The sequence below is a fragment of the Pseudomonas simiae genome (assembly GCF_000934565.1).
GTDB classification, from domain to species: domain Bacteria; phylum Pseudomonadota; class Gammaproteobacteria; order Pseudomonadales; family Pseudomonadaceae; genus Aquipseudomonas; species Aquipseudomonas simiae.
This window is the reverse complement of sequence record NZ_CP010896.1, coordinates 4115569-4170305: the sequence shown is the minus strand read 5'-3', so window position 1 is coordinate 4170305 and position 54737 is coordinate 4115569. Positions and strand designations below refer to the sequence as shown.

General features: G+C 60.1%; 55 protein-coding genes, 4 tRNA genes, 2 pseudogenes and 1 riboswitch (1 of these 62 running past the window's edge). Of the genes and pseudogenes, 36 read left to right on the top strand and 25 right to left on the bottom strand.

What is annotated here, in order from left to right:
- Nucleotides 1-222: 222 nt before the first annotated feature.
- From PF1751_RS18925 to PF1751_RS29930, 3 genes and pseudogenes are all read left to right on the top strand, one after another.
- On the top strand, nt 223-1146 hold the full coding sequence (locus tag PF1751_RS18925; protein WP_044287569.1) for an ABC transporter substrate-binding protein: 924 nt from the start codon (nt 223-225) through the stop codon (nt 1144-1146).
- 41 nt (nt 1147-1187) lie between these two features.
- A pseudogene (locus PF1751_RS29935) lies at nt 1188-1280 on the top strand (type II toxin-antitoxin system RelE/ParE family toxin); the annotation flags it as partial.
- Nucleotides 1281-1391 (top strand): annotated as a pseudogene (locus PF1751_RS29930) (addiction module antidote protein); the annotation flags it as partial. It abuts the pseudogene before it with no gap.
- A 1-nt stretch (nt 1392) separates the two neighbouring features.
- Here the strand turns inward: PF1751_RS29930 and gudD are convergent.
- Together gudD and PF1751_RS18915 are read right to left on the bottom strand one after the other, a co-directional pair.
- A complete protein-coding gene (gene gudD / locus PF1751_RS18920; protein WP_010208977.1) occupies nt 1393-2718 on the bottom strand; it encodes a glucarate dehydratase in 1326 nt (441 codons plus the stop codon).
- A 19-nt stretch (nt 2719-2737) separates the two neighbouring features.
- Nucleotides 2738-4099: an MFS transporter gene (locus PF1751_RS18915; protein WP_010208979.1), complete on the bottom strand. Its 1362-nt coding sequence runs from the start codon at nt 4097-4099 to the stop codon at nt 2738-2740.
- 339 nt (nt 4100-4438) lie between these two features.
- On the opposite strand from PF1751_RS18915, the gene PF1751_RS18910 reads away from it, so the two are divergent.
- Genes PF1751_RS18910 through PF1751_RS18900 form a run of 3 tightly spaced genes read left to right on the top strand, consistent with a single transcriptional unit; the run spans nt 4439 to nt 6180 of the window.
- Nucleotides 4439-5158, top strand: a complete 720-nt coding sequence (locus PF1751_RS18910) for a FadR/GntR family transcriptional regulator (RefSeq protein ID WP_010208984.1) — start codon at nt 4439-4441, stop codon at nt 5156-5158.
- On the top strand, nt 5155-5850 hold the full coding sequence (locus PF1751_RS18905; RefSeq protein ID WP_044287568.1) for a tRNA (adenine(22)-N(1))-methyltransferase: 696 nt from the start codon (nt 5155-5157) through the stop codon (nt 5848-5850). The genes PF1751_RS18910 and PF1751_RS18905 overlap by 4 nt, the downstream gene beginning before the upstream one ends.
- Before the next feature lie 39 nt (nt 5851-5889).
- Nucleotides 5890-6180 carry a DUF3144 domain-containing protein gene (locus PF1751_RS18900; protein ID WP_010208986.1) on the top strand — a complete coding sequence of 97 codons (291 nt, stop codon included), beginning with the start codon at nt 5890-5892 and terminating at the stop codon, nt 6178-6180.
- Nucleotides 6181-6196: 16 nt separating this feature from the next.
- On the opposite strand, the gene PF1751_RS18895 is transcribed toward PF1751_RS18900, so the two are convergent.
- The 3 genes from PF1751_RS18895 to PF1751_RS18885 all read right to left on the bottom strand — a co-directional run bounded on the left by PF1751_RS18895 (nt 6197) and on the right by PF1751_RS18885 (nt 7948).
- On the bottom strand, nt 6197-6772 hold the full coding sequence (locus PF1751_RS18895) for a DUF2589 domain-containing protein (RefSeq protein ID WP_010208987.1): 576 nt from the start codon (nt 6770-6772) through the stop codon (nt 6197-6199).
- 59 nt (nt 6773-6831) lie between these two features.
- Nucleotides 6832-7482 (bottom strand): DUF2589 domain-containing protein, encoded by a 651-nt coding sequence (locus PF1751_RS18890; RefSeq protein WP_044287567.1) that lies wholly within the window; start codon nt 7480-7482, stop codon nt 6832-6834.
- Between the two features lie 82 nt (nt 7483-7564).
- A complete protein-coding gene (locus PF1751_RS18885; RefSeq protein ID WP_010208990.1) occupies nt 7565-7948 on the bottom strand; it encodes a Mor transcription activator family protein in 384 nt (127 codons plus the stop codon).
- A gap of 164 nt (nt 7949-8112) precedes the next feature.
- On the opposite strand from PF1751_RS18885, the gene PF1751_RS18880 reads away from it, so the two are divergent.
- Nucleotides 8113-8652, top strand: a complete 540-nt coding sequence (locus PF1751_RS18880) for a pesticin C-terminus-like muramidase (RefSeq protein ID WP_044287566.1) — start codon at nt 8113-8115, stop codon at nt 8650-8652.
- Between the two features lie 46 nt (nt 8653-8698).
- Here PF1751_RS18880 and PF1751_RS18875 read toward each other — a convergent pair whose 3' ends face one another.
- Together PF1751_RS18875 and PF1751_RS18870 are read right to left on the bottom strand one after the other, a co-directional pair.
- Nucleotides 8699-9163, bottom strand: coding sequence for a hypothetical protein (locus PF1751_RS18875; protein WP_044287565.1), 465 nt, complete (start codon nt 9161-9163; stop codon nt 8699-8701).
- A gap of 73 nt (nt 9164-9236) precedes the next feature.
- Nucleotides 9237-9764, bottom strand: coding sequence for a M35 family metallo-endopeptidase (locus PF1751_RS18870; protein WP_010208994.1), 528 nt, complete (start codon nt 9762-9764; stop codon nt 9237-9239).
- Nucleotides 9765-10080: 316 nt separating this feature from the next.
- Between PF1751_RS18870 and PF1751_RS18865 the strand changes: the two genes are divergently transcribed.
- On the top strand, nt 10081-12138 hold the full coding sequence (locus tag PF1751_RS18865; RefSeq protein WP_010208996.1) for a methyl-accepting chemotaxis protein: 2058 nt from the start codon (nt 10081-10083) through the stop codon (nt 12136-12138).
- Nucleotides 12139-12282: 144 nt separating this feature from the next.
- Nucleotides 12283-14019 carry an OPT family oligopeptide transporter gene (locus PF1751_RS18860; RefSeq protein WP_044287564.1) on the top strand — a complete coding sequence of 579 codons (1737 nt, stop codon included), beginning with the start codon at nt 12283-12285 and terminating at the stop codon, nt 14017-14019.
- 38 nt (nt 14020-14057) lie between these two features.
- Here PF1751_RS18860 and PF1751_RS18855 read toward each other — a convergent pair whose 3' ends face one another.
- Nucleotides 14058-14498 carry a hotdog fold domain-containing protein gene (locus PF1751_RS18855; protein WP_010208999.1) on the bottom strand — a complete coding sequence of 147 codons (441 nt, stop codon included), beginning with the start codon at nt 14496-14498 and terminating at the stop codon, nt 14058-14060.
- 135 nt (nt 14499-14633) lie between these two features.
- Here PF1751_RS18855 and PF1751_RS18850 point away from each other — a divergent pair, with 135 nt between their 5' ends.
- Nucleotides 14634-15260, top strand: a complete 627-nt coding sequence (locus PF1751_RS18850) for a TetR/AcrR family transcriptional regulator (RefSeq protein WP_010209000.1) — start codon at nt 14634-14636, stop codon at nt 15258-15260.
- On the opposite strand, the gene PF1751_RS18845 is transcribed toward PF1751_RS18850, so the two are convergent.
- On the bottom strand, nt 15238-15693 hold the full coding sequence (locus PF1751_RS18845) for a VOC family protein (RefSeq protein WP_021490752.1): 456 nt from the start codon (nt 15691-15693) through the stop codon (nt 15238-15240). The genes PF1751_RS18850 and PF1751_RS18845 overlap by 23 nt on opposite strands.
- Before the next feature lie 130 nt (nt 15694-15823).
- Between PF1751_RS18845 and PF1751_RS18840 the strand changes: the two genes are divergently transcribed.
- Together PF1751_RS18840 and PF1751_RS18835 are read left to right on the top strand one after the other, a co-directional pair.
- Nucleotides 15824-16450 (top strand): glutathione S-transferase family protein, encoded by a 627-nt coding sequence (locus PF1751_RS18840; protein ID WP_010209008.1) that lies wholly within the window; start codon nt 15824-15826, stop codon nt 16448-16450.
- A gap of 131 nt (nt 16451-16581) precedes the next feature.
- Entirely contained in the window at nt 16582-17304 is a 723-nt protein-coding gene (locus tag PF1751_RS18835; protein ID WP_010209009.1) for a BPL-N domain-containing protein, read from the top strand.
- 39 nt (nt 17305-17343) lie between these two features.
- On the opposite strand, the gene PF1751_RS18830 is transcribed toward PF1751_RS18835, so the two are convergent.
- From PF1751_RS18830 to PF1751_RS18820, 3 genes are all read right to left on the bottom strand, one after another.
- A complete protein-coding gene (locus PF1751_RS18830) occupies nt 17344-18591 on the bottom strand; it encodes a hypothetical protein (RefSeq protein ID WP_044287563.1) in 1248 nt (415 codons plus the stop codon).
- Between the two features lie 69 nt (nt 18592-18660).
- Nucleotides 18661-19023: a hypothetical protein gene (locus PF1751_RS18825; RefSeq protein ID WP_021490749.1), complete on the bottom strand. Its 363-nt coding sequence runs from the start codon at nt 19021-19023 to the stop codon at nt 18661-18663.
- A 53-nt stretch (nt 19024-19076) separates the two neighbouring features.
- The gene (locus PF1751_RS18820; RefSeq protein ID WP_010209013.1) at nt 19077-19940 is read right to left on the bottom strand and encodes a LysR family transcriptional regulator; all 864 of its coding nucleotides are present in this window, start codon (nt 19938-19940) and stop codon (nt 19077-19079) included.
- A gap of 112 nt (nt 19941-20052) precedes the next feature.
- Between PF1751_RS18820 and PF1751_RS18815 the strand changes: the two genes are divergently transcribed.
- On the top strand, nt 20053-20661 hold the full coding sequence (locus PF1751_RS18815) for a LysE family translocator (protein WP_029529083.1): 609 nt from the start codon (nt 20053-20055) through the stop codon (nt 20659-20661).
- A gap of 58 nt (nt 20662-20719) precedes the next feature.
- On the opposite strand, the gene PF1751_RS29670 is transcribed toward PF1751_RS18815, so the two are convergent.
- Genes PF1751_RS29670 through PF1751_RS18800 form a run of 4 tightly spaced genes read right to left on the bottom strand, consistent with a single transcriptional unit; the run spans nt 20720 to nt 23399 of the window.
- Complete coding sequence (locus PF1751_RS29670) at nt 20720-20845, bottom strand: hypothetical protein (protein ID WP_010209019.1); 126 nt, start codon at nt 20843-20845, stop codon at nt 20720-20722.
- A complete protein-coding gene (locus tag PF1751_RS18810) occupies nt 20842-21360 on the bottom strand; it encodes a flavin reductase family protein (RefSeq protein WP_010209020.1) in 519 nt (172 codons plus the stop codon). The genes PF1751_RS29670 and PF1751_RS18810 overlap by 4 nt, the downstream gene beginning before the upstream one ends.
- Complete coding sequence (locus PF1751_RS18805) at nt 21360-22388, bottom strand: methionine synthase (RefSeq protein WP_021490748.1); 1029 nt, start codon at nt 22386-22388, stop codon at nt 21360-21362. Before PF1751_RS18805 ends, PF1751_RS18810 begins: the two co-directional genes overlap by 1 nt.
- Before the next feature lie 27 nt (nt 22389-22415).
- Entirely contained in the window at nt 22416-23399 is a 984-nt protein-coding gene (locus PF1751_RS18800; protein ID WP_021490747.1) for a DUF1852 domain-containing protein, read from the bottom strand.
- 298 nt (nt 23400-23697) lie between these two features.
- Here PF1751_RS18800 and PF1751_RS18795 point away from each other — a divergent pair, with 298 nt between their 5' ends.
- The 6 genes from PF1751_RS18795 (at nt 23698) to PF1751_RS18770 (ending at nt 26835) form a co-directional block, all read left to right on the top strand.
- Nucleotides 23698-23931, top strand: coding sequence for a hypothetical protein (locus tag PF1751_RS18795; protein WP_010209023.1), 234 nt, complete (start codon nt 23698-23700; stop codon nt 23929-23931).
- Between the two features lie 68 nt (nt 23932-23999).
- Complete coding sequence (locus PF1751_RS18790) at nt 24000-24569, top strand: nucleotidyltransferase family protein (RefSeq protein WP_010209024.1); 570 nt, start codon at nt 24000-24002, stop codon at nt 24567-24569.
- A 130-nt stretch (nt 24570-24699) separates the two neighbouring features.
- Nucleotides 24700-25140: a tryptophan-rich sensory protein TspO gene (gene tspO / locus PF1751_RS18785; protein ID WP_021490746.1), complete on the top strand. Its 441-nt coding sequence runs from the start codon at nt 24700-24702 to the stop codon at nt 25138-25140.
- Nucleotides 25140-26066: an alpha/beta hydrolase gene (locus PF1751_RS18780; protein ID WP_010209030.1), complete on the top strand. Its 927-nt coding sequence runs from the start codon at nt 25140-25142 to the stop codon at nt 26064-26066. The genes tspO and PF1751_RS18780 overlap by 1 nt, the downstream gene beginning before the upstream one ends.
- A gap of 50 nt (nt 26067-26116) precedes the next feature.
- A complete protein-coding gene (locus PF1751_RS18775; protein WP_010209031.1) occupies nt 26117-26341 on the top strand; it encodes a hypothetical protein in 225 nt (74 codons plus the stop codon).
- The gene (locus PF1751_RS18770) at nt 26338-26835 is read left to right on the top strand and encodes a GNAT family N-acetyltransferase (protein WP_044287562.1); all 498 of its coding nucleotides are present in this window, start codon (nt 26338-26340) and stop codon (nt 26833-26835) included. Before PF1751_RS18775 ends, PF1751_RS18770 begins: the two co-directional genes overlap by 4 nt.
- Before the next feature lie 21 nt (nt 26836-26856).
- Here the strand turns inward: PF1751_RS18770 and PF1751_RS18765 are convergent, their stop codons facing one another.
- The 4 genes from PF1751_RS18765 to PF1751_RS18750 all read right to left on the bottom strand — a co-directional run bounded on the left by PF1751_RS18765 (nt 26857) and on the right by PF1751_RS18750 (nt 30891).
- Complete coding sequence (locus tag PF1751_RS18765; RefSeq protein ID WP_021490742.1) at nt 26857-27621, bottom strand: ABC transporter ATP-binding protein; 765 nt, start codon at nt 27619-27621, stop codon at nt 26857-26859.
- The gene (locus PF1751_RS18760) at nt 27618-28622 is read right to left on the bottom strand and encodes a FecCD family ABC transporter permease (RefSeq protein ID WP_010209036.1); all 1005 of its coding nucleotides are present in this window, start codon (nt 28620-28622) and stop codon (nt 27618-27620) included. Before PF1751_RS18760 ends, PF1751_RS18765 begins: the two co-directional genes overlap by 4 nt.
- Nucleotides 28619-29629 carry an ABC transporter substrate-binding protein gene (locus tag PF1751_RS18755; protein WP_042571804.1) on the bottom strand — a complete coding sequence of 337 codons (1011 nt, stop codon included), beginning with the start codon at nt 29627-29629 and terminating at the stop codon, nt 28619-28621. The genes PF1751_RS18760 and PF1751_RS18755 overlap by 4 nt, the downstream gene beginning before the upstream one ends.
- Nucleotides 29630-29733: 104 nt before the next feature.
- Nucleotides 29734-29928: riboswitch (cobalamin riboswitch) on the bottom strand.
- A gap of 36 nt (nt 29929-29964) precedes the next feature.
- A complete protein-coding gene (locus tag PF1751_RS18750; RefSeq protein ID WP_021490740.1) occupies nt 29965-30891 on the bottom strand; it encodes a DNA/RNA non-specific endonuclease in 927 nt (308 codons plus the stop codon).
- Nucleotides 30892-31019: 128 nt separating this feature from the next.
- Here PF1751_RS18750 and PF1751_RS18745 point away from each other — a divergent pair, with 128 nt between their 5' ends.
- Nucleotides 31020-32084, top strand: a complete 1065-nt coding sequence (locus tag PF1751_RS18745) for a M4 family metallopeptidase (protein WP_010209041.1) — start codon at nt 31020-31022, stop codon at nt 32082-32084.
- A gap of 14 nt (nt 32085-32098) precedes the next feature.
- Nucleotides 32099-32404, top strand: a complete 306-nt coding sequence (locus tag PF1751_RS18740) for a protealysin inhibitor emfourin (protein ID WP_010209043.1) — start codon at nt 32099-32101, stop codon at nt 32402-32404.
- Between the two features lie 60 nt (nt 32405-32464).
- On the opposite strand, the gene PF1751_RS18735 is transcribed toward PF1751_RS18740, so the two are convergent.
- On the bottom strand, nt 32465-33847 hold the full coding sequence (locus PF1751_RS18735) for an aldehyde dehydrogenase family protein (RefSeq protein ID WP_010209044.1): 1383 nt from the start codon (nt 33845-33847) through the stop codon (nt 32465-32467).
- A 104-nt stretch (nt 33848-33951) separates the two neighbouring features.
- Here PF1751_RS18735 and ptrR point away from each other — a divergent pair, with 104 nt between their 5' ends.
- Nucleotides 33952-34827: a putrescine utilization regulator PtrR gene (gene ptrR / locus PF1751_RS18730; RefSeq protein ID WP_044287561.1), complete on the top strand. Its 876-nt coding sequence runs from the start codon at nt 33952-33954 to the stop codon at nt 34825-34827.
- On the opposite strand, the gene PF1751_RS18725 is transcribed toward ptrR, so the two are convergent.
- On the bottom strand, nt 34824-35033 hold the full coding sequence (locus PF1751_RS18725; RefSeq protein WP_010209046.1) for a hypothetical protein: 210 nt from the start codon (nt 35031-35033) through the stop codon (nt 34824-34826). The genes ptrR and PF1751_RS18725 overlap by 4 nt on opposite strands.
- A 100-nt stretch (nt 35034-35133) precedes the next feature.
- Nucleotides 35134-36330 carry an amino acid aminotransferase gene (locus PF1751_RS18720; RefSeq protein WP_010209047.1) on the bottom strand — a complete coding sequence of 399 codons (1197 nt, stop codon included), beginning with the start codon at nt 36328-36330 and terminating at the stop codon, nt 35134-35136.
- Nucleotides 36331-36674: 344 nt separating this feature from the next.
- On the opposite strand from PF1751_RS18720, the gene uvrB reads away from it, so the two are divergent.
- The 13 genes from uvrB (at nt 36675) to PF1751_RS18655 (ending at nt 49019) form a co-directional block, all read left to right on the top strand.
- A complete protein-coding gene (uvrB, locus tag PF1751_RS18715) occupies nt 36675-38690 on the top strand; it encodes an excinuclease ABC subunit UvrB (protein ID WP_010209048.1) in 2016 nt (671 codons plus the stop codon).
- A gap of 206 nt (nt 38691-38896) precedes the next feature.
- Nucleotides 38897-40378 carry a glutamate--tRNA ligase gene (gltX, locus tag PF1751_RS18710; protein ID WP_010209049.1) on the top strand — a complete coding sequence of 494 codons (1482 nt, stop codon included), beginning with the start codon at nt 38897-38899 and terminating at the stop codon, nt 40376-40378.
- 147 nt (nt 40379-40525) lie between these two features.
- A tRNA-Ala gene (locus PF1751_RS18705) sits at nt 40526-40601 on the top strand.
- Nucleotides 40602-40679: 78 nt separating this feature from the next.
- Nucleotides 40680-40755 (top strand) — tRNA-Glu (locus PF1751_RS18700).
- Between the two features lie 50 nt (nt 40756-40805).
- Nucleotides 40806-40881 (top strand) — tRNA-Ala (locus tag PF1751_RS18695).
- A 78-nt stretch (nt 40882-40959) separates the two neighbouring features.
- Nucleotides 40960-41035 (top strand) — tRNA-Glu (locus PF1751_RS18690).
- A gap of 182 nt (nt 41036-41217) precedes the next feature.
- Nucleotides 41218-41757, top strand: coding sequence for a TetR/AcrR family transcriptional regulator (locus tag PF1751_RS18685; protein WP_010209050.1), 540 nt, complete (start codon nt 41218-41220; stop codon nt 41755-41757).
- 15 nt (nt 41758-41772) lie between these two features.
- Complete coding sequence (locus PF1751_RS18680; protein ID WP_044288148.1) at nt 41773-42609, top strand: alpha/beta hydrolase; 837 nt, start codon at nt 41773-41775, stop codon at nt 42607-42609.
- Between the two features lie 39 nt (nt 42610-42648).
- Nucleotides 42649-43083, top strand: a complete 435-nt coding sequence (locus PF1751_RS18675; protein ID WP_042571801.1) for an acyl-CoA thioesterase — start codon at nt 42649-42651, stop codon at nt 43081-43083.
- Nucleotides 43084-43138: 55 nt separating this feature from the next.
- Nucleotides 43139-44116 carry a tRNA dihydrouridine synthase gene (locus PF1751_RS18670; RefSeq protein ID WP_044287559.1) on the top strand — a complete coding sequence of 326 codons (978 nt, stop codon included), beginning with the start codon at nt 43139-43141 and terminating at the stop codon, nt 44114-44116.
- 564 nt (nt 44117-44680) lie between these two features.
- Entirely contained in the window at nt 44681-45997 is a 1317-nt protein-coding gene (locus PF1751_RS18665; RefSeq protein ID WP_044287558.1) for a hypothetical protein, read from the top strand.
- A 268-nt stretch (nt 45998-46265) separates the two neighbouring features.
- Complete coding sequence (locus PF1751_RS18660; protein ID WP_069672438.1) at nt 46266-47027, top strand: hypothetical protein; 762 nt, start codon at nt 46266-46268, stop codon at nt 47025-47027.
- A gap of 66 nt (nt 47028-47093) precedes the next feature.
- Complete coding sequence (locus PF1751_RS18655) at nt 47094-49019, top strand: hypothetical protein (protein ID WP_052806516.1); 1926 nt, start codon at nt 47094-47096, stop codon at nt 49017-49019.
- On the opposite strand, the gene PF1751_RS18650 is transcribed toward PF1751_RS18655, so the two are convergent.
- Both PF1751_RS18650 and PF1751_RS18645 read right to left on the bottom strand, forming a co-directional pair.
- Nucleotides 49016-52312, bottom strand: a complete 3297-nt coding sequence (locus PF1751_RS18650) for an EAL domain-containing protein (RefSeq protein WP_010209058.1) — start codon at nt 52310-52312, stop codon at nt 49016-49018. The genes PF1751_RS18655 and PF1751_RS18650 overlap by 4 nt on opposite strands.
- A 66-nt stretch (nt 52313-52378) precedes the next feature.
- Complete coding sequence (locus PF1751_RS18645; RefSeq protein WP_021491201.1) at nt 52379-53269, bottom strand: LysR family transcriptional regulator; 891 nt, start codon at nt 53267-53269, stop codon at nt 52379-52381.
- A 139-nt stretch (nt 53270-53408) separates the two neighbouring features.
- On the opposite strand from PF1751_RS18645, the gene leuC reads away from it, so the two are divergent.
- Nucleotides 53409-54737 carry the 5' portion of a 3-isopropylmalate dehydratase large subunit gene (leuC, locus tag PF1751_RS18640; RefSeq protein ID WP_010209060.1) on the top strand. The gene runs 90 nt beyond the window's last position, so only the first 1329 of its 1419 coding nucleotides appear in the window; it begins with the start codon at nt 53409-53411; its stop codon lies off the right edge, out of view.

The following is a 54737-nucleotide window of genomic DNA, read 5'->3' as shown; positions in this document are numbered from 1 at the left end:
ATGGTTCAGGTGCTGGGGTCCAGTGGTCTGGTACGGCCACCCTAACTCAGGTGCGGCAAAGTTTTTAATACGAAAAGCAGCTAGCGAGCTGTACGACGGTTCTATCGATAGTGCCCAACAGTATTAAACCCTGCGCTTTTATTGCGTTAGCTTCTACGTCAAACGGCCAGACTGCATACCCACAGATGGTTGAACCAACCCTCCAACCCTGTGGGATTTTCCATGATCAACCGTCGAACACTGCTGTCCTTGCTGGGCCTGGCCTCTCTTGCACTGTCTGGAACGTCGGCCGGAGCCGCCGAGCCGCTGACCCTCACCGTGGGTGATCAGTTTTTCTCCAACCGTATCGTGCTGGAGCTGTCGGGTGAGCTTAAAGACCTGCCGTACAAAATCGATTTCAAACGGTTCAACACCGGCTCGCCGGTGGCCTCGGCCGTGGCCAGCGGCGCGCTGGATGTGGGCATCGTCGGCGACACCCCGGTGATCAGCCTGGCCGCCAATGGTGCGCCGGTCAAAGTGGTCGCCAGCACCCAGACCAGCCTCGACGGTGTGGGTATCGTAGCGCGCAAGGGCATTCACTCGGTGGCTGACCTCAAAGGCAAGACCGTCGCCATCTGGAACGGCTCGTGGAGCCAGCAACTGGCGTACAGGGCGCTGGATGAAGCCGGTGTGCCGCGCAGCAGCGTCAACTTCAAATACCTGCTGCCGGCAGAGGCCAGCCTGGCGCTGACCCAGGGCGACATCGACGCCTTCGGCACCTGGGAACCCTACGTGTCGCTGCAGGAAAAAGAAGGCAGCACCCTGATCCGCAACGCCAAGGGCCTAATGAGCGCACCGACCTACATCGTCGCCTACGAGCCGGCCCTGGCGCAGAAAAGCGCGATCATCAAGGACTTCATCGCCCGCCTGACCCGCGCCCGTCAGTGGAGCAACACCCACGTCGATGAGTACGCCGAAGCCTGGTCCAAGGCCAACCAGTCGGCGCCGGAAATCGCCAAGGTGTGGTTCAAGCGCGACGCGATCAAGGTGCTGCCGATCTCGCCGACGATTATCAGCGAGGCCCAGGCCACGGCGGATTTTTTGGTGGATGCGCAGATGTTGAAGCGGCGGTATGACGTGGCGCCTTTGTTTGATCGGGTGCTTTAAACGCGGGGGAAACAAGCCCTCATAGTATCCACCCAATGGTTGTCGGGCCCGGCTACCGGATGTATTTCGTGCGTACGGGTATCACGGCTTACCTGAGTCTGTGGGGGCGCGATAAAACCGACCAGAAAGGGTAGGGGGCAAAGACGCGCTATGAAATGATCCAGAAGCTGATGCTGGCGCCAGGGATTGAGCTGACTGTGCGGCCGATTGCAGGAGCGAGCAAGCCCGCCCCTACAAACCTCTGAATCAGCGCACCAGGCACGGCTGCTTGTTGTTGAAGCGCCACCCCGGAATCAGAAACTGCATCGCCACGCTGTCATCCCGCGCGCCGAGGCCCATGCCTTTGTACACCTCATGGGCCTTGGCGACCGCGTCCATGTCGATCTCCACCCCCAGGCCTGGCTTGTTTGGCACTTTCACGTAGCCGCCTTCGATTTTCAGTGGCGCCTTGGTCAGGTGTTGACCGTCCTGCCAGATCCAGTGGGTGTCGATGGCGGTGATGTCGCCAGGGGCCGCGGCGGCTACCTGGGTGAACATCGCCAGGGAAATATCGAAGTGGTTGTTGGAGTGCGAGCCCCAGGTCAGGCCCCATTCATGGCACATCTGCGCCACGCGTACCGAGCCTTGCAGGGTCCAGAAATGCGGATCGGCGAGGGGGATGTCGACGGATTGCAGTTGGATCGCATGGCCCATTTCACGCCAGTCGGTGGCGATCATGTTGGTGGCGGTCTTGAGGCCCGTGGCGCGGCGGAATTCGGCCATGACTTCGCGGCCCGAGTAGCCGTTCTCGGCGCCGCAAGGGTCTTCTGCGTAGGCGAGTACGTGGTGCTGGTCGCGGCACAGCCGGATGGCTTCTTTCAATGACCAGGCGCCATTCGGGTCGAGCGTGATGCGGGCATCCGGAAAGCGTTCGGCCAGGGCGGTGACGGCTTGGATTTCTTCGTCGCCGCTCAGCACGCCGCCTTTGAGCTTGAAGTCGTTGAAACCATACTTGGCCTTGGCGGCTTCAGCCAGGCGCACCACGGCGTCGGCCGTCAGGGCTGTTTCGTGACGCAGGCGGAACCACTCATCGTCGCTGTCGGCTTCGTTGCGGTAGGCCAGAGGGGTTGCGCTGCGGTCGCCGACATAGAACAGGTAGCCGAGCATTTTTACCGCGTCGCGTTGCTGCCCCTCACCGAGCAAGGCCGCCACCGGGACGTCGAGGAATTGACCCAGCAGGTCGAGCAGCGCGGCTTCCATGGCCGTGACGGCGTGGATGGTGATACGCAGGTCAAAGGTCTGCAAGCCACGACCGGCAGCGTCGCGGGAGGCAAAGGTGCTGCGCATCTGGTTGAGGATGCGCTGGTATTGGCCAATGGGTTGGCCGATCACCAGGCTGCGAGCGTCTTCCAGGGTTTCGCGGATGCGCTCGCCACCGGGCACTTCGCCCACGCCGGTGTTGCCGGAGCTGTCCTTGAGAATCACGATATTGCGTGTGAAGTAGGGGCCGTGGGCGCCGCTGAGGTTGAGCAGCATGCTGTCATGGCCGGCGACGGGGATGACCTGAAAGTGAGTAACGACGGGCGTAGTCATGGCAAGTTCCTGAATAGGCTCAAAGAGGTTTGCTGAGGGCGGCGTTTGTTGGCTCGGCGCTCGGTGAAATCGGAACGGCAGAGGGCGAGGTCTTGGCGAAAAACACCAGGATCGCGGCCAGCAACGAAGTGCCGGCCAGGCCGTAAAGGCCGCCCTGGATCGAGCCGGTGGTCTGTTCCAGGAAGCCGAAGGTGGTGGGGGCGACGAAGCCGCCCAGATTGCCGATGGAGTTGATCAGCGCGATCACCGCGGCGGCAATGCGCACATCCAGGTAACCCTGGGGTATCGGCCAGAACAGCGACGACGCCGACTTGAAACCGATGGCCGCGAAGCAGATCGCCACGAAGGCAAAGATCGGCCCGCCCGTGGTAGACATGAACATGCCCGCTGCCGCAATCAACAGCGCCGCCGCGACCCAAGCCTGCTGGAACTTGAATTTGCCAGACAGCGAGGCGAAGGCATACATGGCGATGATCGAGATCAGCCACGGGATCGAGTTGAAGAAGCCGACCTGCACATCCGTGAGGTCACCCATCTTCTTGATGATGCTCGGCAGCCAGAAGGTAGCGGCATAGATCGTCAGTTGGATGCAAAAGTACAGTGCGCAGAACAGCAGGATCTGGCGGTCCTTGAGCAGTTTGCCGAGGGTCGGTTTGACCGTGGTGAGGGCTTCACGGTCGCGCTGCTCCTGGTCGATGGCGTTGACCAGCGCGTCCTGCTCTTCGCGGGTCATCCACTGGGCGTCGTGGGGTTTCGAGTCCAGCCAGAACCACACAAAGAACCCCAGTGCCACCGAGGCCAGGCCTTCAATGGCAAACATCCATTGCCAGCCATGGAAACCAAAGCCTTCGATCTGCAACAGCGCGCCTGAAAGCGGGCCGGAAATCAGCGACGCAACCGCCGAGCCGCTCAAAAAGATTGCAATGGCTTTACCGCGTTCCGCGCCAGGCAGCCAGCGTGTGAAGTAGTAGATCACCCCAGGAAAGAAGCCGGCCTCGGCCACACCCAGCAGGAAGCGCAGGATATAGAAGTGGGTTTCGTTCTGGATGAACGCCATCAGCGTGGCGACGATGCCCCAGGTGAACATGATGCGGGTCAGCCAGAGACGTGCGCCGACCTTTTGCAGCAGCATGTTGGACGGCACTTCGAACAGGGCGTAGCCGATGAAGAACAACCCGGCGCCGAAACCATAGGCGGCCGCGCCGATGCCCAGATCATGCTCCATGTGCGTGCGCACAAAGCCGATGTTGACCCGGTCGATGTAGTTGAGGATGAACATGATCACGAACAGTGGGAGCACATGGCTCTTCACTTTGCTCACGGCGCGCGCGAGGACGGGATCACGGTGTGGAGCGGCAGATGCATGGCTTGAATTGTTCACAATTCAAAACTCCCCCTGATTATTTTTATGCGGGTTTGCGTGTCTTGTTGATAGACATCATACAAGTAGGTTTCTTGCGACCGCAATCCGCTGGGGAGTGTTTTTCTTCTTATAACGCGGTGGGTAGAACAGATATTCCGGTTATTTATAGCGTGTTTATTGGGCGCGGTGCGGGTTCTTGAGCGAGATTTTTACCGGCAAAGAGCGTGAGGAGGGTATCTGTGAGCGTGAACGATAAGTTTGGTTGTCATACAAGTTGTGGGTTTTTTCAATCAACCCACGCTTGGCGCCGGGCTGGGTGTTAAGCTCCCCGCAGCTCAACCCCGTGGACCTGTTGCAATGCCCATCGAAAGTGGAATCCCCCTGCGTAAACGCTCCACCAACCTGGCCCAGGGCGTGGTCGATGTGCTGACCCAGCGCATTCTGCTCGGCCAATTGAAACCCGGCGAAAAGCTGCCTTCGGAATCCACCATCGTGCTTGAGCACGGTGTGAGCCGAACCGTCGTGCGCGAAGCGATCTCCAAATTGCAGGCCTCCGGGCTGGTCGAGACCCGCCACGGCATCGGCACCTTCGTGCTGGCGCAACAGGCCCAGCAGGGCTTGCGCCTGCATGTGGACACGGTGGCCAGCGTGCGCAACATGCTCGAACTGCGCCTGGGCCTAGAGGTGCAAGCCGCCGCGCTGGCGGCATTGCGCCGCACCGACGAACAGCTGGACCACATGCGCCAGGCACTCGATGACTACCAGGCCTCCCTGGCCAACAACGACAGCTGCGTGGAGGAAGACAAACGCTTTCACCAGTTGATCGCCGAGGCCACCGGCAATACCTTCTTCACCGAAATCATGCTGCACCTGGGCAATGCAATGATCCCGCGCACCCAGGTGAAAGGCGATGAACGTGGCGGCGCCGACTTTGCCAAGCTGGGCCAGTTGGCGAACCTGGAACATGAGGCGATCTTCAACGCGATCAAACGCCAGGACCCGGACGCTGCCCGCGCGGCCATGGTGTTGCACCTGACGAACAGCCGGGATCGTTTTTCGGGGGAGCAGGGCCGTTGAACGAACACACTTTGTCCAAACGCCTGGAGCGCGTCGCCGCCAACGTACCGGCTGGCGCGCGCCTGGCCGATATTGGCTCCGATCACGGTTATTTGCCGGTGGCGTTGATGCGTCGCGGCCTGATCACGGCAGCCGTGGCGGGGGAGGTCGCGACCACGCCCTTTCAGGCGGCGCAACGTAGCGTGCGCGACAACGGCCTGGAGCAACAGATCACGGTGCGCCTGGCCGATGGCTTGGCGGCCATCGAACCTCATGACGGTATCACCGCGATCAGCCTCTGCGGCATGGGCGGCGAGACGATTCGCGACATCCTCGAAAGCGGCAAGCAGCACCTGAGCGGCCAGGAACGCCTGATCCTGCAACCCAACGGCGGCGAGCAACCGCTGCGCCAATGGCTGATGGATAACGGTTATACGATCCTCAGTGAAGAGCTGCTGTTGGAGAACCGTTTCTACTACGAAATCATCGTCGCCGAGCGCGCTGGGCCAGTGGCTTACACTGCTGAACAGCTGTACTTCGGGCCGCTGCAAATGCAAGCCCGCAGTCCGGCGTTCATCGCCAAGTGGCAACGCATGTTGCGCCAGAAGCACAAGACCCTGTCCAGCTTCGAGCGCGCTCGGCAGGCGGTGTCGCAAGAGAAGCGACAAGAGATTGCCCAACAGGCCAGATGGATTGCCGCGTTACTGGCCTGATACCCCTTCATTCAAACCTGATGACCTAGGACACCGACAATGGCCGACGCCACCGACCTCACTTTCTACGACCGCGCCGACGCGCACATCGAACTGTCGAACCAGCAGCTGCAGGCTCACGAAAACCTCGGCCAGGTCAGCGCCTCGATGATGTTCGGCACCACGCGCTTCAATGCCTGGGCCAGCGCGCGCAACTTCAAGTCCGGCGCGGAAATGGCCGATGCACGGGAGGCGATGTTGAAGTACTTCTGTGACCAGTACCGGATGATGCTTGAGGATAATCTGGATGATCACATCAATAATTTCGACCGGTACAAGGTGATGCAATAGGTCCTTTTAAGCGCCTTTAGGGGGCGAAGTCCGAAGGGGCCTGTGCGGTGGGCTGTTCGGTGATAGGGGACGGACCTGGCGGGTTTGCGATGGGGCTGATCAAATGGGTGTACTCCTCGATGATTCGGTTGATCGCCTCCGGTGGCTCGCACGCCTTGAACTCGATACGAATCTGCACCTCATCGGGATCGCGTTCCTGACCCTCACGCTTGGTGGCGCCAAAGGTCACGAAAAACTTCTCGCTGTGGAGGTCGCCGTTCTCCAGGTCGTGGCTGGCTTTTTGCACCTCAGTGCTGTGCATTTTTACCGACAGGTCTACATCCATCTTGTGCAGCGCCAAACCCTTCGGCGCGACCAGTGCGATCAGCGGTACGCTGATGGTATGTCCCTCGGTCAGCGAAATCTCCACCATCTTGGCTTTCATTGGCGTGCCCAGGTCCTCAGCGTTGTAGTCGAAGAACTGGTCGAACAGCGCAATGTATTGATGGGCGATCAAGTTATGCGTGGCCGCTGCGGCCTGCTGCAACCCGCGGGTGATGTGGCTCAAGTCGCTGGCCGACATGGGTTCCTTGGGGCGCGAAAAAAATGCCATGGTGAGCTCCTTTCAAGTCGAGTGGGTTGCCCCGCCCAGAGGGACGGGGCGGGGTGGGACTATTTGGTTTTTTCCGCAGGCTTGGCGTCAGGCAGTGGAAGCACCCCTGCTTTTGGCAGCTCAGTCGGGCTGGTTGGAGTGGCGCTCGGCAGAGTGACCGGCTTGGTGGCGGCATCGGTGAGGAAATCGATGACGCGCATCAAGGCTTCCGGTGGGTCTTGGCGAACGATTTTGGTCTTGATTTCGTAGCGTGCGCGGGTATCTGTCTTACGTGTCTGGGATGACTTGTGGCTGGCGGCACCTTTGACCGAAACGCTGAAAGGACCCCAGCCCATCTTGGCGTCGAAGCTGCCGGAAACATCATTGGAGCTGGTGTCCTCGGCCATTTGGGTGATGGTCAGCTCAAACTCGATGCTGCCTTCTTCGATGGTGATGTTGGGGTGGCTGATCGCAGCCAGCAGCGGAATGCGCATGGTCTTGCTGACCGTGCCTTTGTAGATGCCCTGCTCATCGACGAGGGTTTCGTCATAGTCAAACTGTACCGAAACGGCCTTGCCGGCCTGGATACACACGCCCATGAGAAAGTCCGCATACGCTTTACTGGCAGCGACTTGGGCCTGGATCATTGCCATCAGCGGCCCGGTAATCATCTTGTCCAGTGGGAGTGCGGCGATCACGCCTCCAATGAGACCTTTATCAATATCTGGCATTTTTAATTTCCTTATCTTGAGTGCGCGAAAGTGCGCAACTTCAATTTATCCATGTGGCACTTTGTGATTCAGTAGGAAGTAATTACCGATGAATGCAAATGTCTTGGCGGCGAATATTGGCGATTTGCCGCAGGCTCAGTCCGTACTTCTCGGCTAATACACTTCGTGAAATGCCATCGGAAATACCCATCTGGATATTCTGATTACGGATCTGCCGAAAAAAATGGTCGGACTTGGGTATCTCCAAAGAAATACCTGCGAAGTCATTGATTAAGGCCCGTAAGGCTTCCGGCGATAAAATCAGCGCCAGCGAAGTACGTTGTGCGTGTTTGGGGATGTACTTGGGGCGACCGCCATATACGCAGGTCAGGCGGAACGCGTTTTCCATACCGATACAGGCAACCAGCACCTGAAGGGAGTGGGGGAGTTGTCGAACATCGATGTGTTCCAGGTCTTTCGGTTCCATCGGCCTAACCTCCTTGTGATGTGAGCTGGTCAGAGCTTAGGAAGTAATGCGTGCGGATAATCAGTAGGAAACTTTACCTATGAAGATGGGGAAGTTTTACCTTCTGAAGAGGGGGAGGCGTGGGTGATGGACTGCAGTTTCCTAAACCCAAGAGGAAACTCACCATGCCCAACAATTCGATAGATATGGCTTTCATCGCTCAGCTCGAAGGCGGTAGCGCCACACGTGGTTACGTGCCTGATCCGGAAAACAGCCGTAGCGGCGTCACCATCGGCACCGGCTTTGACCTGGGCCAGCAAAAGGACCTGACTATGCTGCCCAAGGATCTCAGTGACCGGCTTTTACCCTACCTGGGGTTGATCGGTGCGGAAGCCGTCGCATGCCTCGAACGCCTGCCGCTGAATGTCAGTGCGGAGGATGCGCGCAGGATTGACGAGGCCTACAAGGCACCCTTCATCGAGCGCCTGGCCAGTGATTACAGCAAAGCTGCCGGACGCCCATTTGATGCATTACCCGCTCCGATGCAAACCGTGATCGCCTCGGTTGCCTTCCAATATGGCAACCTTGCCAGCCGAACACCGAAGTTCTGGGCGCAAGTTGTGGCGGCGGACTGGAACGCAGCCGAGAGCAACTTGAGGAATTTCGGCGATCGTTATTCCACCCGACGTTGCAAGGAAGCCGCTTTGTTGGCGAGTGCTTTGTAACACTCTAGGAACAGCCACCCAAGCGAATCTTGGGTGGCTGTTTGCATCAAGGGCAGGGTTTGGCGAGCAACAGGCTCACCGATCGCATCGCGTGGGCATCTTCAACATCGGCGCCTTCGTGCAGAGTGCGCCAGTCCACATCAACGCACAGTGCCGTGACGGCCACGTTGTTGAATAAACCTACTTTGTCTGCAAAGTCATAGCGGTAGGTGGCGCGGGTTGACGCGAAGGGTGTAACGGTCGTTGCCTTATTCAAAACGGTGGACACAAGGTCGGGTACTTGTGCCATGGGTGCAGTGAAGTACGTGGGGGAGTTTTTGTTGAAAAAACCATGTTCACGCGTGGCTCTCCATAATTGCTGCCACTGAAAATGACTCGCATGGGCGTTTAGTGTGACGGCATACTCTTTTAGCGTTTGAGGTTCAACATCGGCAGTACTGAGCGCGTGCGCCGGCGCCGCCAACATGTATAGCGCTGCCAGTGAGGCGCGCATCAATAATCGACGTTCCATGTTCAACTCCTGATCGTGGGGGATGAAAAAGCCTGTCCGAAAACAGGCTTTTTCCGATTGCCGCAGCCCTGGATCAATAGGTGTCTTCCACCAGATACTCCCAGCTGTCGGCATTGTTAATGACGGCATTCAGGTTCCCGTCATGTTGCTGTGCCTGCTGAACCAGGCGCAGGCAGGCGTCGCGTCCATCAGCATTGTCGTCAGTGTTCAGCACATCGCGGAAATGGCTGGTTTCGTGGATAAGCGTACCGGCGCGGGAGTCATTGCCATACGTCGGGGCCTCGAAGAAGGGGCGGGCGACTGTGATGACGTGCGCCGGGCCTTGAAGGTTGACGTTTACTTTGGCGAACCAGTCAGCCTGCGGGTCTGTGTCATAAAAAACCTGGTTTTGATGAATGTTGCTCAACGCCGTACGAATCAGCCCCAGGCGTCGCGCCAATTCCTGCAGATTCTGAGGATGGGCGACGCCCATCCAAACCCGGGCGACAGTGGCATTACCGGCATTGAGTTGGTCGATGGTGTAGTTGAGTGAACGCAGTGCCGCCCAGCGTGCTGCGCGGAAGGTTCGGTTTTCGGAACTGGTCAATGGACGTACGGGCATGATGAATCTCCGGTGGTGTTAGGAGATTTCAGTGTGAGCGTGGAGAAAAGCGCTAATCAGCAGGAAGTAATTCCGCTGTTCCTACGGACTGCGCCAATAGTTACAGCGGCGTCTTCAGCACTGAGTGCTTTTGCCCCATTTTCGAGCACGGCACTTGCACGCTCAACACGCGAGCCCGCTTGTTTCCAGCCCCACTACCCACGGCCCGTATCTTGCTTGAGCCAAGCTAATCAATGACATGGCATTTTGCCGTTAGTCATTTCAAGGCTTCACCCCGCGGTGCACCGCGTGGGTCGTTTTTGGGGAGTGGTCGGACATGCACAGCCTTTTATCACCCGGTATCCGCCTGCTGGGGCGTTTCGGCTTTGCGCGCAAGTTCCAGATCCTGTTCTTCCTGTTCATGCTGCCCCTGGCGGGTAGCCTGTGGATGATCGGTTCGGACTATCGCGACAAATTGACCGTGATTTCCAGCGAGCAGTCCGGGGTTCGGCAACTGCTGGCCCTGGATGCGCTCGATGGTCAACTGACGGCCCAACGCAACCTCGCCGCGCGCTGGAAAGCGGCAGACATCCTGCACGCGCCCACCCCGGCGGCGAAGGCGGCGATGGACAAGGTCGACGCCAATTTCCCGGTGATCCTGCAAAGCCTGCAAGCCCTGGGCGATTCGCTCAAAGCCCAGAACGCCAGTGCGGACATCCAGGCCCGCTTTGACGCGTTGCAGGCCACGGTCAAGGGCATGGACTCCCAATCCCTGCGTACCGTGGGCTGGTGGCCGGATGGCTACGACCGTTTCACCTCGGCCCTGACCGCGATGCAAATCTTGCGCGAGCAGATCACCCTGGATGCCGGGCTGATCCTCGACCCGTGGCTGGAAACCTACCTGCTGATGCAGATTTCCACCCAGTACACCCCCGACCTGATCGAGCGCATCGGCCGCATGGCCAGTGTCGGTCAGGCGTCCATTGCTTCGGGTCAATTCACCTTGCAGAGCCGTTTGCAGATGCGCGATTTGCGCAGTCGCATTGGCGATGCGCGGGACCAATTGGTCAAGGCGGCGGCCTCACTCAAGGCCAAGCAATATGCGGGTATTGAACCCTGGACGGCGCAGTACGACAACAGCCTGCAACGCCTGGACAGCGAACTCAAAGTGCTCGACGACGGCGTGTTCGGCGGCACCATCAAACTCGACACGGCGGCCTTCGACACCAGTGTCGACGGCATGCTCGACAGCCTGGGCGCGCTGCGCAACCAGTCCCTCGCCTCGCTGGATGCGCGCCTGGGCCACTACCGTGACCGTTCGTTGCAGAAATTCGTGCCGGTGGCAGCAACGTTCAGCCTGCTGGCCTTGGCCGCGTTGTACCTGTTCATGTGCCTGCAAGCCTCGATCCGCCGCAGCGCCAGCGGCATCACCACCCTGGCCGAATCCCTGCGGGACGGCAACCTGTGTGTCGAAGTGGCGGTGGAAGGGCGCGATGAACTCGCGGCCATCAGCACCGCGCTCAACGTGGCGGTGGTGCAACTGCGCACCAGCCTGTTGGGAGTCAATCACGAGACGCAGCAGCTGGGTTCGGCAGTGCTGACCCTCAACGCCCAATCGGGCAACACCCTCACCGAAGTCGAAGACCAGCAACAACAAATCAGCCAGATTGCCACCGCCGCCACCCAACTGGCCGCGACGTCTTTGGGCGTCGCTAGAAGCTGTGAGCACGCTTCGGACAGCGCCCAACAGACCCGGCGCATTGCCGAAGACAGTAGCCGCGACAGCCAGCGCACCACAGCCAGCATCCAGCAACTCAACGTGCGCCTGACCGACACCGCCGATGCGCTGGAGCAGGTCAGCCAGCAGGGGCAGCAGATTCAATCGGTGGTCGACACCATCCGTGGCATCGCCGAACAGACCAACCTGCTGGCGCTCAACGCCGCCATCGAGGCCGCCCGTGCTGGTGAACAGGGGCGCGGATTTGCCGTGGTCGCCGATGAAGTGCGCAGCCTGTCGCAACGTACCCAGGCCTCCACGGCGCAGATCGCCGGCACTGTCGACAGCCTGCGCGCCACGGTCAGCCAGGCAGTCGCCCTGATGGGCGCGGCGTGTGAGCAAGCGCTGACGGATGCGCAATCCGTCACCGGGCTGGGTACCCGTTTGGGCGAGATTGCCGGCGCGGTGCAGCACGTCACCGACACCCTGGCACAGATCGCCACCGCCGTTGAGGAGCAAGCCGCCACGGCGGATGAAGTGAGCGGTAATATCCAGCAAGTGGACCAGGCGGCAGGGCGTTTACTGGACGGTGCGCGGGCAGTGAACCAGGCGGCTGACACCCTGAGCAAAGGCAGCCAGGCGCTGAGCGACAACACCGCGCGATTTCGTCTGAGCTGACCAGGATTTTGTGAAGGGCAAGCGTGTTGTGGTGAGCGGGGCAAGCCCGCTCACCACATTGTCCCGATCCTCATGGCAGGAACCTTCGGTCGCTCCAGGGCTCACTTACTAAGTCGCCCCGTTTCGTCGCCGAAAGGACTCCGCATGACTTCAGCCCCGCCAACGACTCTCCCGCACGGCCCCGTCACCCGCGAGCTGAGCTTGCGCGCGGTCATCACCGGCAGTGTCCTCGGCATCCTCCTTACGCCTTCCAATGTGTATGCCGGGTTGAAGATCGGCTGGTCGTTCAACATGTCGATCATCGCGCTACTGATCGGCTACGCCATCTTTCAGGGAGTGGCCAAGCGTTCCACCGAGCACCTGCCGTGGACCTTGCACGAAAGCAACATCAACCAGACCGTCGCGTCGGCCGCCGCGTCAATCATTTCCGGTGGGTTGGTGGCGCCGATCCCGGCCTATACCTTGTTGACCGGCAACCAGTTGGACGCCGTCCCGATGATCGCCTGGGTGTTCTCGGTGAGTTTCCTGGGCATCTGGATCGCCTGGTATCTACGGCCCTCGCTGCTGAATGACAAGGCGCTGAAATTCCCCGAAGGCATGGCCACCTTGGAAACCCTGTTGCACATCTATAACCACGGCCGCGAAGCCGCGACGCGCTTGAAGGTGTTGCTCAGCGCCGCGTTGCTCTCCGGGCTGGTCAAGTGGGTGGACACCTTTATGTGGGCCTTCCCGCGCTGGTCGCCCAGCGCTCAGTTGGAGCGCCTGACCTTCACCGCCGACCCTTCGCTGCTGCTGGTGGGCTTCGGCGGCATCATCGGCATTCGCGTGGGCCTGACTCTGCTGCTCGGTGCTTTGCTCGCCTGGGGCGGCTTGGGCCCCTGGTTGTTGGCGCAACACCTGGTCACGTTGCCTGCGGACAGCAGCGGCCCGCAGTTCGCTGCGCTGGTGGAGTGGTTGCTGTGGCCGGGCGTGAGCTTGATGGTGTGTTCCACCTTGGCGTCGCTGGCGATTCGTTTGTGGGCGTTGTACCGGTCAACGCACTCCAGCGGTGGATCGACTTGGACAGTGCCCAAGCCAGGTCCGGCCGCCGGTTTTGCGTTGGCGATTGTGCTGGTGGTGAGCCTGCAGGCGCTGCTGTTCGGTATCAACCTGGGCATGGCGTTGCTCACTATTCCCTTGGCGATCTGCCTCGCCGCCGTCGCCGCGCGCGTGGTGGGCGCCACCGGTATTCCGCCCATCGGTGCCATCGGGCAACTGTCCCAGCTGAGCTTCGGCATCGTCGCGCCGGGGCAGGTGCCGATCAACCTGATGAGCGCCAACACGGCCGGCGGCGCGGCCGGGCAATGCACGGACTTGATGAATGATTTCAAGGTGGGCAAGGCCATTGGCGCCACGCCGCACAAGCAAGTGATCGCGCAAATCCTGGGGATCTTCATCGGCAGCATTGTCGGCGTATTCGCCTACCTGGCCTTGATCCCTGATCCGCAATCCATGCTGCTCACCGAAGAATGGCCGGCACCGGCGGTCGCCATCTGGAAAGCCGTGGCGCAAACCCTCACCCATGGACTCGATTCTCTGTCCACCAGCATCCGCTGGGCGATTGCCATTGGCGGCTTGGTTGGCGTGGTGCTGGGTGTGCTGGACAGCACGTTGCCTGCCCATCGTGCCCGCTTCCTTCCGAGTGCCGCCGCCCTTGGCCTGGCCTTCGTATTGCCGGCCTCGGTCTCGCTGATGATGGCCCTGGGCGCGATACTGACCTGGCTGGTGAGCTGCCGCTGGCCGAGCCTCACCGAGCGCTTTGCGATCACCGCTGCCGCCGGTTTGATTGCGGGGGAGAGCATCACCGGGGTAGGGGCATCACTGTGGTCGATGGTGAGCTGAAGCGTGGCTCGGCAAAGGCCGAGCCTGCCATCACGGCCTCAGGCGATCTTCACGTTCATGGTGATCTTCGCGGTAAACACCTTCACCTCGCCCTCATCGAAAATATCCACCGGCACGATCTTGTCTCCAGCGGTTGACCAATCAATGCCGCTGCCATCCGCGACGGCGCGGATGTTTGACTTGGCCTTCGCCAGATACTCCACGGTCATGCCCTTGGGAATCCATTTGGCACCTGACGGGATCGACACGTCCGTCATCGTCCCACCCGCCAATTCCGCTGCGTTGCACAGCGCAATGGCATGCACGGAGGCCAGGTGATTGGTGATTTCCTTTCGAAACGGCACGTTGACCACGGCATGCCCAGGGCGCAGTTCGGCGATTTCCGGGTTGATGGTGCTGAAGTAGGGCGCCACTTGGCAGGCCATTTGGCTGAACGCTGCCGGGCCTACACTGTTGAACATGCTGAGAAACTGGCTCATGGATTATCCTCGCAATGGGTTAACAGAATAATATTCTGTAACGGAACAATATTCTGTAAATTGCGCGAGTGTCAAGCCATGCCTTCTCTGCAGGCGGCTGTACCCTTAGACTCCGCACATTTGGCGAGCCACTTCATGCACGCACCTGATCTGATCGAGCGCACCTTCCCGAGCCGGCGCAGCGACCTCAAGCGCAGCATCCTGCGCGAGGCCCTGGCCAGCTTTAACGAAGTCGGTATTGAAGCGACGAATATCGAAACCATCCGCGCGCGGTGCGAGACCAGTGTGGGCGCCATCTACCATCATTTCGGCAACAAGGAAGGTATCGTCGCCGCGCTGTTTTTTGCCGCGCTGGACGATCAGGCCGCACTGCGAGAACAACACCTCAAGCAGGCACAAACCGCTCAGGCGGGGGTGGAAGCGCTGGTACGCAGTTATGTGGAGTGGGTGGATGCGCAACCCGAGTGGGCACGCTTTATGTTCCAGAGCCGCTTCGCCGTGGCCAACGGCCCGCACAAGGACGAACTGCTCACCCGCAACAAGCAGCGCAATGCGCAATTGACCGAGTGGATGAGCGGCGAAGGCCGCCGTGAGGCGTTCAGCCATATCCCGGCGGAATTGTTGCTGTCGCTGATCATCGGCTCGGCGGAAAGCTACGCCCGTGCGTGGTTATCCGGCCGGGTCAAGCACAGCCCGAATCACTACGCGCAATTGCTGGCGCAGGCGGCGTGGGCCTCGATCAGTCAAACGCCTCCAGAATAAACGCCTCCAGCGTCGCCTCTTCCAGGATCTCCATGGAGAAATGCCCAAAGCGTTTGGGCAGCCAGATAATGCGCCCCCCGGAAGGTGACTGCAGATGCTCGCGGGCCAGAGGCACGCCGTTCTCGTTCTCAGGCTGCACACCCGCGGCGATCAGCTGGTCATAGGCGATCTCGATGTCCGGCGTGGTGTAGCAATGGCGATAAATCATGCCTTCGCCGTGAGCATCCAACAGTTCGCGCAGGTTCCCGGCGATCGGCTGGACCAGCATGAAGCGTTCTTGCCCCATCAGCACCACGGCATAGCGCACATGCAGGCCGCCGCGTTCCCACACGAAGGTCTTGGAGATGCGTGCATTGAGGATGCGTGCGTAATAGGCACAGGCTTCCTCAAGGTTTTCGACCAGTATGTCGACGTGGCTGAATTTCAGATCCATGGTGTGTCCCCTTCCGAACCGATCCCCATGGTAACCACGGCGTCTGTCACGCAGAAAATAATTTGTCGGCACTCGCGGAGGCTGGCGTAGTCTGTTTCCAAGACACCCCTCTCGCCCCGCGGAGCACTCAATGATCATCGTCCACCACCTCAACAACTCACGCTCGCAACGCATCCTGTGGCTGCTCGAAGAACTCGGCCTGCCCTACGAGATCAAGCGCTACCAGCGCGACCCGAAAACCAACCTCGCACCACCGGAACTCAAGGCGATCAACCCGCTGGGTAAATCCCCGGTGATCGAAGACGGCGACCGGGTGCTGATCGAGTCCGCCGCCATCATCGACTACCTGATCCGCCGCCACGGCCAGGGCCGCCTGCAGCCGGACCCGGCCAGCGCCACCTACGACCAATACGTGCAATGGCTGCATTTTGCCGAAGGTTCGGCCATGTTGCCGCTGATGCTCAACCTCTACGTCGGCCGCCTGGGCGAGGCTGGCGCGCCGTTGCATCCGCGTATCGAATCGGAAGTGGCCAACTACCTCGGTTACCTGAACGACGTGCTCGCGGATAAAAGCTACCTGCTCGGCGATGAACTGAGCGGCGCGGATATCCAGATGAGCTTTATCGGTGAAATCGCCAAGGCCCAGGGCAAGTTGCAGGCTTATCCGAACCTGGCGGCGTGGGTGCAGAAATTCCAGGCGCGACCTGCGTATCGCAAGGCAGTGGAGCAGGGCGGGGAGTATGCGTTTGCCAAATAAAGGCCCCGGCGTGACGTTTTAAAGCAGCAGCGGGGCTCCGTTCATTTCTCGTCGCAGTGTTTACAACTGTTAACGAATTGAACGGGGCAATCGCTATAGGCTTGGCGGTGTCCAAACCGGAGTCGTACGCCATGAACCTGCGAGCCATCGCCGCCACGTTGTTTGCCTTTGCCCTGTTGCTGCCGTCACCGGCCGAGGCCGGCACGCCTATCACCCACGTCGCCATTTACCGGGGGCCGGCGGGCTGTGACGACTGTTCCGAAAACGTGGCAAAAGCCCTGCAACGCCTCAACCCTGACTACCACATTGATTTTGTGGGCGCGGATGAGTCGATCGACATCACGCCGCAAACCCTGGCGCGCTATGACCTTTACGTGCAACCCGGCGGCGGCCAGGACATCCCCGGCGCCCTGCGCAGCCTGGGAGAGGCGCGCAGCGAGGCCATCCGTGGTTATGTTGCCAACGGTGGGCGCTACCTGGGGTTGTGCATGGGCGCCTACCTGGCGGATGACAGCAACCTCGGTTTGATCCCGCAGGACCTCGACGCAGAAGCCGGTCGTCCCGGTTTTGAAGTGCCTGGCATTGCCGATGCCGCCGTTCAGGTCACCTGGGCGGGCAAGGTTGACCACGTCTTCTTCCAGGACGGCCCGTACTTTCCCAAAGGGTCACACACCACCATCGCGACCTACCGCAACGGTGATGTGGCGGCCGCGCGGTACACCTATGAGAAAGGCGTGGTGGTGCTAAGTGGCCCGCATCCTGAGGCCGGGCAAGCGTGGTTCGAGAATGCTGATATTCCGTTGAGCAAGATGCCTGAAGGGGATCTTTTCGGCTCGCTGATCCGCAGCTTTTGAGACCCACCTATCCCTTTGCAGTGGTCAGACCAACCTGCGTCAGCGCACCACGTCCAGCGTCTGGATTTCATTCACATAGTGGGTCTGGCTCGATGTCGACTCCAGCGTCAGCGCGACGCCCAGGTCCTCGATAAACGCGCGCGACGATGAATACCCGTCCTGCTCGCAGGCCAACCGGATCGCATCGCCCGTCAGCGACGCAAACACCTGGCGCGCCGGGAAGCGCTCGCCCACCTTGCAGGTCAAGGTGGTTTCGGTCGGTTTGTCGGTGGACTTGACCGGTACATTGGCCATCTGCAGATGGGCACTCAAGGTCTGGCCCGGCGCCCAGCTCGTCGGTAGTTTCACCTCGGCCTCGCGGGTCTGCAGTACCTGGCCGTCGCCCACACCGTTCATTTTCGATTTCAGCTGGATCAGGTCCGCCAGCATCAAACGGTCCACATTGAAGGCGCTGCCGTAGGCTTCATTTTTCACCAGCAAACCGCCCTCGGCCTTGAACCGGATCGTGATCGGTGCGTCCTTGCCCGCGCCATTCTTTGACAGGTAGGTGTAGCTCAACGTCTTGAACTTGGGCTGCAACAGCGGCGAGTCGAGGCCCTGGAGCACGTTGGGCGGCACCGGCACATCGGCGAGGTTAGTGTCGGCCACGGTGCGCGGGTAATCCACCGGCGCAATGTCCGGCCGCAACAGCGCCAGCAACCCGGCATTCACGCCGCCCTGCACCGAACAGCTCACACGGGAATACTTGCCCTCCGGCTCCACGATCAGCACCCGTTCCACATTGCGCAGCCCCGGTGCCTTGCCCGGCATGGGTTTGATCGCCTGCCAACTGTTGCCCACCTTCAACTCGCTGCGCGTGTATTGCCCCTCGCCTTTTTGCAGCGCCCCCGGTTGGTCCAGCAATGCCGCGAAGCGCTGGGCGACGTCATCAAGACTGCCGTCCACCGTGAAACCCCAGAAATAATACAGGCCCAACGGGCCAAGATCGCTGACCTCGTCGTTGTAGGACAGCAGCTTCAACCCCGCGATGGCTGGCGCGCTCACCGGCACCGCAGTGGCCTTGGGGTCGGTGCGATCGCGCACCGCGATCCAGGCGAAGTCCTTTTCCTGCTTGAGCGGTGCATAGGCCTGCCAGGCGTCACGGTGGGTGTTCAGACGGCTGAAGAACGTCTCGTCACAGCGGGTGAAGGCCTTGAGCGTGTCGACCAACGCAGCGTCGTCGGCCTGGGCAATCGAAGGCGACAGCAGGGCAGATGCGAGCAGGGCAGCGGAAAACGGCAACTTCATGGGAAAGGACTTCCTTATCGGCGGGCGAGAAACAGGGCGAGGCATTATCCAGCAGTTGGGCGCCAGGCTCTAGTTGGCTGAGCGCGTCAGGCGCAAACGCCAATTGCCGCCGTGCTGAGCATGGCAGGCTTCTTCAGAATCAACGTGAACACAACGCGCCAAATGTACAGGCGGGATCTCGGCGTCGTGCAGCGCGGTGGCGGTCAGCTCGCGGAGACGTGCATCCAGCCCCGTGGCCACGGCATGCGCCTGGTTGGCGCGGGTGTCGAAGACCCAAGTGATGCGCAGACTGTGGGGGAAGTCGGCGTAGTTGACGGTGTGGGTCAGCCATTCAAACCCTGGGATTTCGGCTTTGGCGGTTTCGCAAGCGTCGGTCAGGGTGGCGACAAGGCGACGTTCGATGCGGGCGCTGTCGCGTTTTGATGAAGTCACAGAAAGCTCCGAAAGAAGGCAGGCACCGCAGATTAACAGGGCGCAGGTGATGGCTAGGGCTGAATTCTTAGCGCACTGATGATAAACCCATGCAGGCTATTGACCGCCTTCGACCCGCGAGACGCCCGGCTGCGTAGAATCGACACCTCCATCGGCTCGATATTCCCCAAACCGTGCTCGCTGCCCAAGACCTGAAGTGACGGCTGCACCGTGCACTGAGTAATCGCGGCAATCGCGAGCCCGCCCTCAACCGCAGCCACTTGGCCGGCGAGGCTGGAGCTGTTGTACACCACCTTGAACTGACGCCCCTGCTGGGCCAGTGAATTCACCGCATACCGGCGAGCCAGGCTGGCGCTTTCGTAGACGGCGATAGGCACCGGGTCCCGGCGCCACAGTTCGAACTGAGGCGAGCCTACCCACACCATCGGTTCCTTGAACAGAAAGGTGCCACTGTGCGGCGAGTCCCTGGACACCAGCGCCAGATCAAGGTCACCACTGCGCACGCGTGGGATCAGTGCGGTGGACTGTTCACAGGTCAGTTCGATGTCCACACCGGCGTAACGCGGCGCAAAACGCTTGAGCACCGGCGTGAGGTACTTTGCCGCATAGTCTTCCGCGACCCCGAGACGAATGCGCCCGGTCAAGGCTTCACCATGAAACGCCGCCTGGGTTTCGGCGTGCAAGGCGAGCATGCGACGGGCAAAGCCCAGCAATGTCTGGCCGTCATCGGTCAACTGCAGGTGCCTCGGGCCTCGGTTCAACAAAGGCCGTCCCAGCGCGGCCTCCAGTTTCTTCATTTGCATGCTGACGGCGGACTGCGAACGGTTGACCTCATGGGCCGCGCCCGACAGCGAACCGGCGTCCACCACCGCCACAAAGCACTTGAGCCAATCGATCTGCAAATCACTGGAAGGCATGCGGTTTACCTCTATTCGTTTATCGAATGGCTGTGTAGTGAATTATGCGCTTTTCATGATAGCCGTTCGCTCGCAGGATACGGGCTTGAATCCACCGTTGCCGGACCTGATCATGCCCTTCGAGACCTGGTTGCTCTACCTGTTCACCTGCTGTGGCATAGCGGTAGTGCCTGGCCCCAATGCGTTGTTGGCGCTGACCCATGGCGCGATCCATGGCAGCCGTAAAACCCTGTTCACTATCAGCGGAGGCGTGCTCGGCTTTGCCTTTGTGCTCATGCTGTGCGCACTGGGCCTGGGCGCGTTGATCCAGGCCTCCGCCACCTGGTTTACCGCCTTGAAAGTGGCTGGTGGACTGTACCTGATCTGGTTGGGTTTCGGGTTGTGGCGATCCGCCCCGGTCAGCCTGGACGCGGCCGGCGCCCCGACGCTGAGCAGTGGGTCGCTGTTTCGTCAGGGACTGGTTTCGGCCATTTCAAACCCCAAGGCTTTGCTGCTGTTTACCGCGTTTATTCCACCTTTCCTGGACCCGCACAGAAGCCTCATCGCGCAGACGGCCACCATTGCACTGACTTACGCTGTCGTCGAGTTTGTCGTTGAATACACAGTGGCCAGCGCCGCACACCGGGTTCGACCTTGGCTGGCGCGTAGCGGGCGACGGTTCAATAAAGTCTGCGGTGGGTTCTTTGTGGTGTTTGGGTTGGCGCTGCCCATTCACAGCTGAGGGCAAGGCTTCCCTTTGTTTCTTCTCAATCACCGGCGACAACGCGCCCGACGCCAGCTCATTCAGGATAAACGCCTTGGCCGGCGGTCAATTGCATCACGCGTTTCACCAGGTGTTCTTCATCGCTGACGATGACGCTGGCGTTGCCGTAGGTGCAGTCACGGCGGCGTGGGTAGAGGCTCAAACCACGTCAGGCGCGGCGATGTTGCAATATTGCCCTTTGAAATACAGCAACGGCTGCGTCGCTTCCGCCTCTTGCAGGTTCAGTGCTTTCACTTCGCCAATCACGATCAGGTGATCTCCGGCGGCGTGTTCGGCGTGAATGTCGCAGTCCAGCCAATGCAGGCTGCCGGCGATGATCGGGTTGCCCAGCGGCGATGCCTGCCAGTCGACGTCGTGCCACTTGTCGGTGCCGCGCCGCGCGAACTGGTTGGAGATCCTGACCTGCGCGCCCGAGAGGATATTGACGGCGAATCGACCGGCCTGACGGATTTTGGGGTAGCTGGCGGAACTGGCCATGACGCTGAATGACACCAGCGGTGGGTTCATCGACACGCTGTAGAACGACTGGCAGGTGAAGCCAATCGGCTCGCCATCGATGTGCGATGTAATCACCGTGATGCCGGAGGCGTAGTGCCCGAGCGCTTCGCGAAAACTCAAGGGCTCGATGGCCGCACGGGGACGTGACAGGGTGGGCATCAGTTCGACAGTTCTCGGCGGATGATTTCAGCGCCTGCACTCAACGCATTCAGCTTGCCGCGTGCCACACGGCGGGGCAGGGGGGCCATGCCGCAGTTGGTGCACGGGTAAAGCTTGTCGGCATCCACGAACTGCAGGGCTTTGCGCAGGGTATTGGCGACTTCTTCCGGTGTTTCAATGGCGTGGTTGGCCACGTCAATGGCACCGACCATCACCTTTTTACCGCGAATGAGTTCGATGAGTTCCATGGGCACATGGGAGTTATGGCATTCCAGCGAGACGATATCGATACTGGATTGCTGCAGCTTGGGAAACGCCTCTTCATATTGCCGCCACTCGGAGCCCAGCGTCTTTTTCCAATCGGTATTGGCTTTGATGCCGTAGCCGTAGCAGATGTGCACCGCGGTTTCACATTTAAGGCCCTCGATGGCCCTTTCCAGGGTGGCAACGCCCCAATCATTCACCTCATCGAAGAAGACGTTAAAGGCCGGCTCGTCAAACTGGATGATGTCCACACCTGCCGCCTCCAGTTCGTGGGCTTCTTCATTGAGGATCTTGGCAAATTCCCAGGCCAGTTTTTCGCGACTTTTATAGTGGTTGTCATACAGCGTATCGATCATCGTCATGGGGCCTGGCAGCGCCCACTTTATCGGTTGATGGGTTTGCTGGCGCAGGAACTTGGCGTCCTCGACAAACACCGGCTTTTGACGCGTGACAGCACCCACCACCGTCGGGACGCTCGCATCATAACGGTCACGGATTCTGACGGTTTCACGCTTCTCGAAATCAACGCCGCTGAGGTGCTCGATAAAGGTGGTGACGAAGTGTTGGCGCGTTTGTTCACCATCACTGACGATATCAATGCCGGCGTTTTGTTGTTCTTGCAGGGACAAGCGCAACGCATCTTGCTTGCCCTCGAGCAAGGCCTCGTCTTGCAGTTTCCAGGGCGACCAAAGTGTCTCGGGTTGTGCAAGCCAGGACGGTTTAGGCAAGCTGCCGGCCGTTGAAGTAGGTAATAACTTTTTCATTCGGGGTGACCTTGTCTTTTAAATGAGTCAACGCGCGCCGTGGGCAGACCACTGCTCCAGCACCGACTGGTAGGGCTTGATGAAGTTTTCCTCAACAAATTTGCCCTGTTCAATGGCCAATCGGCTGCGTTCTTCGCGGTCATACACAATCCGCGTTAATGAATAATCTTGGTGTTGCAGGCTGGGCTGGTAAGATTTACCGGCTGCAGAGTTAGCGTTGTAGATCTCCGGGCGGTAAATCTTCTGGAAGGTGTCCATAGTGCTGATCGTGCTGATCAGCTCAAGCGTGGTGTAGTCGCTGAGCACATCGCCAGCAAAGTAAAAAGCCAAGGGCGCCACGCTATTGGCAGGCATGAAATAGCGCACTTTCAGCCCCATCTTCTTGAAGTATTCATCCGTCAGGGAGTATTCATCTTGCAGGTATTCGACGCCCAGTACAGGGTGCAGGTTTTCAGTGCGATGATAGGTCTTGGCACTCGACACACTCAGGCAGATGACGGGCGGCTTGTTAAAGTGTTCTTTATAAGTGCTCGAGTTGACGAAGCTCTTGAATAACTTTCCGTGCAGCTCCCCAAAGTCAGCGGGTGTGCTGAAGTGGGGCTGGTCCTTGTTGTGCTCCAGCAAGCGCACGCTGAAGTCATAGTCGCGCACGTAAGAGGAGAAGTTATTACCGACAATGCCTGGCAGGCGCTCGTTGGTTTTTCGATCGACAATATGGGTTTTCAATATTTCAATCAACGGAATGGCATGGCCGCTAAGTTGATCATCGATGTCCATTTCAACGGAAATGATGTCAAGTTCGACAGAATAACGATCGCCTTTTGGGTTATCCCAGTGGGCCAAGGCGTTGAAACGGTTGTCAATCATCCTTAACGTATTGCGCAAGTTTTCTTGACGACTCGCGCCCCTCGCCAAATTGGCAAAGTTGGTGGTGATGCGCGTATTTTCGGCGGGGTGGTAGTGTTCGTCGAAACGAATGCTCTTGACCGTAAATGCAAACTCTTTGTTCATAGTGATACCACACCCTTTTTGCCGCGATAGAACCTGAAGGTATTGAGTGTTCAGGTGCTTATTCAGCGGTCTATAACTTGTCTTTAAGTAAGGTGTATTTTAGGCAGGGCTATAACGTGAGTGAAACTGAATTGATTTCACTGAACCTTTAGCCCTCCTCATGATGGTGCATGTCCGTTGAAGACGTCGTTGCCGGTGCCAGCATCAAAACCAGCCCATTTCTGTGCAAACCGGTCTACCATGCCTCCCCGGCAGTGGTTCCACGCGCTACCGATCTCTCTCTTGCAAGGTATCGCCCATGTCCATCGACCAGATTTCCCTCCCTAAAGGCGTAGGCCCGCACGCCAGCAAACTCCTCGACGCCATCACCGGCGCTGCCACCCACGAAGCACTCAACCGCGCCGGTGGCAAGGCCGAAGGTTTTGTTCTCGGGCTGGAATCCACCAAGGCGATCAAAAGCCAGGTCGCCGAGTCGCTGTATGTGGCCTACGACGACGCGGCGAGTCACCGGGCAACTGAATTGAACGGCTAGGTGCTAGTCCTGTCATGAGGGTGCGCTAGAGTGGGTGCCTGACGCTGGCCCGATAGAAAGGAATGCCCATGACATTGACCGTCGACGATTTGCTCAACCTGGCCATGGCCAACCCCATCAACGCCGAAATCACCGCGCGCCTGCCTGACCTCGGGGTGGACCAGTGCTTTCTCACGGCGGGCTGCCTGTTCCAGGCGGTGTGGAATCATCAGTCGAACCTGCCTGCTGCCCAGGGCATCAAGGACTACGACGTTTTCTACTTTGATACGGACCTGTCCTACGAGGCTGAGGACGCGGTGATCCGTGCGGCCGAGGTGTTGTTTCAGGACCTGGGCGTGAATGTGGAAGTCAAAAATCAGGCACGGGTTCATCTCTGGTACGGCGAGCGATTTGGTCGGCCTTATCCGCAGTTGCACACGGCCAAACAGGGCATCGACCGGTATCTGGTCGCGGGCACCTGCATCGGCCTGGAGATTGCGACGGGCGAGGTGTACGCGCCCTATGGGCTGGAGGATGTGGAGCAGGGGGTACTGCGCATCAACCCGGTGCATCCGGAGCCTGAGTTGTTTATGCAGAAGGCCCGCAGTTATAAGGCGCGCTGGCCTGGGTTAAGGATTGTGGAGCCTGCCTGGCTTTAGCGAGGCTGCGAAAGCGCTAGGCCAGGCGATAAAGTGGCCCGGCATTGCCAGTTCCCACCTGTTGATCCGCAGTGAACTTTTACCTGCATACAACACGTCAAAGCTTGAAATGCCCAGCCAAGGACCGCTCATGACTTTCTTCATTTTCCTGCTCGCCTGCGCCGCCGCTGCCAGTACCGGCATGCTCTTTAAACCCGGTGCCTGGTACGAATCCCTGGTCAAACCCAGCTTCACCCCGCCCAATTGGCTGTTCCCGGTGGCGTGGACGCTCATCTACCTGCTGCTGGCCTGGGCCGGTTATCGCCTGAGCCTGATGCCTGGCAGCCAAACCGTGTTGGCGCTGTGGGCGGCGCAGATTGCGTTGAACACCTTGTGGACGCCGGTGTTCTTCGGTGCTCATCGCCTCCTGGCCGGGATGGTGATTCTGGCGGTGCTGTGGCTGACCGTCGCGGCGATGGTGGTGTTGGCGGTGCAGTTGGACCTGATCACCGGCTTGATCCTGTTCCCGTACCTGGCGTGGCTGTGCGTGGCGGCGGCGCTGAACTTCTCGATCCTGCGGAACAATCGCTGATGGCTTATCAACCCTGGCCCGCCAGTGAGACAGAACGGGTCGAGATGCGCCGCTTCAATCAAAAGCTCGCCTGGTTGCCGCGCTTCAAGATCCGCAATCGGGTCACGCCGCGTTTGATCCAGGCGCTGTTGCGGGTCAGTCAAAAGATCAAGAAAGCCCCTCTGGCTGAAACCCACTGCGCCGACTCAGTGCCCGTGCGCATCCTGCGCCCAAGGGGCAAGCCCAAAGGCGTGGTGCTGGATATCCACGGCGGCGGCTGGGTGATCGGCAACGCGCAGATGGATGACGACCTCAACCTGGGCCTGGTCAATGCCTGCGACGTGGCAGTGGTGTCGGTGGATTATCGGCTGGCGATCGACACACCGATCGAGGGCCTGATGGACGACTGCCTGGCGGCGGCGCGTTGGCTGCTCACCACCGAGGAATTTGCCGACCTGCCGGTGATCGTCGTCGGCGAATCGGCCGGTGGTCATTTGGCCGCGGCGACCTTACTGGGGTTGAAGCAATGGCCGGCGTTGCTCCAGCGGGTGAGCGGCGCGATGTTGTATTACGGCGTTTATGACCTGACCGGCACACCCAGTGTGCGCATGGCAGGGCCGGACACCTTATTGCTGGACGGGCCGGGCATGGTCGAGGCGCTGCGCATGCTCACGCCGGGGTTGAGCGATGACATGCGTCGGCAGCCGCCGTTGTCACCGTTGTATGGCGACTTTGAAGGCCTGCCCCCGGCGTTGATGTTTGTGGGTGAACTGGACCCGTTGAAGGATGACACGCTGTTGATCGCTGAACGGTGGCCGGGGGCAGAAGCGCATTTGTTGCCGGAGGCGGCGCATGGCTTTATTCATTTTCCGGTGGCAATGGGGGCGAGTGTGCTTGCCTATAGTCGCCAGTGGATAAGGCATCGTGTGAATGGGCCTGGAACTTAAAAGTTGATCGGTTGGTCAGGTTGTTCATCTTCCATAACAAGGGTTCCCCTATGCGCGAATACACCCTCAACTACCTGTTCAACGACGAACCGCGGACCCACGTGTTCGCACTCCAGCAACCCCAACTGCCGGTGCATGAAGCGGCGTTGCACTTGCTGCAGTTGCATTTCGGCGATGCGGAAAATGGTTTGATCCTGCCGCCTGCGGATGCGACGCCGGATGAAATTCTGCAGCAGGCACAGGTGATGGGGATTACGCAGATCGAGGTTGCATGAGCCCAAGGCCGAGTATTCAGGCAGTCACAGCGGCGGATATCCCTGAGGTCATGAGGTTCGTGCTGCGCGCCCGCGCCGAGCTTTTCCCCACGCTCAGCGCGACGGGAGTGCCGGCGGACCTGGCGCATTTCGAGGCGACCTACCTGCAGGGCGATGGGCATTTTCTTGTTGCTCGCGATGAGGGCCAGATCGTCGCTGGCATCGGCTATCTGCCCTATGACGGGCGTTTCCCGCAGTTGAATTACCAGGGCCGCAAGACCGTGGAGGTGGTGCGCCTGTTTGTGCTGCCGGCGTTTCGCCGCTGTGGTCTGGCGGGCGAGTTGTACCGTGCGCTGGAGGTGCAAGCTAAAGAGGATCGGGTCGCGATGATGTACCTGCACACCCATCCGTTTTTACCGGGGGCGATTGATTTTTGGCTTCGACAGGGGTTCGAGGTAGTGGATGTGGACGCGGACCCGGTGTGGCGCACGACGCATATGCAACGCGCCCTCTAACACAACAGTTGAATGCCCTGATCAGTTCGGGCGCAAGCGCAGTATCTGCGCCCCATCGAACGGGTCCGTCAGGTAGTGCGCCTGCACCCCAAACGTCTCCTGCAAACGCTGCGGCGTCAGGACCTCCAGTGGTTTACCCAGTGCCACCAACCGCCCGTGATCCAGCACCGCCAGGCGATCACAGGTCAACGCTTGATTCAGATCATGCAGGGCAATCAAGGTGGTGACGGGCAACCCTTGCACGCCCTGCAAAATGCCGAGCTGATGCTGGATATCCAGGTGATTGGTCGGCTCATCCAGCAACAGGATCTGCGGCCGCTGCGCCAACGCACGGGCGATGTGCACGCGTTGGCGTTCACCGCCCGAGAGGCTGCGCCAGGCGCGATGGCTCAAGTGGGTGGCGTCGACGTCACGCAAGGCCTGATTGACGATGGCGTCGTCTTCGCCGGACCACGGGCTCAGCGCTGACAACCATGGAGTGCGGCCCAGCGCCACCGCGTCGAACACGCGGATGGCGTCGTCGGTGTCGGCCTGCTGTTCCACCACCGCCAGCTGCTGCGCGATGGCGCGCCGCGACAGCTTGCCCAGGTGTTGGCCGCCCAGTAAGACTTCGCCGGACGCCGGCGTGCGCAGCCCGGCGAGCAGCTTGAGCAAGGTGGATTTGCCGGAGCCGTTCGGCCCGACGATGCCGAGGGTTTCACCGTGCTGCACGTCCAGATGGATATCGCGCAGCAACTGCGCCTCACGCACCTTGAAGCCCAACCCTCTGCAGCTCAGTACTGTCATCGCGCATTCCTCCGGCCAATGAGGATCAGCGCAAACACTGGCGCGCCGACCAGCGCCGTGACCACGCCGACCGGAATCACCTGGCCTTTGATCAAGGTGCGCGACAGTACATCGGCTGCAATCAAGAACAACGCGCCGCCCAACGCACTGGCCGGCAGCAAGCGCGAGTGCCCGGTGCCGAGCAGCAGGCGCACGGCGTGGGGGATTACCAATCCGACAAAGCCGATGGAGCCAACAATCGACACCATCACCGCCGTCACCAGGGCCGCGCAGCCCACCAGCACAAATTGCACCCGGCGCACCGGAATGCCGAGGGACGCTGCCGAGTCGCTGCCGAAGGTAAACGCATCCAACGCACGGCGGTGCCACAGGCACACCGCCAAGCCTGCAACGGCCACCGGCACCGCTAACCACACCGAGGGCCAGCGCACACCACTGAGGTTGCCGAGCAGCCAGAACAGGATGCCGCGCGCCTGTTCGGAACTGGCGGATTTGGTGATCAGGAAGGCGGTGAGCGCATTGAACAACTGCGAGCCGGCAATGCCCGCCAGGATGATCTGGCCGGTGCCGCTGGCCGAACCGCTGGCGCGCGCGAGCAGGATCACCAGCGCAAACGCCGCCATGGCGCCAACAAACGCGCCCGCCGACAACGAAATCAACCCGCCGCCCACGCCGATCAACGCCACCAGCACCGCGCCAGTCGAAGCGCCGGCACTGATGCCCAGCAGGTAGGGATCGGCCAGTGGGTTGCGCAACAGCGATTGCAGGATCACCCCGCACGTCGCCAGCCCGGCGCCACACGCAGCGGCGACCAGGGCGCGGGTGAGGCGGTAGTTCCACACCACGCCTTCGTCGATGGGGTCAAGCACGTAGCTGGCCGCCCACAGTTTGTTGGCGAGCACCTGGAGCACGACTTGCGGCGAGATGGCGGTTTCGCCGATCGCCACCCCCGCGAGTAGGGCGGCTAATAGCAGGGCCAGGGCGAGTAGGGTGCGCGTCATTTGGGCAGGTCGTAGCCGTCGATGGCCGTGGCCAGTTGCTCAAGCCCGTCGAACGTGCGGATGCTGGCCTGCAGCGCCAGGGCATCGAGGATGATGATGCGGTTGTTTTTCACCGCGTCCATGTTGCGAGTCACGGGATCGCTGCGCAGGAAGGCCAGTTTCTTTTCATGGTCGTCGGCGGGGTAGCGGCGGCGGTCCATGCGTGCGATCACCAGAAAGGTCGGGTTGGCCTTGGCGAGGGTTTCCCAGCCGACGGCGGGCCATTCTTCATCGGATTGCACCACGTTGTGCAGACCGAGGGTTTCCAGCATGAACTCTGGAATGCCCTTGTGGCCGGCCACGTAAGGATCGCTAGCCATCTCGGAACTGGAGAACCACACCAAGGCACTGGCTTGCTTGAGGCCTTTGCTTTGCACGGTGGCAACAGATTTGGCCAAGCGTACCTTGAGGTCGTCGTTCAACTGTTGGCCGCGCGCCTGTACGTCGAAGATCTCGGCGAGTTGGCCGATGCTTTTATAGATCGTTTCGATACGGAACGGCTCCAGCCGTGTGCCGTCGGCGCCTACCAGGTTGTCCTTGCCTTCGCAGTCGGAGGGCAGCAGGTAAGTGGGGATCTTCAGTTCATGGAATTGCTCGCGGGTGCCGACCACGCCCTGGGGCCCGACCACCCACTCCAGCTCGGCGGCCACCAGCTGCGGGCGCTTGGCGATCACGGCTTCAAAGCTCGGCTCATTGTTGGCTAGCCGCTCGATGCCGTCGTTCTGCACCTTGTACTGCGGCAGTACGCTGTTGAACCACAGTGAGGTGCCGACCACTTTGTCGCCCACGCCCAATGCGTAGAGCATCTCGGTGGCCGCCTGGCCGATGGTCACGCTGCGGGCGGGGGCTTGCTGGAAGGTCAGGCGACTACCGCAGTTTTCCACGGTCAGCGGGTAGTGGGTGGGCGCGGCTTGGGCGAGGGCACAGAAGCCCAGGCCGGTGAGCAGGGCGGTAACGCGTGGCAGCATGGGGCAATCTCCGAATGAACCGTACGTGCCATTCGGAAATACACCCTTAAGCGCTGCACTAGAAAAACAGGCAAGAATGTCCTTCCCGGACACCCCGCCGGTTGGTAATTGAGCTTGGGCCGGCAGGTCTCCTGACTGATGCGTCGTCGCCAGGCTCCGGCCTTCCCGGACAAGGTCCAGTGGCATCAGGGAGCAGGCTCAGCACCTACAGTTGCGGGGGCAGTTCCGATTGGCGAGGGTGTACCGCGCTTCGGATTCCCTATTAGTCCCGTTTGGGAACCGGCGCGGTATGGTAGTTGATTAGGGCGGGGCGATATAGCCCGAGGCACGCCCGGTCAGAGACGAATGTCTTCAGGCCCCTGTATCAGCGCTTCAATCCGCGTGCCGGTGGCGCGTTCTTCGTTGCTGAAGCCGTCGTAGTCGGCCAGGTTGGCAAAACGCAGGCCGGTGAGGCGTTCTATCTGGATTACGCTGCGCTGGTAGGTCCTGAGCTGGCCGAACACCAGGTCGAGCTGGCCCAGCTCGCGGCTCTGGTCGATCATGTAGGCGCTGGCCGAAGGCTTGCCGTCATCGCTGAGGTAGGCGACCACTTTCCAGAACGCCTTGGGGATCTGGACGCCCCGGTACACCCGGTCGTCGTCGGCGAACACCGGGCCGGTGAACACGGTGGCTCGGGCTTTCCAGCGCTGGGTGTTGTCGAGGATGTAGTCTTCGAGCTCCAGCCACGTTTTCTGGTTGAACCCGCTCATCTGCGGTGAACAGTTGGTGAAGTGGAAGGTGTCGAAGTTGGCGGTTTGCGCCGCGTCGCCCCAGTTCGGGTCTTGTCGGCGCACCAGGTGGCCGCGATCCAGGCCGTTGCTGGCATACAGTGCTTCGCCCACCTGCGCATCAATGGGCAGGCGTCCGTCGTAGGCCCAGGTGTCGTTGCTGCGAATGATGTCCACATGCTGCCCGCCATCGATGTTGACGCCCACATACAGCGCGAGCCGCTTCGAGCGTGACATCGTTATCGAGAAGTGCGTGTAGTCCAGGCGCTTCTGGACATCGCCGGCCAAGGTCTCTTCAACCGTAGGCCAGGGCACCCCGAAGCTGCCGAGAAAGTCCTCAGCGTAGCCGCGTCGGTCCTTCAAGTCGTTGGCCGAGGTGACGCGGGGCGTCGCGGCTCGTGCCTCCAGCAATGTGGGGCTCGGTGCGATCAATGGGCGCAGGTCAGCGAGCCTGGGGCGGTATGAAAGGTCGATTTTGGCTTTACGTGCGGGCATCGGTCAGTCCTCCTTGGATAAACACGACTGCAACATAGGTTAATGACAATTGATGACACGCGATAACCCCTGGAGGCTATCCTGAATCGATGACCCGGACGTTGTTACCTGCCAAATGGAGCCAGCCAATGTGTGTTCGCCAGCCGAATCGTAATCCGATTTTCTGCCTGATCCCGCCCTATATGCTCGACCAGATCGCGCGCAACGGGGACAAAGCGCAACGGGAGGTCGCGTTGCGCACCCGCGCCAAGGACACAACGTTCCGCTCGCTACGGATGGTCGCCGTGCCTGCCAAAGGGCCGGCGCATATGGCCCTGGCCATGGGGGCCGATAAACGCCGCTCGATCTACAGCGCCGAGGGCGCCGACAGCCTGCCGGGCACGCTGGTGCGTGGCGAGGGGCAGCCCGCCAGTGGTGATGCGGCGGTGGACGAGGCCTATGATGGCTTGGGCGCCACCTTCGATTTTTTCGACGAGGTCTTCGATCGCAACTCCATCGACGATGCCGGGATGGCGCTGGACGCCACTGTGCACTTTGGCCAGAACTACAACAATGCGTTCTGGAACTCGACCCAGATGGTGTTCGGGGATGGAGACGGGCAGTTGTTCAACCGCTTTACGGTGGCCCTCGACGTGATTGGCCATGAGTTGGCCCACGGCGTCACCGAGGACGAGGCCAAACTGATGTATTTCAACCAGTCCGGGGCGTTGAATGAATCGCTGTCGGACGTGTTCGGTTCGCTGATCAAGCAGTATGCGTTGAAGCAACGTGCGGAAGACGCCGATTGGTTGATCGGCAAAGGGCTGTTCACCCAAAAGATCAAAGGCACCGCCCTGCGCTCGATGAAAGCCCCCGGCACGGCGTTTGACGACAAACTGCTGGGCAAGGACCCCCAGCCCGGGCACATGGATGATTTTGTGCAGACCTACGAGGACAATGGCGGGGTGCATATCAACTCCGGCATTCCCAACCATGCGTTCTACCAGGTGGCGACCATACTGGGCGGGTTCGCCTGGGAGCGCGCCGGGCGCATCTGGTATGACGCGCTGCGTGATGCGCGGCTGCGGCCCAACTCGGGTTTCCTGCGCTTTGCGCGCATTACTTACGATATTGCAGGCCGACTCTACGGCGCTAACAAGGACGAACAGAAAGCGGTCAAGGACGGTTGGAAGGCGGTCGGCATTGCTGTCTGACGAGAGGAACGGCCATGCAAATTTCAATCAAGGAAAACGGCGGGCCCGGTTTTTTTCCGGGCCTGGCCAAGCCACAGACGGTGGAACTGGACACGCTGCCGGAGCAGGAACAACAGGAGCTGCGGCAGCTTGTCGAGGCTTGCGACTTCTTTCAACTGCCGCCCAGCAATGCGCCTGCCCCCGGTAATCCGGGCCAAGTGCATTACACCGTGACGGTAAAGGACGACGAGCGCGAGCACACCGTTTGCGTGCTCGCGCCGGTGAAGTCGCAGGCGCTGGATGGGCTGGTGCAGTGCGTGCGACGGCATATTCGCTGTTGAGGCCGCTTTAGGTCTAGCGGGACGGTTCGACAGGCCCCCTTGCCACCGATGTCGCTTGATTTACTTGCGATCCAGCCATACCGTCTGGGCGTTGCAGAATTCCCGCACGCCGAAGTGCGATAGCTCGCGTCCGAAACCACTCTTTTTCACGCCACCAAATGCCACCCGAGGGTCGGAGACGCTGAAGGCGTTGATGAAGATGCCGCCGGTTTCCAGCTGATTGGCGATGTCCCGTGCCTTCGCGGAGTCGGTGGTGAAGATGCTGGCCGTGAGGCCAAACTCGCTGTCATTCGCCAGGGCCACCGCATGGTCGGCATCACGGGCGGTGATGATCGAGGCGACTGGGCCGAACAGTTCCTGTTTGAACGAGGTCATCTGGTCGGTGACGTCTGCCAGCACGGTCGGTTCGTAGTAGTTGCCGGCGCCGGGCACTTTGTGGCCGCCCAGCAGCAGGGTGGCGCCTTCTTCCAAGGTCGCCTGGACCTGGCCGTGCAGCTCGTCGCGCAGGTCGAAGCGTGCCATCGGGCCGATGTAGGTGGCGGCTGACGTCGGGTCGCCCATCACCAGAGCGCGGCTGGCTTCCAGGAATTTGACGGTGAAAGCCTCCACCACACCTTCTTCGATGATCAGGCGCTTGGCGGCGGCGCAGACTTGGCCGCTGTTCTGGAAACGACCGATCAGCGCCGCTTGCACCGCGGCGTCGAGGTCGGCGTCGTTGAGTACGATGAACGGGTCGGACCCGCCCAGTTCCAGCACGCACTTTTTCAGCGCGGCGCCGGCCTGAGAGCCGATGGCGATGCCTGCACGTACGCTGCCGGTCAGGGTGACGGCGGCGATGCGCGGATCGGCGATGGCCTTGGACACGCCGTCGTTGGTCACGTTGACCACTTCAAACAGACCTTCGGCGAAGCCGGCCTTCTGGAACGCTCGTTGGATCAGATAGGCACTGCCCATCACGTTTGGCGCGTGTTTGAGCACGTAGGTATTGCCGGCCAGCATCGTCGGTACGGCGCCGCGCAGCACTTGCCACACCGGGAAGTTCCACGGCATCACGGCGAAGATAGGGCCTAGCGGGCGGTATTCGATCTGCGCACTGCCGTTGTCCACCAGGGTCGGTTCCGGGGCGAGCATGGCCGGGCCGTGGGCGGCGTACCACTCGCTGAGTTGCGCGCACTTTTCGATTTCGGCACGGGCCTGGGCGATGGGTTTGCCCATTTCCAGGGTGATCATCTGCGCCATGTCTTCGGCTTGTTCGCGCAGGGCGCTGGCCAGGCTCAGCAGCAACTCGGCGCGCTGGCTGACCGGCTGACGGCGCCAGGCACGGAAGGCGAGGGTTGAGCGGTCGAGGGCGGCGTCCAGTTGCTGCGCGGTTTCATACGGATAGCTGCCGACCGTTTCGCCGTTGGCCGGGTTGATCGAGAGGGCGTGGGTAGTCGCGTTCATGGCACCGTCCTGCTGAGTGAATTAGGTTGAGTTCAGCGTACGGGGCTATATCTTTTCTGGAAACTGAATAATATTAAGCAATACATTCACGATTGGAGAATGATTTGGACCTGGTGCAACTGGAAATCTTCAAGGCCGTTGCCGAGCAAGGCAGCATCAGCGCCGCCGCGCAGTTGATTCATCGCGTGCCGTCGAACCTGACCACGCGCATCAAGCAACTGGAGCAGGACCTCGGTGTGGAGTTGTTCATCCGCGAGAAAAGCCGCCTGCGCCTGTCACCGGCCGGGTGGAATTTCCTCGGTTATGCGCGGCGCATCCTCGACCTGGTGCAGGAAGCCCGCGCGACAGTCGCGGGGGAGGAGCCCCAGGGTGCGTTTGCCCTGGGATCGCTGGAGAGCACGGCGGCGGTGCGTATCCCGGCGTTGCTGGCGGCGTACAACCAGAAACACACCAAGGTCGAGTTGGACCTGAGTACCGGGCCTTCAGGCACCATGATCGAAGGCGTGTTGTCGGGGCGGCTGACGGCAGCGTTTGTCGACGGCCCGCTATTGCACGCGACCCTGGAAGGTGTGGCGGTGTTTGAGGAAGAGATGGTGGTGATTGCGCCGCTGCATCACGCGCCGATCACCCGTGGGCAGGACGTGAACGGGGAGAGCATCTACACCTTTCGCTCCAACTGCTCGTACCGGCATCACCTGGAGCGCTGGTTTTCACAGGACGGCGCGGTGCCGGGCAAGATCTTCGAGATCGAGTCCTACCACGGCATGCTCGCTTGCGTCAGCGCCGGCGCGGGCCTCGCGCTGATGCCGCGCAGCATGCTCGACAGCATGCCGGGGTCGGCGGCGGTGAGTGTTTGGCCGCTGACGGACAACTTCCGGATCCTGCACACCTGGCTGATCTGGCGGCGGGGGACGGTGTCGCAGAGTTTGAACAGTTTCGTGAAGTTATTGGAGGAGCAGGGCGCCATCCGTGCGGCTTAGCCACCGAATTGCAGGGTGCCCATCGCCAGCTTTGCCATCAGTGCGGTCGCACCCAATTGCACCAGCCACAGCGCCAGACCGCCCAGAAAGACGCCCAGCGCCACTTGCAGCACCAGGCTCTTTTGAGGCTTGGGTTGCGGTGCGCGTGGGGCGTAGTCATCCAGTTCGTCACGGTCGGCACGCAGGTCCAGGTCATCGTTTCTCATAGCATTCTCACAGCGAAGGGGCGGTCAAGGTTCAGTCTAGGGGCTGGATACGAAAAAGGGGAAGCCATAGGCTTCCCCTTCTGGTGCAACCGCTGCAGGTTTACAGCACCTGAACGATCGCCTTTGTGACTGCATCGATGTTCGACTGGTTCAACGCCGCCACACAGATACGGCCGGTGTCGAGGGCATAGATACCAAACTCGCTGCGCAAGCGGGTGACTTGCTCAACGGTCAGGCCAGAGTAGGAGAACATCCCACGCTGGCGACCGACGAAGCTGAAGTCGTGGCCCGGAGCTGCCTTGGCCAGTTCGGCCACCATCTGCTCGCGCATGCCACGGATGCGCAGGCGCATTTCGGCCAGTTCGGCTTCCCACTGGGCACGCAGCTCAGGGTTGTTCAGCACCGCTGCAACGATCGCCGCGCCGTGGGTTGGCGGGTTGGAGTAGTTGGTACGGATCACGCGTTTGACCTGGGACAGGATGCGCGCGCTTTCTTCCTTGGAGTCGCCGACGATGGACAGTGCGCCCACACGTTCGCCGTAAAGCGAGAACGACTTGGAGAACGAGCTGGACACAAAGAAGGTCAGGCCCGATTCAGCGAACAGGCGCACGGCGGCAGCGTCTTCGTGGATGCCGTCGCCAAAGCCCTGGTAGGCCATGTCGAGGAATGGCACCAGGTTCTTGGCCTTGATCACGTCCAGCACGTTCTGCCAGTCGGCCGGGCTCAGGTCGACGCCGGTCGGGTTGTGGCAGCAGGCGTGCAGCACCACGATGGACTGGGACGGCAGGGCGTTGAGGTCTTCGAGCAGGCCGGCACGGTTCACGTCGTGGGTGGCGGCGTCGTAGTAGCGGTAGTTCTGCACCGGGAAACCAGCGGTTTCGAACAGCGCGCGGTGGTTTTCCCAGCTCGGGTCGCTGATGGCGACGACGGCGTCTGGCAGCAACTGCTTGAGGAAGTCTGCACCCAGCTTCAGGGCGCCAGTGCCGCCTACCGCTTGCACGGTGGTGACGCGGTCAGCGTTCAGCAGTGGCGATTCAGCGCCGAACAGCAGGGTTTGCACGGCCTTGTCGTAGGCCGCGATGCCGTCGATCGGCAAGTAACCACGGGCGGCGTGTTGCGCCACGCGAATGGCTTCCGCTTCGGCAACGGCACGCAAGAGTGGAATCTTCCCCTCCTCGTTGCAGTAAACGCCCACGCCAAGGTTGACCTTGGTGGTTCGTGTATCGGCGTTGAATGCTTCGTTGAGGCCCAGGATAGGATCGCGTGGTGCCATTTCGACAGCGGAGAACAGGCTCATTTTTGCGGCAGCTCTATGGGGGATAGGAGGGACGTGTCGCGCTCCAGCCGAATGCACTAGAGCGGTGCACAAACGGGGAGCTAGTATAGAGGCCATCACCGCCAAGGGCGACAGCCGAAATGGCTTTTCGGCCAAGTTTTTCGGTTTATTTGCCGACCGTTAGTCTTATTGCAACATTGACTGGTGAGGGCGTGTATGACGATTGCCTTGAAACCCATGACATTCGCCACCACTTCTATGTCTATCATGGTTTTTTCCTACTATCCGCTCTGAGTCTTCGCGGGTGGCGGTCTATTTCGTCCTCGACGGGTTTACAGTCTGGGGGTGACCACACGAGGTACGTTATGTCGGATTTCCAACTCGTCACCCGCTTTGAACCCGCTGGCGATCAGCCGGAAGCCATTCGCCAGATGGTCGAGGGCATTGAAGCCGGCCTGGCCCACCAGACGCTGCTCGGGGTGACCGGGTCGGGCAAGACCTTCAGCATTGCCAACGTGATTGCGCAGATCAATCGGCCCACCCTGGTGCTGGCGCCGAACAAGACCCTGGCCGCGCAGCTCTATGGCGAGTTCAAGGCGTTCTTCCCGAACAATGCGGTGGAGTATTTCGTTTCCTACTACGACTACTACCAGCCCGAAGCCTATGTGCCGTCCTCCGATACCTTCATCGAGAAGGATGCGTCGATCAACGATCACATTGAACAGATGCGGCTGTCGGCGACCAAGGCCTTGCTGGAGCGCAAGGACGCGATCATCGTCACCACAGTGTCGTGCATTTACGGCCTGGGCAGCCCGGAAACCTATTTGAAGATGGTCCTGCACGTCGATCGCGGCGACAAGCTCGACCAGCGCGAGCTGCTGCGCCGACTGACCAGCCTGCAGTACACGCGCAATGACATGGACTTCGCCCGTGCCACCTTCCGCGTGCGCGGCGATGTCATCGACATCTACCCGGCGGAATCCGACCTGGAAGCGATCCGCATCGAGCTGTTCGACGATGAAGTCGAGAGTCTGTCGGCCTTCGACCCGCTGACAGGCGAGGTGATCCGCAAGTTGCCGCGCTTCACCTTCTACCCGAAAAGCCACTACGTGACCCCGCGTGAAACCCTGATGGGCGCCATTGAAGGCATCAAGGTCGAGTTGGCCGAGCGCCTGGAGTACCTGCGTTCCAACAACAAGCTGGTGGAAGCCCAGCGCTTGGAGCAGCGCACCCGCTTCGATCTGGAGATGATCCTGGAACTGGGCTACTGCAACGGCATCGAAAACTACTCGCGCTACCTGTCGGGCCGCGAATCCGGTGCGCCGCCGCCGACGCTATATGATTACCTGCCGCCTGACGCGCTGCTGGTAATCGACGAGTCCCACGTCAGCGTGCCGCAAGTGGGCGCGATGTATAAGGGCGACCGTTCCCGCAAAGAAACGCTGGTGGAGTACGGTTTCCGCCTGCCGTCGGCACTGGATAACCGGCCGATGCGTTTTGACGAGTGGGAAGCCATCAGCCCGCAGACCATCTTTGTGTCCGCCACGCCGGGTAACTATGAGGCCGAGCACGCCGGCCGCGTGATCGAGCAGTTGGTACGGCCGACAGGCCTGGTCGACCCGGAAATCGAAATCCGCCCTGCACTGACCCAGGTCGACGATTTACTCTCGGAAATCACCAAGCGCGTGGCCCTGGAAGAGCGGGTGTTGGTTACCACGCTGACCAAGCGCATGTCCGAAGACTTGACCGACTACCTGGCCGACCACGGCGTGCGCGTGCGTTACCTGCACTCGGACATCGACACCGTGGAGCGTGTAGAGATCATTCGCGACTTGCGCCTGGGCACCTTTGATGTGCTGGTAGGCATCAACCTGCTGCGCGAAGGCCTGGACATGCCGGAAGTGTCGTTGGTGGCAATCCTCGATGCGGACAAGGAGGGCTTCCTGCGCTCTGAACGCTCGCTGATCCAGACCATCGGCCGAGCGGCGCGTAACCTCAACGGTCGGGCGATTCTCTACGCGGACCGCATCACCGGTTCCATGGAGCGGGCGATTGGCGAGACCCAGCGGCGTCGCGACAAGCAGATCGCGTTCAACCTGGAAAATGGCATCACCCCGAAAGGCGTGTTCAAGGACGTTGCCGACATCATGGAAGGCGCCACTGTGCCGGGCTCGCGCAGCAAGAAGCGCAAAGGCATGGCCAAGGCTGCCGAGGAAAGCGCCAAGTACGAGAACGAGTTGCGCTCGCCGAGTGAGATCACCAAGCGGATCCGTCAGTTGGAAGAGAAGATGTATCAGTTGGCGCGTGATCTGGAGTTTGAGGCGGCGGCGCAGACGCGCGATGAGATCGGCAAGTTGCGCGAGCGCCTTTTGGCTGTTTGATCTGCGCTGACAGGACTGGCCTCATCGCAGGCAAGCCAGCTCCCACATTTGACTGTATTCATAAATCAAAATGTGGGAACTGGCTTGCCTGCGATGGCCGCGCCTCGGTCTCCCGGATTCACCCAGGCTGGAGCCCAACCGCCCCAGGCTGTTACCATTCCCCCCTTGTTTCAATTTTCAGTTTTATCGCCCATTCGAGACCTGCCATGACCACCGTCCGCACGCGCATCGCGCCATCGCCTACTGGGGATCCCCACGTTGGCACTGCTTACATCGCCTTGTTCAACTACTGCTTTGCCAAGCAGCACGGCGGTGAATTCATCCTGCGGATCGAAGACACCGATCAACTGCGTTCCACCCGCGAGTCGGAACAGCAGATTTTCGATGCCCTGCGCTGGTTGGGCATTACCTGGGCCGAAGGCCCGGACGTCGGCGGCCCGCACGGCCCGTATCGCCAGAGCGAGCGCAGCGACATCTACAAGCAGTACACCCAGCAATTGGTCGACATGGGCCATGCCTTCCCGTGTTTCTGCACCGCCGAAGAGCTTGACCAGATGCGCGCCGAGCAACAGGCCCGTGGCGAAACCCCGCGCTACGATGGCCGCGCGTTGCTGCTGTCGAAGGAAGAAGTGGCCCGTCGCCTGGCCGCTGGCGAACCCCATGTGATCCGCATGAAAGTGCCAAGCGAAGGCGTGTGCGTGGTGCCGGACATGCTGCGCGGTGACGTCGAAATCCCGTGGGACCGCATGGACATGCAGGTGCTGATGAAGACCGACGGCCTGCCGACGTACTTTTTGGCCAACGTGGTCGACGACCATCTGATGGGCATCACCCACGTGCTGCGCGGTGAAGAGTGGCTGCCGTCGGCGCCGAAACTGATCCTGCTCTACGAGTACTTCGGCTGGGAACAACCGCAGCTGTGCTACATGCCGCTGCTGCGTAACCCGGACAAGAGCAAGCTGTCCAAGCGCAAGAACCCGACCTCGGTGACTTTCTACGAGCGCATGGGCTTCATGCCGGAAGCGATGCTCAACTACCTGGGCCGCATGGGCTGGTCGATGCCGGACGAGCGCGAGAAGTTCTCGCTGCAGGAAATGGTCGACAACTTCGACCTGTCCCGCGTGTCCTTGGGTGGGCCGATCTTCGACATCGAGAAGTTGTCGTGGCTCAACGGCCAATGGCTGCGTGACCTGCCGGTGGATGAATTCGCCAGCCGCGTGCAGCAGTGGGCGCTGAACCCTGAGTACATGATGAAGATTGCGCCACTGGTGCAGGGCAGGGTGGAGACGTTCAGCCAGGTCGCACCGTTGGCCAGCTTCTTCTTTGCCGGGGGCGTTAGTCCGGATCCCAAGCTGTTCGAGTCCAAGAAACTCTCGGGCGACCAGGTTCGTCAGTTGATGCAATTGATCCTGTGGAAGCTGGAAAGCCTGCGCCAGTGGGAGAAGGATGCGATCACCGCGACGATCCAGGCGGTGGTGGAGTCTCTGGAATTGAAGCTGCGCGATGCCATGCCGCTGATGTTTGCCGCGATCACCGGCCAGGCCAGTTCGGTGTCGGTGCTCGATGCGATGGAAATCCTCGGCCCGGACCTGACCCGTTTCCGTCTGCGCCAAGCCCTTGATTTGCTTGGTGGTGTGTCGAAGAAAGAAAACAAAGAGTGGGAAAAGCTGCTGGGCGCTATCGGCTGAGCATGCGGTTGAAACGGCGAAACCCCGGTTTTCCGGGGTTTCACCGGTAAGTGATTGTTATCCCGGCAAAAAATTTTGGAAATTGTTGAAAATAAATTTGACACACTTCCAAAGCGCCATTAAGATTCGCCCCGTCCTCACCGATGAGGGGCTATAGCTCAGCTGGGAGAGCGCTTGCATGGCATGCAAGAGGTCAACGGTTCGATCCCGTTTAGCTCCACCAATTTACAGGTTCAAGGTCTGGCCACACCGTCCTTGAATCGATCAGGTCTCAGCCCTGATCAGATGTACAGAAGGTTTTGTCCCCTTCGTCTAGTGGCCTAGGACACCGCCCTTTCACGGCGGTAACAGGGGTTCGAGTCCCCTAGGGGACGCCAGTTTCAACAAGCAGCTCGAAAGGTCTGCTGCGTCGCGAGACGAAAAATCCGGGGCTATAGCTCAGCTGGGAGAGCGCTTGCATGGCATGCAAGAGGTCAACGGTTCGATCCCGTTTAGCTCCACCAATTTACAGGTTCAAGGTCTGGCCACACCGTCCTTGAATCGATCAGTTCTCAGCGCTGATCAGTGTACAGAAGGTTTGTGTCCCCTTCGTCTAGTGGCCTAGGACACCGCCCTTTCACGGCGGTAACAGGGGTTCGAGTCCCCTAGGGGACGCCACGATTACCCGCTCTGCGGGATTTTTAAGGGTCATTCAATTATTGAATGGCCCTTTTGTTTGTCTGGCGTTTGGCCAATTCTCTCCTCTTTCCCATTCTTCTCCTCTGACCAACGGTCGCGCGGGTGGCTTGCGGAATATTATTATGGTAATAATATTCAACCCATGAGCATCGGAGGCAATGATGAGCGATAAAAAAGCGCAAACCCGCGAACGCATTTTGCAGGCCGCCAGCGCCGCGTTGATCCAGCGCGGCCCGGCTGAGCCGAGTGTGGGTGAAGTCATGGGCGCGGCGGGGCTGACCGTCGGTGGTTTCTACGCGCACTTCGAAAGCAAGGACGCACTGATGCTGGAGGCCTTCACCCAGTTGCTGGCCAAGCGTCGTGCGTCGATTGATGACATGGACGCCCAGTTGACCGGAGAGGAGCGCAGAAGCCTTGTGGCGGCGTTTTATCTGTCACGCAAACACCGTGACTCAACTGCCCAGGCCTGTCCGATCCCGGCAACTGTCGGCGAGATGAGCCGCCTGCCAGATGAATTCCGCCAAGCGCTGAACGAGCATTGCGAGCTGATGGCCGCGCAACTCGCCGCCAGCCCTGAAGACACCGACAAAGCCCTGGCTGACATGGCGCTGATGATCGGTGGCCTGGCCTTGGCCCGCGCCTTGGGGCCCGGTGAGTTGTCTGACCGTGTGCTGCGCGCCGCCAAGTCGGCCGTGCGCTAGAAGAGGGTTGTCATGATGGGCACATTAACCTGGATTCGTCGCTTCAACGGCACCCTGGGGCACCTGGCGCCGCAAACGGTAGCCGGCAAGATGCGCCGCGCCTTCATGACACCCCGCGACCTGCCGCCGCGTGACTGGGAACTGCCGCTGCTGGCGCAATCGGAGCGCATCACCTTGCGTTTCGGTTTGTCCGCCTTGCGTTGGGGCCAGGGGCCCGCAGTATTGTTGATGCACGGTTGGGAAGGGCGGCCCACTCAATTCGCCAGCCTGATCACGGCGTTGGTCGATAACGGTTACTCAGTGATTGCGCTCGACGGCCCTGCCCATGGTCGTTCGCCAGGGCGTGAAGCCCATGTGCTGCTGTTCGCCCGTGCCATGCTCGAAGCCGCTGCCGAGTTGCCGCCGCTGCATGCGGTGATCGGCCATTCCATGGGCGGCGCCAGTGCGATGTTGGCGGTGCAGTTGGGCTTGCGTACCGAGGCGTTGGTCAGCATCGCTGCACCGTCACGCTTTCTGGATGTGCTGCGTGGTTTCACCAAGATGGTCGGTTTGCCGGCGCGGGCACGCCGCTTGGCCTTCATCCATGAGGTCGAAATGACCTTCGGCATGCCGCTCAAGCATTTGGATGTGGCCCACTACCAGATGAACATTCCTGGCCTGATCGTGCACGCCGAAGACGATACCTTCGTCCCGGTCAAAGCCTCCCAAGCCATTCACGAAGCCTGGTTTGACAGCCGTCTGCTGCGCCTGGAACAGGGCGGTCACCAGAAAGTACTGGCCGATCCGCGCGTGATCGACGGTGTGCTGGCGCTGCTGGCCGGCCGTCGTTTACAGGAGCGGCAAACTGCCTGATACACTGCCCCGGTTAAGTTAATCGACCGGGAGCAAGGCATGGGCTGGGATTTGGCAACGCCGTTTATCATCGATCTGCAGGTCGCCCCTGAAGACATCGACGGACTGGGGCACGCCAATAACGCGGTGTACGTGTCCTGGCTGGAGCGCTGCGCCTGGCGCCATTCCCAGCGGCTGGGCCTGGACCTGACCGAATATCGCCGCCTGGACCGTGCCATGGCGGTGGTGCGTCATGAGATCGACTACCTCGCCGCAGGCTACGAAGGCGATGAGTTGCAACTGGCCACCTGGATCGTCGACTGGGACCAGCGCCTGAAGATGACCCGGCGCTTTCAACTGGTACGCCCGCGTGACGGCGCGACCCTGCTACGCGCGCACACCACCTTTGTCTGCATCGAGCTGTCCACCGGCAAACCCAAGCGCATGCCCGCGGAATTTCTCGACGGTTATGGCCCCGCCCTGACAGGGGGTTAACGGTTGCTGTGGGAAACCCAGTAAACTGCGCCACGATTTTTGTTGAGTGTTTTCCATGCAAATTGCTTTGGCGCCCATGGAGGGGTTGGTCGACAACATCCTGCGGGACGTTCTCACCCGTGTCGGCGGTATTGACTGGTGCGTGACCGAGTTCATCCGCGTCAACGACCGCCTGCTCACCCCTGCGTATTTCCACAAACTCGCCCCGGAACTGCTCCACGGTGCCCACACCGCTGCGGGTGTGCCGTTGCGTGTGCAATTGCTCGGCTCCGACCCGGTGTGCCTGGCGGAAAACGCTGCGCTGGCGTGTGAGCTGGGTTCGCAGGTCATTGACCTGAACTTCGGCTGCCCGGCCAAGACCGTCAACAAGTCCCGAGGCGGTGCGGTGCTGCTCAAGGAGCCGGAGTTGCTCAACCAGATCGTCGAACACGTCCGACGCGCAGTGCCGGCCCACATTCCCGTCACCGCGAAAATGCGCCTGGGTTTCGACAGCCCGGATGGCGCTCTGGTCTGCGCCACGGCCCTGGCCGAAGGCGGCGCGGCGCATATCGTGGTGCATGCGCGTACCAAGACCGACGGCTACAAGCCGCCTGCCCATTGGGAATGGATCCCGCGCGTACAGGAGGTGGTCAAGGTCCCGGTGTTCGCCAATGGCGATATCTGGAGTGTTGAAGACTGGAAGCGCTGTCGCGAAGTCAGTGGCGCCGAAGACATCATGCTGGGCCGTGGCCTGGTAGCGCGTCCGGACCTGGCGCGGCAGATCGCTGCGGCGCGGGCAGGGGAGGAGGTGGTCGAGATGACGTGGGCAGAGATGCAGCCGATGCTCCAGGAGTTTTGGACCCAGTCGGTGGCGCAACTGACCGAGCGTCAGGCGCCGGGGCGTTTGAAGCAATGGCTGGCGATGCTCACCCGCAATTACCCTGAGGCGGTGGAATTGTTTACGCTGATGCGCAGGGAAACCGACCTGGAGCAGGTCGGGCGTTTGTTGGGTATGCCCAGTCGGCGCGAACAGTCTGTGGCGCTGCAAGATTAGGTTTACATATATAAGTGTTTCATCTGTTGCTGTAAGGGGCGCCGAAAGGTGCCTTTTTTTTGTCTGAAAAATATGTTTGGCATCGTCCTGTGCTGCCTGGGCCTGGCTTGGGTTTTTTATTCGTTTTGGGTGGTTGTTGTGGTGTTGCGAGATATATGCAAAGGCGTATGAATGTTTGGCCCAACTGCTACTGAAGTTTAATTTTTTAATGTTCTCGGGTGGTGGGGCAGGTACTTGCGCGTGCGCCAATTAACATAGCTTTTGTTTTTTAAATAGCGTTGTTGTTTTCTTTAAGTTGCTTTGTTCATGGGGTGTTTCCTCAAGTTTCCACTCTTGGGTGGATGTGAGGCGCGTGCAGTCAGGGTTTTTCTGCGAGTGTCCATAGGCAAACGTCTCCGTTGCTGAATTGGTTTCCTTATATAAGCCACGATTATTCGGAACTCATCTCCTTTGCGCCCCACGAATCTTGCGAGTTTGTCGAACTCACCGTTGTTTCACACTTAATGTCAATCATGGTCTCTCTCCTGCCGGTGCGGGGGTGGGCACAGATTCAGGAATAAAAATATGTCTAATGTCTCGGCCAAGCAGTTCATGCCAACGAACACACATTATCCACAGCTTAATCAGACTTCCGTGCACGCTGATAAGTCGCTCGAGTTGTCGCCGTCTATGGACAGTATGAATAAGTTTCTAAAGGACAGTAGTCCGACACCAAAAGAAAACAATGTGCCGATGAATAAGGAGTCCCTGGAAAAGTTATTTGCCATGTTTGAGTTCGCGGTCAAAGCGATGCGTAGCATGCTCGCGGGCATGGGGGTGTTGCCCCGCCTGCCTGGTGACCTTGATGCCCAGCCCCCGGTGAAGCCTGGTACCGATGGCAAAGACGTTCCGGATATGAAGGCCGAACACAAGGTCGCACCGGGGGTGGATACCAAGAAGACCGTGCTACCTGGCACCGATGCCAAGAACGTGCCGGATGTGAAGGTCGAGCACAAGGTCGCACCGGGGGTGGATACCAAGAAGACCGTGCTACCTGGCACCGATACCAAGAACGTGCCGGATGTGAAGGTCGAGCACAAGGTCGCACCGGGGGTGGATGCCAAGAAGACCGTGCTGCCTGGCACCGATGCCAAGAACGTGCCGGATGTGAAGGTCGAGCACAAGGTCGCGCCGGGGGTGGATACCAAGAAGACCGTGCTGCCTGGCACCGATACCAAGAACGTTGTGGATGCGAAGGCGCAGGACAAGGTGGCACCCGAAGCGGATACCAAGGCACGGGTGAAGCCGGACCCGGAGGTTAAAGTCATGCCGGATGGTCGTACCCAGGTGAGCATTAGGCCTGACGGCAAACTCGATACTCAGCAGGCAAAGCCTCCTCTCACCCCTGTGGATTATAAAAATAAGCTGTCGTCTGATATCAACGTGACGGTGCAGGTCCAAAACTGTCATTGCCCGCATACAGATGAAAAAGTAGCGCCACAACCCCCGGTGACGCCGAGGCTTGATAAGCAGCCGTCTCCACAACCCCCGGTAATGCCGAAGCCCGACGGACAGCCGTCGCCACAGCCTCCGGTCATTCCGACCCATGTGAATCCCAAGCCTGTTACCCCGACCAACGTGAATCCAAGGCCGGACATCCCGACCAACCTGAATCCAAAGCCTGATACCCCGATCCATGTGAATCCAAGGCCTGTTACCCCGACCAACGTGAATCCAAAGCCTGATACCCCGGCCCCTGTGAATCCAAAGCCTAATACCCCACCCAATACGGACCTTACATCCCCCGCACCGGATGACTTGGTTGATGATTGCAGCAGCCAATCCCATAAGCGTTTCGACAACCACCGAGCTAACAAGCCTGGCCTCCGTCCACGTTTTTGAGCCCGTTATCTTGACGCGTTGAACATAAATGCTGGTCCTCTGGTCGTTTCGGCCAGGGGGCACTCAATGAGACTTAAACATGTTATCGATAAGCCATAACCGTGTTGTATCGCCAACTATTGAGCCTTGCCGGACACCAGACCATTCAGTTCGTGCATCGCTCCACTCTGTGCCCAGAGAAAACGTTCGTACTGCAACAGCTGTTCCTCGCTCAGAGGTAAAGTCCGATAGTTTCAGTAATAACGCGGACACTTCGGCCTTGCTCAGCATGTTGGGAGAAGTGTTCAAGCAGTTTTTCACTCAATTGCAAAGCCTCTTGCGTGGAGACGTGCATCCGGTTGAACCGAAAAACAACGATGTACCTGCACCGTCGCCACGCGTACAACCCACTCCCGATACGAGGCTCACCGATAAACAAAACGAACCTATCCCCGAGCTTTCCACTCAGCGTCGAGGTGCAAAGCCCAAAGATATCTTCAGTGGTTTTCGTCAGGGCAGAAATGGTAACTGTGTGACAATCTCCGCTATCAAGGCGGCGATGGCAAAGTTTGGCCAAAGCCCTAAGGATATTTACAAGTCTGTCGAGAAAGGCGTGGATGGATTTAAAGTTGTCATGCGTGACGGCATGACGGTAGAACTCAGCAAGGCGGAGTTGGACAGTGCCATCCGCGGCTCCAACTTTGTTGGAATAAATGATCCTGGCATGCTCAAGGATGCACATTTCCTGTTTGCAGTTTCTGCCAAGCGGGCGCAAATGGAGAACAACGACGGACGGGCAGGCAAAAGTTATGAAGCCGCCATAAGAAGCCTCAACGATGGTGAAGATGAATGGGGCCCTGGGGAGGGGTTCAAACGTCTGGGGCTAAAAGACCATATGAAGCGTGTATCGGTGCGTGAATTCGCTGACAAGTCATTGATTGGCATGGTCAACCGGCGCGGGCACTCAGTGGCTATCGTGGACGGAATTGAAGAGAACTATGGGCGCAAAGGCGGCCGGCCCACAGGCGGCCAAGCCATCGCGTTGATGTGACAACAACGTTTGATCTGATTTTCTTGTCACGAACTCGTCCAACTAATTAATAAAAGAGTTAACGATATGAGTACGTTTGCAATTGGATCTTTCGTGCGTTCTAACCCCATGGCTGCGCAGTTGTCGAGTGCTTTAGGAATATCTCGCACTCCCCCTGTTGATGTGCCGGAGCGTGGCTTCGGTGAGCATTTCAATGCCAGTTCGCACAGCGCCGTCATTAATCTGATGATGCTCACGTTTGGCCCGCGTCCTGCGGATTTTTTCAACGAAGTAAAGGGCAGTAACGATGGGTATGACGTGACCATGAAAGATGGTTACACGCTGCATGTTTCCAAACAGGAGTTGCAGCAGGCGGCGTCCGCGTCGCGTTTTACCGGCCATCACAACGATGCACTGAGCAGTGCCCATTTTGCGTTGGCTGTGTTTATCAAGCGCAAACAATCAGCCAGCGGTAATGCGGATGATCGGCCTGGTTTTGAGTCGGTCTTGACCCAGTCGTTGCAGGGTGAAACGGCGTTCAACATGCTCAAAGGCATGGGGTTGTCCGGCCATCTCCAATACCGCCCCACTGCAACGGCTATCTCGGAGGGGCTGGCGGGGGTTGCAGACAGCTATGACTCTGGCTCGTCGTTAATTTACGCTGACAAGGCGCATCAGTTTGGCCGGCAACGTTCTCCCGATCGAAGCTATATGTATACGTTGGTGAGCGACAGTGCGCCAACGCGCCGCGTTGCCCCTGCCCCCGAACCGCCGACGGTCGTCCCCGAGGTTGAACGCCGCAATAAAAGTGCCCCTCCCGACGTTGCAGAGGTGTTGCAGGGATTCGCGCCGGTTTCGCGTAATTTCGGCGAAGTGTTTGACCTGAGCAGCCATGCTGCTGTCATCAAGATGATGATGCTGCGGTTTGGCCGTTCGCCCTCCGACATGTTTGAAACGGTCGAGGCCACGAAAACGGGTTACCGCATCACCATGAAAGATGGGTTTGAAGTGACGCTGTCAGCGCAGGAGTTGCAACGCACCTGTGGAGCCTCACGATTGACCGGCCCTGACGCGCCAATGGGCGCCGATGCCAATTTCATGCTGGCCGCCTTTGCCAAGCGCAAGCAGGTCGAGGGCAATGTTGAGTTTGATGCAGCGCTATCGAGCACCTTGCGTGGGGAGCACACCTATCGCGTGTTGAAAGGCATGGGCCTGATCGGCTTCATACGCGTTGTGCCCCCCGATAAATTGCGTGAGCCAGGCAGCGTCGGCGTTATCAGCACCTTTAACTATTCGGGTGCATTGGTCGCGGATGGCATCAAGCATGATAACGGTGGGCAAGCGGCTGTCAGCAAGGATTATGGCTACCAGCTTGCCGCAGACGTACCGGTCGAACCCAACGGTAAGCCTGCGCAGTTCTCGGCGGTGCCCGTCGGCACAAAGCCTGTCGATATCTGGAACGGTTTCTATCAAGGCGTCGAGGGTAACTGTGTCACGGTGTCGGCAATCAAGGCTGCGATGATGAAGTATGGGCAGAACCCTATGGGGATCTTCAAGCATGTCACCGAAACGCCCGAAGGTTTCACCACCATCATGCGTGATGGTTGCACGGTGCGCTTCACTCACGTCGAGTTGCAAAGGGCGCGAGCGGCTGCCAACTTCCATGGCGAGGACAAGGGCCTGGTTGACGATGCGGTATTCCTCTACGCGGCGAGCGCCAAGCGTGCCCAGCTGGAAAATCATGAGTTCCGCGCCAGTGCAAGTTTTGACGCCGCCCTGAAAACGCTGAACGACGGTGAGATCCCGGGCGATGCGTTGCGTCGCCTCGGCTTATACGCCTTTACCCGCTCCAGTAGCGTGCAGGAGCTGGCATCAGGCGTGCCAGGCACCTTGGCGAACTTCGGGCATTCGGTGGTCGTTGTGGAGGGGGCCATTGATGAATATGGCATCAAGCGCGAGTTGCAAGGTTCGGACTGGATGCAAAAGGAAGGTCACGCCTTGAAACTGGTTTAACCCCGGCCTTCTCCCGCGAGTAAACGCTCGCGGAATCCGATCATGGGCAGCGGTCGGCTATGCAAATACCCTTGGTACAAATGGCAGCCCAGGCCCTGCAGGAAGGCCAGTTGGTCCTGGGTTTCCACCCCTTCGGCAATCACCTCCAGGTTCAGGCTGCGGGCCATGGCGACAATGGCGCGGATGATCTCGGCATCGTTGGGGTCATGGGTGGCGTCACGCACAAACGACTGGTCAATCTTCAGGGCATCCACCGGCAGGCGTTTGAGGTAAGTGAGCGATGAATAGCCGGTGCCGAAGTCATCCATCGCAAAGCTCACGCCGAGTTTTTTCAAGCGACGCATTTTGCTGATGGTGTCGTCCAGGTTCTGGATCACGATGCCTTCGGTAATTTCCAGTTTCAACAGGCTGAACGGCAATTTGTGCTGCTTGAGACTGCGCTCCACCCGCTCCACGAAGTCGTTCTGGCGGAACTGCCGAGGGCTGATGTTCACGCACAGACTGAAATTCAGCGGGTCGACCAGGCCTTCCGCAATCAGTTGTTGGAAGGCCGCACAGGCTTCATCCAGGATCCAGGTGCCGACTTCAAGAATGAGGCCGCTGTCCTCCAGCACCTTGATGAATTCGGAGGGTGACTGCGCGCCCAATTGCGGATGCTGCCAACGCACCAGGGCCTCGGCGCCGACGATGCGGTTGCCCCGCGCATCCACTTGCGGTTGGTAATGCACGCTGAATTCACCGCGCGACAGGGCCAGGCGCAGGTCAGTCTCCATGCGCAGGCGTTCGCTGGCGGTTTTTTGCATGCTGTTGTGGAACATCTGGGTGGTATTGCGTCCTGAATCCTTGGCGCGGTACAGGGCGATATCGGCACGCTTGAGCAGGTCCGCCGGCGTGGAGCCGTGATCGGGAATCAATGCCACGCCAATGCTCGGTGTGACCTGTAAACGATGGCCGTCCAGAAACATCGGCTCGGAAAGCAGCTCACGCAACGTGTCGGCCAGCTCCTGTACCTGGTTGCTGACCTCCGTGCGCGTGCCATCCAGGCCGCTGAGCAACACCACGAACTCATCGCCACCCAGGCGCGCCACGGTGTCTTCCATGCGCACGCTGGCTTCCAGGCGGGCCGTGACGATCTTCAGCACGGTATCGCCCACCGGATGGCCCAGGGAATCGTTGATGTGCTTGAAGTGGTCGAGGTCGAGGAACAACAGTGCGCCGCGCAGGTTATGCCGCTTGAGCAGGGCGATCTGCTGGCTCAGGCGGTCCATCAGCAGGGCGCGGTTGGGCAGGTTGGTCAGTGGGTCGTGGTAGGCGAGGTGGCGGATCTGTGCCTGGGCGTTTTTCAGCAGGCTCACGTCTCGTGCGGTCAGTAGCAGGCACGGGGTTTCGTTCAAGGTAATGGGCTCTACCGAGACTTCCACTGCCAGTAACTCACCGCGTTTGTTGTGCCAGAGCATTTCCAAGTAATTGATACGGCCCTTGATCTGCAATTCGGCCAGTAGCGCGGCGCGTTGGTTCTCGTCGGCCCAGATGCCGATCTGGTAAAGGGTCAGGCCGATGGCCTCCTCGGCGCGATAGCCGGTCAGGCGGCAGAAGCCGTCGTTGACCTCCACATAACGGCCGGTGTCGCGCTCGGTGATGGAGATGGCATCGGGGCTGGAATGGAAGGCTTTGGCGAACTTCTCTTCGCTGGCCTTGAGCGCCGCTTCCGAGCGTTGCTGCTGAGTGATGTCGCGCAAGGTGGTGACGATACACGGCTGGTCACCCACTTTGATCAGTCGGCTGGAAATCACGCAGGTCAGCGCCTGACCGTTCTTGTGATGCGCCACGATCGCCACATTGCTCAACGCCTGCTCGCGGATCACCCGCTCGATCCGTTGCAGACGCTTGCTGGATTCGTCCCACAGGCCGATCTGTTCGGCGCTCTTGTCGATGACTTCGGCGGCCGTCCAGCCAAACGTCTGGGTAAACGCGGGGTTGATCTCGATAAACGTGCCGCCGTCCAGACAGGTGACGCAGATCGGGTCGGGGCTGACCTGGAACAGGCTGGCGAATTTTTCCTCGGAGGCGGTCAGGCGCTGTTCGCGTTCCACCTGGTCAGTGATATCCAGCAAGGTGCCGGCCATGCGCAGCGGTGCGCCCTGTTCGTCACGGTACAGGCGCGCGCGGCTTTCGAGGTAGCGCGAACTGCCGTCTTCCATCGGCACGCGGTAAGTCAGTTGATAGTTGCCGGCTGGGCCTTCGCGCAGGGTCCGATAGGCGTTGCGCATGCTTTCGCGCTCGTCATCGGGCATGCCTTCGAAGAAGGCGTCGAACGACTCATGGAAGGGTTCCGGCGGCAGCCCGTGCAATTGGGCGGCGCGGGCCGAGCCATAGAGCATGCCGGTGGGGATGTGCCAGTCCCAGGTACCCAGTTGCGCCGAATCCAGGGCCAGGTCGAGGCGCTCCTGGCTGTCCTTGAGGGCCTGCTCGGCGTTTTTGCGCTCGGTGGTGTCGAGAAAGGTGCTGATCAGGTAGGCCTCGCCCTCCAGCTCGACCTTCTGTGCACTGAGGGTACCATCGTGGATTTGGCCATTACTGGCGCAAAACTGCACCTCCATGGTGATCGGCTCGCCCTTGCGCTGGGTGGCTTTTACCAGCTGCGCGCGTTGCTCCGGGTGGCGCCACAGGCCGAGGTCCAGGGTGGTGCGGCCGATGGCGTCGGCGAGCGGCCAGCCGAACAGCATTTCAAAATACTGGTTGGCTTCGCTGATCAGGCCGTCGGCCTGGCGGGTCAGCAGGACCATGTTCGGGCACAGGTGGAACAGCGTGGCGAAGCGTTTCTCGGAGTGGCTGAGGGCGTTTTCGCGGTCGCGCTGGTGGGTGATTTCGCGGATCACCCCGATCATGCGGCGCCGTCCGGCCTTGTCCGGCGCCAGGCTGCCGTTGATTTCCAGCCAGTGCAGGCTGCCATCTGGCCATTGGATATGGTGATGCATGGCCTGTTCGAACGGCTCGCCCGCCAGCACCGCATGGAATGCCCGCACTACGCGGGCGCTGTCTTCGGGGGCCAGCAGGTCCAGGTAGTCCAGGTCGTTGGGCAGCGGCTGGCGTGGGTCAAAGCCAAACAGTGCCTGGGTGCCCCGTGACCAGCTGATACGTCCGCTGTCGATTTCCCAACACCAAGCCCCTAGCCGGGCAGCATTGAGCGCTGCCAGCAATTGCGGGGCGCTGTCCCAGCTTTGTTCCGCCGCTTGGGGATCCAGGGCGTAGATGCGGGGCAGGGGTGGCACGGAATCGACGGGGTTGCGCATTATCAAAGGGCCTTGGCTCAATGGGCGTTCAGCGCGGTTCTGTTCAGACCTTGAGGCCGCACGGCTTCATGCCGGTATCCCTGGCAGATCGACCTGTGCATCCAATAGGCTCATGAAAGCCCGCGCAGCGTTCGACAGCGTCCTTTCGGTGTGCACGATATAGCCTAGCTGGCGACTGAGCTGTATGCCCGGTAAAGCGATACTTGCCACCTGATCATCGAGCATGGTGCGTGGCAGCACGCTCCAGGCCAGGCCGATGGACACCATCATCTTGATAGTTTCCAGATAGTTAGTGCTCATCGCGATGTTCGGGGTGAGGCCCTGGGCCTCGAACAGGCGGCTGACGATATGGTGGGTAAAGGTATTACCTCCAGGGAAAACCGCCGGGTGGCCGGCAATATCGGCCAGGCTGACGCTGCCGTTGCTGATCAGGCTGTGTTCCGGCGCCACCACGAAATCCAGCGGGTCATCCCAGACCGGGGTGGCGCGTACCAGGTTGTGAGGATCGGGCGCCAGGGTAATCACCGCCACTTCGGCGCGGCCATGGAGGATTTCTTCGTAGGCCACTTCCGAATCGAGGAACTGAATATCCAGCGCCACATTCGGGTATTCCCGGGTAAAAGTACGTAGCACCGGCGGCAAGCGATGCAGGCCGATGTGGTGACTGGTGGCCAGGGTCAGCCGGCCGCTGACTTCGCCGGTGAGGTTGGTGAGTGCGCGGCGGGTGTCGTCCAGCACGTTGAGGATCTGATAGGCGCGCGGCAGCAAGGCCCGTCCGGCTTCGGTCAAGCCGACTTCACGGCCCAGGCGATCGAACAGGCGCACCTTTAATTGTTGCTCCAGACCGGCGATGCGTTTGCTGATGGCCGGTTGGGTCAGGTGCAGGCGCTCGCCGGCGCCGGAGAAGCTGCCAGTCTCGGCGATGGCAATGAAGGCATTGAGGTTGGCCAGATCCATGGATGTATTCCAGTTGGTAATCCAAAGCATAAAAAATATGAATTTGAGTTATTTAATGTAGCGCCATACCATCAGCCTCACAAGCCAAAGGGTTATTGAAAAGCCCGCATAAAGAAATACCGCTGATGAGGACCGACTGATGGCCGGCAAAACGCTTTACGACAAGCTTTGGGATTCCCATGAAGTGAAACGGCGCGACGATGGTTCGTCGCTGATCTATATCGACCGTCACATCATCCATGAAGTGACCTCGCCCCAAGCGTTCGAAGGCCTGCGTCTGGCCGGGCGCAAGCCTTGGCGCGTCGACTCCATCATCGCCACCCCCGACCACAACGTGCCGACCACTCCCGAGCGCAAAGGTGGCATCGACGCGATTGCCGACCAGGTTTCGCGTTTGCAGGTTCAGACCCTCGACGATTACTGCGACGAATATGGCATTACCGAATTCAAGATGAATGACGTGCGTCAAGGCATCGTGCACGTGATCGGCCCGGAGCAGGGCGCCACCTTGCCGGGCATGACCGTGGTGTGCGGTGATTCCCACACCTCCACCCACGGTGCATTCGGCGCCTTGGCCCACGGCATCGGCACCTCCGAGGTGGAACATGTGTTCGCCACCCAGTGCCTGGTCGCCAAGAAAATGAAGAACATGCTGGTCAAGGTCGAAGGCACATTGCCATTTGGCGTGACTGCCAAGGACATCGTCCTTGCGGTGATCGGCAAGATCGGCACCGCTGGCGGTAACGGCCATGCCATCGAGTTCGCCGGCAGTGCGATTCGCGACCTGTCTATCGAAGGCCGCATGACCATCTGCAACATGTCCATTGAAGCCGGTGCCCGCGTCGGCATGGTCGCGGCGGACGAAAAAACCGTCGAATACGTCAAGGGTCGCCCATTTGCTCCGCAAGGTGCGGATTGGGACGCCGCTGTTGAAGCCTGGAAGGACCTGGTCTCCGACGCCGACGCGGTGTTCGACACCGTGGTCGAGCTCGACGCTGCCCAGATCAAGCCACAAGTCAGCTGGGGCACTTCGCCGGAAATGGTCCTGGCCGTCGACCAGAACGTGCCGGACCCGGCTAAAGAAACCGACCTGGTCAAGCGCGGCTCCATCGAGCGCGCCTTGAAGTACATGGGCTTGCAGGCCAACCAAGCGATCACCGACATCCAGTTGGACCGCGTGTTCATCGGGTCCTGCACCAACTCGCGGATCGAAGACCTGCGCGCTGCGGCGGTGATCGCCAAGGGCCGCAAAGTGGCGTCGACCATCAAACAAGCCATCGTGGTGCCGGGTTCGGGCCTGGTCAAAGCGCAAGCCGAAGCCGAAGGCCTGGACAAGATCTTTCTTGAAGCCGGTTTTGAATGGCGTGAGCCAGGCTGCTCGATGTGCCTGGCGATGAACCCGGACCGTTTGGAATCGGGCGAGCATTGCGCCTCCACCTCCAACCGTAACTTCGAAGGGCGTCAGGGC

What these genes read in the sequence shown, in the direction of transcription:
- PF1751_RS18925 (WP_044287569.1), top strand. Translation starts at nt 223, where the DNA reads ATGATCAACCGTCGAACACTGCTGTCCTTGCTGGGCCTGGCCTCTCTT.
- gudD (WP_010208977.1), bottom strand. Translation starts at nt 2,718, where the DNA reads ATGACTACGCCCGTCGTTACTCACTTTCAGGTCATCCCCGTCGCCGGC.
- PF1751_RS18910 (WP_010208984.1), top strand. Translation starts at nt 4,439, where the DNA reads ATGCCCATCGAAAGTGGAATCCCCCTGCGTAAACGCTCCACCAACCTG.
- PF1751_RS18900 (WP_010208986.1), top strand. Translation starts at nt 5,890, where the DNA reads ATGGCCGACGCCACCGACCTCACTTTCTACGACCGCGCCGACGCGCAC.
- PF1751_RS18895 (WP_010208987.1), bottom strand. Translation starts at nt 6,772, where the DNA reads ATGGCATTTTTTTCGCGCCCCAAGGAACCCATGTCGGCCAGCGACTTG.
- PF1751_RS18890 (WP_044287567.1), bottom strand. Translation starts at nt 7,482, where the DNA reads ATGCCAGATATTGATAAAGGTCTCATTGGAGGCGTGATCGCCGCACTC.
- PF1751_RS18885 (WP_010208990.1), bottom strand. Translation starts at nt 7,948, where the DNA reads ATGGAACCGAAAGACCTGGAACACATCGATGTTCGACAACTCCCCCAC.
- PF1751_RS18880 (WP_044287566.1), top strand. Translation starts at nt 8,113, where the DNA reads ATGCCCAACAATTCGATAGATATGGCTTTCATCGCTCAGCTCGAAGGC.
- PF1751_RS18875 (WP_044287565.1), bottom strand. Translation starts at nt 9,163, where the DNA reads ATGGAACGTCGATTATTGATGCGCGCCTCACTGGCAGCGCTATACATG.
- PF1751_RS18870 (WP_010208994.1), bottom strand. Translation starts at nt 9,764, where the DNA reads ATGCCCGTACGTCCATTGACCAGTTCCGAAAACCGAACCTTCCGCGCA.
- PF1751_RS18865 (WP_010208996.1), top strand. Translation starts at nt 10,081, where the DNA reads ATGCACAGCCTTTTATCACCCGGTATCCGCCTGCTGGGGCGTTTCGGC.
- PF1751_RS18860 (WP_044287564.1), top strand. Translation starts at nt 12,283, where the DNA reads ATGACTTCAGCCCCGCCAACGACTCTCCCGCACGGCCCCGTCACCCGC.
- PF1751_RS18855 (WP_010208999.1), bottom strand. Translation starts at nt 14,498, where the DNA reads ATGAGCCAGTTTCTCAGCATGTTCAACAGTGTAGGCCCGGCAGCGTTC.
- PF1751_RS18850 (WP_010209000.1), top strand. Translation starts at nt 14,634, where the DNA reads ATGCACGCACCTGATCTGATCGAGCGCACCTTCCCGAGCCGGCGCAGC.
- PF1751_RS18845 (WP_021490752.1), bottom strand. Translation starts at nt 15,693, where the DNA reads ATGGATCTGAAATTCAGCCACGTCGACATACTGGTCGAAAACCTTGAG.
- PF1751_RS18840 (WP_010209008.1), top strand. Translation starts at nt 15,824, where the DNA reads ATGATCATCGTCCACCACCTCAACAACTCACGCTCGCAACGCATCCTG.
- PF1751_RS18835 (WP_010209009.1), top strand. Translation starts at nt 16,582, where the DNA reads ATGAACCTGCGAGCCATCGCCGCCACGTTGTTTGCCTTTGCCCTGTTG.
- PF1751_RS18830 (WP_044287563.1), bottom strand. Translation starts at nt 18,591, where the DNA reads ATGAAGTTGCCGTTTTCCGCTGCCCTGCTCGCATCTGCCCTGCTGTCG.
- PF1751_RS18820 (WP_010209013.1), bottom strand. Translation starts at nt 19,940, where the DNA reads ATGCCTTCCAGTGATTTGCAGATCGATTGGCTCAAGTGCTTTGTGGCG.
- PF1751_RS18815 (WP_029529083.1), top strand. Translation starts at nt 20,053, where the DNA reads ATGCCCTTCGAGACCTGGTTGCTCTACCTGTTCACCTGCTGTGGCATA.
- PF1751_RS18810 (WP_010209020.1), bottom strand. Translation starts at nt 21,360, where the DNA reads ATGCCCACCCTGTCACGTCCCCGTGCGGCCATCGAGCCCTTGAGTTTT.
- PF1751_RS18805 (WP_021490748.1), bottom strand. Translation starts at nt 22,388, where the DNA reads ATGAAAAAGTTATTACCTACTTCAACGGCCGGCAGCTTGCCTAAACCG.
- PF1751_RS18800 (WP_021490747.1), bottom strand. Translation starts at nt 23,399, where the DNA reads ATGAACAAAGAGTTTGCATTTACGGTCAAGAGCATTCGTTTCGACGAA.
- PF1751_RS18795 (WP_010209023.1), top strand. Translation starts at nt 23,698, where the DNA reads ATGTCCATCGACCAGATTTCCCTCCCTAAAGGCGTAGGCCCGCACGCC.
- PF1751_RS18790 (WP_010209024.1), top strand. Translation starts at nt 24,000, where the DNA reads ATGACATTGACCGTCGACGATTTGCTCAACCTGGCCATGGCCAACCCC.
- tspO (WP_021490746.1), top strand. Translation starts at nt 24,700, where the DNA reads ATGACTTTCTTCATTTTCCTGCTCGCCTGCGCCGCCGCTGCCAGTACC.
- PF1751_RS18780 (WP_010209030.1), top strand. Translation starts at nt 25,140, where the DNA reads ATGGCTTATCAACCCTGGCCCGCCAGTGAGACAGAACGGGTCGAGATG.
- PF1751_RS18775 (WP_010209031.1), top strand. Translation starts at nt 26,117, where the DNA reads ATGCGCGAATACACCCTCAACTACCTGTTCAACGACGAACCGCGGACC.
- PF1751_RS18770 (WP_044287562.1), top strand. Translation starts at nt 26,338, where the DNA reads ATGAGCCCAAGGCCGAGTATTCAGGCAGTCACAGCGGCGGATATCCCT.
- PF1751_RS18765 (WP_021490742.1), bottom strand. Translation starts at nt 27,621, where the DNA reads ATGACAGTACTGAGCTGCAGAGGGTTGGGCTTCAAGGTGCGTGAGGCG.
- PF1751_RS18760 (WP_010209036.1), bottom strand. Translation starts at nt 28,622, where the DNA reads ATGACGCGCACCCTACTCGCCCTGGCCCTGCTATTAGCCGCCCTACTC.
- PF1751_RS18755 (WP_042571804.1), bottom strand. Translation starts at nt 29,629, where the DNA reads ATGCTGCCACGCGTTACCGCCCTGCTCACCGGCCTGGGCTTCTGTGCC.
- PF1751_RS18750 (WP_021490740.1), bottom strand. Translation starts at nt 30,891, where the DNA reads ATGCCCGCACGTAAAGCCAAAATCGACCTTTCATACCGCCCCAGGCTC.
- PF1751_RS18745 (WP_010209041.1), top strand. Translation starts at nt 31,020, where the DNA reads ATGTGTGTTCGCCAGCCGAATCGTAATCCGATTTTCTGCCTGATCCCG.
- PF1751_RS18740 (WP_010209043.1), top strand. Translation starts at nt 32,099, where the DNA reads ATGCAAATTTCAATCAAGGAAAACGGCGGGCCCGGTTTTTTTCCGGGC.
- PF1751_RS18735 (WP_010209044.1), bottom strand. Translation starts at nt 33,847, where the DNA reads ATGAACGCGACTACCCACGCCCTCTCGATCAACCCGGCCAACGGCGAA.
- PF1751_RS18725 (WP_010209046.1), bottom strand. Translation starts at nt 35,033, where the DNA reads ATGAGAAACGATGACCTGGACCTGCGTGCCGACCGTGACGAACTGGAT.
- PF1751_RS18720 (WP_010209047.1), bottom strand. Translation starts at nt 36,330, where the DNA reads ATGAGCCTGTTCTCCGCTGTCGAAATGGCACCACGCGATCCTATCCTG.
- uvrB (WP_010209048.1), top strand. Translation starts at nt 36,675, where the DNA reads ATGTCGGATTTCCAACTCGTCACCCGCTTTGAACCCGCTGGCGATCAG.
- gltX (WP_010209049.1), top strand. Translation starts at nt 38,897, where the DNA reads ATGACCACCGTCCGCACGCGCATCGCGCCATCGCCTACTGGGGATCCC.
- PF1751_RS18685 (WP_010209050.1), top strand. Translation starts at nt 41,218, where the DNA reads ATGAGCGATAAAAAAGCGCAAACCCGCGAACGCATTTTGCAGGCCGCC.
- PF1751_RS18680 (WP_044288148.1), top strand. Translation starts at nt 41,773, where the DNA reads ATGGGCACATTAACCTGGATTCGTCGCTTCAACGGCACCCTGGGGCAC.
- PF1751_RS18675 (WP_042571801.1), top strand. Translation starts at nt 42,649, where the DNA reads ATGGGCTGGGATTTGGCAACGCCGTTTATCATCGATCTGCAGGTCGCC.
- PF1751_RS18670 (WP_044287559.1), top strand. Translation starts at nt 43,139, where the DNA reads ATGCAAATTGCTTTGGCGCCCATGGAGGGGTTGGTCGACAACATCCTG.
- PF1751_RS18665 (WP_044287558.1), top strand. Translation starts at nt 44,681, where the DNA reads ATGTCTAATGTCTCGGCCAAGCAGTTCATGCCAACGAACACACATTAT.
- PF1751_RS18660 (WP_069672438.1), top strand. Translation starts at nt 46,266, where the DNA reads ATGTTGGGAGAAGTGTTCAAGCAGTTTTTCACTCAATTGCAAAGCCTC.
- PF1751_RS18655 (WP_052806516.1), top strand. Translation starts at nt 47,094, where the DNA reads ATGAGTACGTTTGCAATTGGATCTTTCGTGCGTTCTAACCCCATGGCT.
- PF1751_RS18650 (WP_010209058.1), bottom strand. Translation starts at nt 52,312, where the DNA reads ATGCGCAACCCCGTCGATTCCGTGCCACCCCTGCCCCGCATCTACGCC.
- PF1751_RS18645 (WP_021491201.1), bottom strand. Translation starts at nt 53,269, where the DNA reads ATGGATCTGGCCAACCTCAATGCCTTCATTGCCATCGCCGAGACTGGC.